Here is a 57,671-nt window from a genome sequence, read left to right as displayed (position 1 = left end):
CCCTTATGCGTGATCGGTGGAGTTGTCAACCTTTCGGGGCAGATTATTTTGGCCGGATCTTGCTTAATCGAAATCATCACCTTCATCGATCACTGTTCCCAATTGCTGGACAAACTGCTGTGCCGCATGATACCCCATTCCCTTCAGCCGGAAGTTCATTGCCGCCACTTCGATAATCACGGCCAGATTTCGTCCAGGGCGAACAGGGATGATTAACTTGGGAATCTCCGTATCAATAATGCGCACTTTTTCCTCATCCAGGCCCAGTCGGTCATACTGCTGCTGTTCTTTCCATGCTTCCAGATGGATGGCGATAGAGATCTTTTTTTTCGCACGTACGGCTCCAGCACCAAACAGGGTCATCACGTTAATAATGCCCAACCCCCGAATCTCCAGCAAATAACGGATCAGATCCGGAGCATGTCCTACAAGCGTCCCCTCTTCAGATTGTGTAATTTCCACCGCATCATCAGCTACCAGACGATGCCCCCGTTTCACCAGTTCCAAAGCCGTTTCGCTTTTGCCAATTCCGCTGGAACCGGTAATCAGTACACCAATTCCGTACACGTCTACCAATACTCCGTGAATAGTCGTTGTAGGAGCCAGATGCTTTTCCAGGTAATTCGTCAGTTTGCTGGCAAATTTTGTGGTAGCCAGTGAAGTACGCAGAATCGGGACTTTATTCTTTTGGGAGGCACTGATCAGTTCAAGAGGAACCTCTATATTTCGTGTAACAATGAAACAGGGAATTTCGGGATGGCACAACCGTTCCAAACGCTCCGTCCTTTTTTGTTTGGATAACCCTTCAATAAACGACAGTTCCGTTTTCCCCAGCAGCTGCAGCCGTTCTACCGGGTGATAAGTGAAAAAACCGGCCAATTCCAGCCCAGGACGGTACAATTCCGCAACTGTCACGGCACGGTCAAATTGGTCCCAGCCATAGATCACTTCCAACTGAAAGTCTTCTATCAATTTTTTCAATGTCACTTTTCTGCTCATTTCCCTGCTCTCCTAACAACAAAATGTGAACTGCCCTGTACTTTGTTCTACCCCGGGACAAACGGTCAATCCCGGGCTGTTTCCGAGTCCCTGTCCGGAAGGACATCACAATAAGGTTCCACATACCCTAAAATACGCTTTTTGCATTTCCTTGTCAAAACGGTTATACCGCCGGCAGGAAATAAAAGAGATGCACAGGTACCCGCCATTTGATACCATAACTCTGATAGATATAATTAAGTTAGAATTGCTTCAATTGCGGTTTCCGGGCAACACCGCTTCGAAAAATTGGTAATCTGGATAAAATTGATTCTTGCCGGTTGCAAGGGATGATTGCAAGAGCCGGCGGAACTGCTAAATACCCTTTAAGTCGTCTTCCCTTGGTCCGGCACTGAATCGGGAGTTTGGCACAGACCATTTGTCCAAAAGGAGGGGATCCTTCATGCAAAAAATAGCCTGGCTGTTGATTTTGGCAGGAACCATTTTTATTGGTTACAATCTTTATCACTGGTGGGGGGAATCCAGCATCGCTGAACATAATCCACGCCTGGCGCAATCAATCGATACCAACTGGAATGATCAAACGGCAAAACCACAGATGAGTCAGGGAATCAAACTTGAATTGCCTGCCGCCGGGCAGGGGGAAAATATCGGGAAACTGATCATTCCCAAATTGGGACTGATTATCCCTGTTGTCAAGGGAACCGACCAGGAATCCCTGAAAAAGGGAGTCGGCCTGTACCAGGGCCATGGCACGGTCAATCCCGGTGAAACTGGACATGTCGTGTTATCGGGGCATCGGGATACCGTCTTCAGGGATCTTGGCAAGTTACAAAGCGGTGACCGCCTGTACATAAAATACGGTGACAAAATCTTTACCTATCAAATCCGCAAACACTGGATCACAGGGGCAGAGGACCGGACAGTGATTGTTCCCGATCCCGCGCCGGTTCTCACCGTGACAACCTGTTACCCGTTTGATTATGTTGGAGATGCCCCGGATCGTTATATCATTCGCGCCGAATTAATTGACATTAAAAACGCATCTGCCACCACCGCCGAAACCCATTCTTCCTGAAGCAGGTGAAAACATGATTATTGCAGTCGGATCAACCAATCCCGCCAAAGTAAATGCCGTCAGGGAAACGTGGCAGGAACTGGTACCGGATGTTACCGTCCTCTCGGCTTCTATTCCTTCAGGGGTACGGAATCAGCCTTTTTCGGATGATGAAACCATTCAGGGAGCGATTCACCGTGCCCGCCAAGCCAAAAAGGAGTTAAACGCAGATGTGGGAATCGGACTGGAAGGCGGGGTTGTTGAGACGCCTTTCGGCCTGTTCCTGTGCAACTGGAGTGCATTGGCTGACGAGAATGACCAATGTTTGATCGCCGGTGGCGCGCGAATTCCGCTTCCTGACCAGTTTCGGGCTCCGCTTCATGAAGGCAGGGAATTGGGGCCAATCATGGATGAATATTCCAAACAGACAGGAATCCGCCATCACCAGGGGGCAATTGGCGTATTTACCAATGGACTGGTTGATCGGAAAGAAATGCTTATCCATTTATGCAAAATACTATTGGGGCAGTACCAGTTTCATAAACTGAAAAACGGCTGACAAGGCTTGTGGAAAACACAAGCCTTTTTGCTGCAGAAAAAAGACTAAAAATCGCATTTTTTCCAAACAATCCTGGATTTCGCATGTCCGTATCACTCTGCCTGGACTTAATCCACAAACCGATTGACAATCCAGTTGGCAATTGTCATAATCAGGGCCCCGAGAAAAGCGGGCACAAACCCGTCCACGAAAAATCCTTCCACCAACGAACCGGTAAGCCAAAACATCAATGCATTAATGACCAATGAAAATAAGCCAAGCGTAAGAATATTGATTGGCAGCGTTAAAAAGATGAGCAATGGCCTGATCACCAGATTGATAACCGCAAGTACAATTGCCGCCAGAAAAGCGGTTTTCCAGCTCTCGACTTTGATCCCCGTAATCATCTCTGACGCAAGGAATACAGCGACCGCACCTGCAACAATTTTCAACAGTATTTTCATGGCGGTCTCCTCCTTTCTTGATATCTAATACCCTATTTTCTTAAAAAGAATATAAAGAATTCCCGTTATATCCCAATCCGGCCACTTCTCTGCCAAAACCCGCCTTCAACCAAGGCCTGGTTTGTCACACGCTTTATCGAATAAAAAAGCTTGTGCTTCGCCGGTACCATCCGGAACCACACAAGCTTGTGTTTCATCAATCCAGAGATACTTTTTCTTCTGCTGTACATTGGTTAACCATTTCGATCAATTTTTCTTCCAATTGCTGCGCCAGTACCTTTACCTGTTCATTATCCACTTCTTCAGCCAGTACGGTAGGACGAAGAACGCCAATCCGTACCACATCTCTTTCTTCATCCTGGTAGACCATACATTTGGCGGGAAGTAAAAAACCGCTTTCCGGATGCTCGGTCAACAAACGTTTCGTCAAATCCTCGTGGGACAGTTCCAAAATGTAGTAAGGGTGTGTAAACTGAATCCCTTGCTCAAACAATTTTGTGGCAATGTCATATTTCCACAACAGTCGCAATTTATTCTCTTCAATTATTTTCTCCAGGCGATTGAGTACTTGTTCCATGGATCCTTTTACATCCACTGCATATGAGAACATGATACTCCCCCTTTTTGGATATGTTTTTCCCCATATTCATTTTACCATGATTTCTTCCTTTTACCTGCCAATATAACATATTCATCCGGAGGATACATCATGCAATCATGAATAATTAATATTATCAAATATATAATTTGATATTATAATTAATATAAATTAATATTGACTACAATATAATATCATGGTATTTTATATATACCAAAGAATATCAGCTGATCAGTATAAACCGAAGGAAAGCGGCTCATCCTAATGGCTGAAGTATTGTTCAGAAAACAACCTGCTCAGGAGGTCGCTCTTTCATGGCGAAATTACACCGGAAAATTACAGCTGATATCTCGGGAAAGATTGAAAACGGGAAAATAGTGCTATATCACAGCGGGCAGGCAATCGGCTCTTTCCCGTTAAAAAGTGAGTACGCGCAGTTAAGTGAGGGGTACCGGATTGAAAATGGAGATATCTACTCTTTAAAAACCCCACCAGCCCGTTCCTATCCTGCTTCTTATGCCAGTGATTGTGATCTGGGATGGTGTTAACATAAAAAGCAGGGGAGAATTACTCCCCTGCTACAAGTTCTCTCCTGACTTCCGTAACAAATTTTTGCAGCTCTTCATAGTCTCTATAACCAATATAATACAACTCAGAACCGACGCCTAGCCGTGTTTTTTCTTCCACTTTATGTTGGTTCCACATGTCATCAATAATGTGATGCAGGTCACTCACATGTGCCACAAATCTGTAACCCGCGTAACCAACATTGACACTGTATTGGTACAAAGAATGGTCAGTTAGCTTGTCCAGGAAAAATTCGACCGCTGATGGTGGATAGCCCAGCGTTAAACCTAGTAACCTGTGATACTCTGAAGATCCCCACTCTATGTTAGACAATCTCGCCAAATAGTTATTCATCAGCTCCTGGTTTTGAAAAAAAAGGTAAGTACCGTCTTCGTCGATCATATAGGGATACTTCTCTAATTGCGGCATCAACTCTTCCAACTGTGGAATCATTTGCCTGCAAAGCGCAGGCTTGATTCCCATCAAAAAAGCTTCATGATCTACCATGATTCGTATTTCTTCCATGTTCCTTGTTCCTCACTTTTTGTACGGCTCACCGTTCGCTTTAAAGTATTCACCACATACTTGACATCCATAATGTTCGCCAGCACGTACGATTTTTTCATCTTCCCCACATTTTGGACACGTAGGTTTGCTCATTTGTTTAACCTCCTCATTCATTTTTTAATAAACGGCTTAAGAGTAACGAATAGAGAACATTTGTTGCGGCCGCAGTTCAATTATAGATTTAATATTTTTAATATTCAATGAAAAGTTGGTTCATGGGTGAGAAGGTTCAGTAATATAGACACCCCAGCATCTTATGGATGTTGGCGGTCAGAGCCCACGTTCCACATATAATGGGGAGGGAAATGACACAGAACAGAAAATTTCTTCAAATATGTCAAGCCTCAAAACTAGGGAATTGATCACTCAGGTCTTTAAATCCTCTTGGGAAGAACAAGCGATTTTTACACAGCGGAAACAGGATGTAAAAAAAGGTGTGGTTTAAATGAGTTAAATATTTGTAATAGTTCCACAAACTCTATTGGCGCTTGTCATGGGCTGTCTGTTGTCTGATTGGAGTTATTTCCTTGGCTTGATATTTATAGCAGGAGGAGTGATCAAATTGTATTACGGTGATCATTATTATCCTTATACAAGTTCCATTCATATCATAGAGAAAAAAGAAGGCCAGAGAATGCAGAGCAGATTTTGACAAAATCCATCAACATGGCCGGAGAATTCCACAGACTTATAATCAGTACTGATGAACTGTTTGAACGGATAGAAAAAATGTTGCTAGAGAGAATGCAAAAATATTGATCATAATCTACTCAGCTTACATGAAATTCTAACCCCCTATTAGTCAGGTTTTTATATGAGGCTGTTGACCTTCTTTTGTCAACAGCCTCAGCAGGGGAGAATTACTCCCCTGCTTTTCTGTTTGCTGACTGTTCCATCATTTGGGAACCCAGCGCTACAAGACGTTTTGTCATCTCTCCACCTACTGAACCATTGGCGCGTGCCGTCGAATCAGCTCCCAGCTCTACACCGAATTCCTGAGCGATTTCTTGTTTCATTTGCTCCAGTGAATCTTTGGCACCTGGAACGACAAGCCTGTTTTTTCTTGCCATTCGACTCACTCCTTTGCAGCAGGTTGGTGATGCCGTCTTGCATTCATTAGTTTACCCGGTCTGGTTCATGATTATTGATCTTACATGGACTTAAGAACTTTTTCCCGTTCGGCAAGCACTTTTTCCATTCGTTCCTTGTCTCTTTTCAGAATGGGAGCCAGAAACCGGCCTGTATATGAACCTTTTGTTTTGGCAACCTCTTCAGGCGTTCCCCTGGCCACAACCGTTCCGCCCCCAACCCCGCCTTCGGGACCCAGGTCAATCAGATAGTCCGCCGTTTTGATCACATCCAGATTATGCTCAATCACGACCACAGTATCACCGTTTTCAACAAGACGTTCCAACACTTTCAATAAGCGTGCGATATCATCAATATGAAGGCCGGTCGTCGGTTCGTCCAGCAGGTACAAAGTGCGTCCCCTGCTGCGCTTGTACAGCTCGGAAGCCAGTTTCACCCGTTGTGCCTCTCCGCCGGACAAGGTTGTTGCCGGCTGCCCCAGTTTTATATATCCTAACCCGACATCATACAGAGTCTGCAATTTTCGTTTGATCCGGGGAATGTTGGCGAAAAACTCCAATGCTTCCTCAACCGTCATTTCCAGGACATCAGATACATTTTTTCCCTTGTATCTAATGTCCAATGTTTCCCGGTTATAACGTTTCCCTTTGCACTGTTCACACGGGACATAAACATCGGGCAGGAAATGCATCTCAATCTTGATAATGCCATCCCCGCGGCATGCTTCACAACGCCCGCCCTTGACATTGAAACTGAAACGTCCTTTCTTGTATCCCCTTACCTTGGCTTCCTGGGTAGCAGCAAAAACTTCGCGGATATCATCAAACACTCCGGTATAGGTTGCCGGGTTTGAGCGCGGGGTTCGCCCGATCGGTGACTGGTCGATATTGATGATCTTCTCGAGGTGCTCGATCCCTTCTATTTTTTTGTGTTTGCCCGGCAAAGCTTTTGCCCTGTTCAGTTTACGAGCCAGCGCCTTTAACAGAATTTCGTTGACCAACGTACTTTTCCCGGAACCGGATACTCCTGTCACGCAAGTGAACACACCCAGCGGGAAAGAGACATCAATCTTTTTAAGGTTATTCTCCTCTGCCCCCTTGACGGTTACCCATTTTCCGTTTGGCTTTCTCCGCTTGCGAGGGACCGGGATAAAACGCCGGCCACTTAAATAGTCACCGGTAAGCGAATGTTTATTCTGCATGACTTCCTGGGGGGTACCGGCAGCAATAACCTGTCCGCCATAGGCGCCGGCCCCGGGGCCAATGTCAATAATATAATCGCAGGCCAGCATGGTATCCTCATCGTGTTCCACAACAATCAGGGTATTCCCCAAATCCCTCATCTTTTCCAATGTGGCAATCAAACGGTTATTATCCCTCTGATGAAGGCCGATACTGGGTTCATCCAAAATATACAGAACCCCCATCAAACTGGACCCGATCTGTGTGGCCAGACGAATCCGCTGGGCTTCCCCGCCAGACAGGGTACCCGCCGACCGGGACAGATTGAGGTAGTCCAGTCCCACATTTACAAGAAACCCCAGCCGGTTGCGAATTTCCTTCAACACCTGACGGGCAATTTTCATTTCCTTTTCCGACAAAGTGAGTGACTCGAAAAATTGAAGGGCTTCCCTGATCGATAAACGGGTAACGTAATCGATATTTTTGCCGCCTACAAACACATTCAATATTTCCTTCTTCAGTCGCGCTCCCTTGCAGGTCGGACAGGCCTTGGTTGTCATATAGGTTTCCAGGTACTCGCGGGTTGCGTCCGAACCGGTTTCTTTAAAGCGCCGGCTCAGATTGTTGACCACCCCTTCAAATCGGGTCGTCGTTTCCCGGACAAAGCCGGCATCGTTCCGGTATCTGAAAGGAATCGGTTCCTTGGAACCATACAGAATAATCTCTTTTTCCTTTTTATTTAATTCCTGGAACGGTTTGTCCATGTCAATTCCGTAGTATTCACATAATGACGCGAGAAGTTGCCGATAGTAACCGTTGATCGAAGAGGACCAAGGCTCAATCGCGCCTTCGGAAAGCGAGAGGGATGGGTCCGGAATAACCAGCTGCGGGTCGATTTCCATGCGGCTTCCCAAACCGTCACAGGTGGGGCAGGCGCCATAAGGACTGTTAAAAGAAAACATCCGGGGAGACAGTTCATCAATGCTGAAGCCGCATTCCGGACAAGCGAGGCTGGAACTGAACAGCAGCTCGTCTCCGCCGATAATGTCGCAAAGCACTTCTCCGCCGCTTAATTCCAGGGCTGTTTCCACGGAATCCGTCAGCCGGGTCTCAATGCCCGGTTTGACAATGATGCGGTCAACAACCACTTCGATGGTATGCTTCCTGTTTTTTTCCAGTTTGATTTCCTCTGACAGTTCCCGAAGTTCTCCGTCCACCCGCACTCGTACATATCCTTGCCGGCCAATCTCCTTGAGCAGTTTCGCATGCTCCCCTTTTCGACCTTTTACGATCGGAGCCAGGATCTGAATCCGGGAACGTTCCGGCAATTCCATGATCCGGTCCACCATTTGCTGAACGGTTTGTGAAGCAATTTCAATCCCGTGTTCAGGGCAGTAGGCACGCCCAATCCGGGCAAACAGCAACCGCAAGTAATCATAAATTTCCGTAACCGTCCCGACCGTTGACCGGGGATTGCGGCTGGTTGTCTTCTGATCAATGGAAATCGCCGGGGATAATCCATCAATCGCATCGACATCCGGTTTGTCCATCTGGCCCAGGAATTGCCTTGCGTAAGCGGAGAGGGACTCCACATAACGCCGCTGTCCTTCCGCATAAATGGTGTCAAAAGCCAGAGAAGATTTCCCGGAACCGCTTATTCCTGTAACAACTACAAATTTGTCGCGCGGAATCGTTACATGAATGTTTTTCAGGTTATGCACACGCGCGCCACGCACCACAATATTCTCTTGCGCCATTTTTCATTAACCCTCCGCTTTCAATTCTATGATCAGATCCCGTAATTCGGCTGCGCGTTCGAAGTTGAGTTCCCTGGCGAACTGTTTCATTTCCTTTTCCAGCCTTTTGATCAATTTGTTCCGTTCCTGTTTGCTCATCTTTTTCACTTTCTTCCCAGTGATATATTCAGCTGTTTGTTCCGCCACTTTAGTAGCTTCGATCACATCGCGCACTTTTTTCTGAATGGTTCGGGGGACAATTCCGTGTTTTTGGTTATAAGCAATTTGGATCTGACGCCGGCGCTCTGTTTCATCAATCGCTGTTTTCATCGACCTGGTGATGGTGTCCGCATACATGATCACTTCACCCTGGGCATTGCGTGCTGCCCGGCCAATCGTCTGGATCAATGAACGATCAGAACGCAAAAAGCCTTCCTTATCGGCATCCAAAATGGCCACCAGAGAAACTTCCGGTAAATCAAGTCCTTCCCGTAACAGATTGATTCCAATCAAAACGTCAAATTCGCCCAACCGGAGATCACGCAGGATCTCCATCCGCTCAATCGTTTTTATATCCGAATGCAAATAACGAACCTTGATTCCCATTTCTTTCAGGTAATCCGTCAAATCTTCTGCCATTTTTTTGGTAAGTGTTGTTACAAGCACCCGCTCATCACGTTCAATCCGTTTATGGATTTCACCAATTAAATGGTCAATTTGCCCTTTAATCGGATGAATATGGATTTTTGGGTCCAACAGCCCGGTCGGGCGGATAATCTGTTCGACCACTTCCGGCGATTTTTCCAGTTCATACGGCCCCGGAGTAGCTGAAACAAACAGGATTTGATGAATCTTTTCTTCAAACTCGCTAAATTGAAGCGGCCGGTTATCCCTGGCGGAGGGGAGTCGAAATCCATGCTTAATCAGCATGTTTTTGCGTGCCTGGTCCCCATTGTACATCCCGTGAATCTGCGGGATGGTTACATGGGATTCATCGACAATGATCAAAAAATCGTCCGGGAAAAAATCCAGCAGGGTATAGGGAGCCTCTCCCGGCTTCTTGCCTACCAGATGGCGGGAATAATTTTCAATTCCGGAACAGAAACCCACTTCCCGCATCATTTCCAGATCATATCTGGTTCGCTGTTCAAGCCGCTGGGCTTCCAGCAGTTTTCCCTGACTCTTCAGTTCCGCCAACCGCTCTTCCAGTTCCTGTTCAATCCCCTTAAGCGCTTTTTCCATCACTTCCGAGCGGGTGATATAGTGGGAAGCCGGGAAAATCGCCACATGTTCCCTTTCACCAAGTATTTCTCCCGTAACGACATCAATTTCACGAATCCGTTCAATTTCATCGCCAAAAAACTCGACCCGGACCGCCTGCTCACTTCGCGTGACCGGGAATATTTCCACAACATCGCCCCGAACCCGGAACGTTCCCCGGACAAAGTTGATATCGTTCCGTTCATATTGGATATCTACCAGTTTGCGAAGAACCTGGTTCCGGTCCCTTTCCATGCCGACACGCAGGGAAAGAACCAGATCCCGGTATTCACTTGGCGAACCCAGACCATAAATGCAGGAAACACTGGAAACGATAATCACATCCCGCCGTTCAAACAAGGCGCTGGTCGCCGAGTGGCGAAGTTTATCAATCTCATCATTGATGGAAGCATCTTTTTCTATATAGGTATCCGTTGCCGGAATATAGGCTTCAGGTTGATAATAATCATAATAACTGACAAAGTATTCGACTGCATTATGCGGAAAAAATTCTTTCAGCTCCCCGCATAATTGGGCAGCCAGGGTCTTGTTGTGCGCAATCACCAGGGTCGGTTTGTTTACACGGGCAATCGTTTGGGCCATGGTAAAGGTTTTACCAGTCCCGGTTGCTCCAAGGAGCGTTTGGAACCGGTTGCCGGCCTGAATTTTCTTCACCAGTTTTTCGATTGCCTGTGGCTGGTCTCCTTGCGGTTGAAATTCAGATACCAGTTGAAACTGATTTTTCATCCGATTCACCTCATTTCCACATGAAAGTATTATAACATACGGATATAGAGTTCAGAACGTTTGTTCCAGATTCAAATGCAGAAAAGGCCTTCCTGTTTTGGAAGACCTCAGCTTATTTTGTACCAATCACGTTTTGCACTCTAAATATTCTATTTGCAGGAATGGTGGAATTTCCGCAAACACCCCGACTGTCTACAAACAAAAAAATAAGTCCGAATCGGACTAACCATGTTTATCAACCGTTCAAATTACCCCTTCCGTATCTGTCGCCATACGTTCCCTGATTTCATTTTCTACTTGTATCAGGTATTCGACGTCTCCAAATTTAACGTAAAAATAATCTTTCTTATACCGAATGAAAGTTTCATATTTTACCGCTTCAGGATGTTTGTATGTTTCCCACATCCACATTATATCTTCAACAAAGATGTCGATATGAATGACGAACATAAACCCCGAACAGTTTATCCCTAATTTCCCTTTTTTTAGTTTGCTTACGTCTTCCCCTTTTTGTTCCATATCCCAACATTTAACAAAATACTCTATAGACTTAGGCGGAAAACCGAATGTATGCCCAGATATTCTGCAATACTCTGGTGAATTAATCTTTACCCCTTCCATCTGCTCTAAAAACTTTTGTTTGTCTCTTCGTTGTGAAAAAAAGTGTAGTCATCACGAAGGATATTCCAACCAAATACATTGGGATATCCTTTTTCCAATAACTTGTCCAAATACGGTTTTAATCGGGGATTACCCGATTGACAGGCACAAGCAGGCTTATAACCAAACATGAAAGCCTCTTCCGGACGAAGAAATTTCCCCATAAAGACCACCTTTCTATAAAGAATCCCCCATAGAGGGCTTTAGTCTTGGTTGTTAAAGTAAACATCACACTTGGAGCAAATCCACCAACCCTTACCGGCCGCTATCATTTCTTTCCACATTTTCAGCTTTACCACATCTTGGACACGGCGGCACCCAACCACGGATAAAACTTACTACTTTCTTTACCATTCTTGCCATGTGATCCTCTCCTTGTCAGTAGAATACTGCTATTCCCCCGCTGTAATTCAGTAAATTTGGAAAATTGGCGGTAAACGGGGGAATGTTTTACGACTATAACGCATTCGTCATGCATCTTCCTTATATTTCCTTGTGCCAAAGATGATTTCCTGCTTTATATGAAAAGCCTCTTTCAGTTCCGATGACCGCCATATCCCGCACTTTTCCCGTACTTCATCCAATAGCGGGGGACTATTCCAACTTCGTTTAAACCGTACCCATTTGTCGGGTTCGTACTTCGATCGAACCCAGACGCTTTCTCCTTTGACATACCGTATGAGAGCCTGTTCGACTTCAATTGGTATGTAAGTCAGCAGTAAATCCGCTATTTCCGACACCCTCCGTTTCGATCAGTCAGACACCGGATAAATCCCCGGTGCCTGTCTCATATTGAATGTATGTCCAAACTCCCTCAACAAGAGTCATTTGTAAAATGTCGTTGCTGTTTGGTTGATAGTCACATTCCGTTTGCTCATCTCCCACAACCCGAACCAGGTTATCAGCTTCCAGAGAAAAAATGATTTCCTGATGTTGGATTTATATGAACCCCCTTAATTCCATCCGGTCGTCATTCTGTGTTAAAATAAGATACATTCGACTTTTTTGTTTGAGCCATTTCTTTTTTATTGGCTCTTTTTTTTATGCAAAGATATCAAAATGCCAGCCTGCTATGATTCGTTTCCCTTCTTCCATTTCGGCCAGAATCATTCCTGACAATGGGATCGTAATAACTTCACCATTTTCTGAATACAAATGGACAACTTGATAACCTTTGCATGGGTCATGCCGTAAACTGCATGTTGTGTTGATTTCGTAATCTGTTGCTGAAAATGCTTCGTTCACCCATTCAAACTGCGGACATCTTTTCAAGTCATGCAAAAACGGTTCTACCTCTTTCTCCTTACCTGTCACTCGAATCTGTAACACTTGAAATCCTCCCTGTTCCTGACGGTTTACTCCGTGCACCTCCTTGTTTATTATTCTGACCTCATGTTAGTACAATTCCCTATATTCACTCAACACAAATTTGATTTAATTTCTGAAGATTAAATAATAATCGGTTTAAACCTTTAGCTTGTCGATAATCAACGATAGATTCAAAACCTGATTATTATTGAAATCAGTTCCAGTTGAATAACAATATTCGATCTATTATAAAATTCGGAAATATGCTATATTGATTTCAGCTAAGGAAAAACGGAGGGGTCATATGTTTGCAGGGGTAAATGAGTGTATTGCGCGTTACATAATCCGAAGAACCCGCAAGGAAAAAGGATTAAGACAGGAAGACGCAGCCGACAAAACCATATCATACGGAACGATCTCAAACATAGAACGCGGCAGCAAAAAAGTAGATGAGGAAACAGTTCGAAAATATTTAAGAAAACTGGGTCTTACTGAAACACGTGTAATAAACCTGGCGAGACAGGAAGAAGAAGAAATCGAATTTCTGATGACCCAACTGGATGCGATTGAATCCATGCTTAACCACAATAAAGCAGAGAAACCAATACAACTGTTAAAAGCGATTGGCATCGAACGTTATCACCCGTTAGCTCCTTATTATACCTATCTGGAGGGAAGATGTTTTCAACTGAAAAGGAAATGGAAAAAGGCTGAAAAACATTATAAATTTGCCATACGATTGCGGAACCAATACAATTTGCCATTAAAAGGAAATATCGCCTCCAAATGCTACAATGAATTAGGAATTTGCTTTTTTCTGCAAAATCATATGGAAAAGGCATTATCCTATATTGAAAAAGGGCTAAACGCATATAATGACAAAGAAGATGGAGAGCAAATCATTTTTGCTTTAAACAGCAATAAAGTGTTCTACCTTATGAATTCAGGTCAATATGAAAATGCCAAACAAGTATTAAACGAATTATGGTCAGCCATACCGGAAATTGAAAACAAAAATACGGCACTAACCTGTATAGATACAACGCATTAATATTGCGAAAAATGAAACGTTATGAAGAAGCCATCAAAATATGTAAAGAAGGAATTGAGATCGCCCGGACTAACCGGTTCCAGAACCGTTATCTAAGCTTAATGAATATACTGGGCAGCATCTATTTGGCACAAAACCGGTTAGAGAAAGCGGAACAACAATTTGATATTATCTTGAATTATGACTACAGCGGTGTATCCACAAGGATTCGGATCGACACTTTGATTTTTTTAGCAGCAACTTATGCCAGTATGGAAAGGTGGCCGGAAGCAGAGAAAACGATAAATGACGCACTGAAACTGGCCAGGAACGAACAGGCTGTTCAACTGTCCAAAGTGTTCGTTGTAGCAGGGAATATTTATGCGGCAAGAGAGAAATACAGCGAAGCCGTAACCTGTTATGAAGAAGCCGAAAATTCAGCCAATACCAGTGACAATAGAAAGATTCAACATTTAGCTTTATTGCAGTTATCCCATTGCTTTGATAAGATGGGTTCAGCAACTTCATGGGAAACTTGCGTCAAGAAGCTCCTCAGACTTCAGCAGGAAATCGATTTACAAAAAGAGGAGGATTTTTTTCATGCTTTTGTTTAATATATCAGTATTAACTTGCGTCGGCGATGGTGATGACGATTTATTTGACCGCTAAAAAAGTGAGATGTTAATCAAGAACCATTTTTCCGAAATGCAAAAAAATGTAATTAATTTGGAAAGATGGTTGCTTTTATATAAATAAACATGAAAAATTAAAACCGCTTCGGAGTTATAAAGCGGTTTTAATCATTAAGCCGTTCTGTTTTTTAATTCTTCGATCCGTCTCTTTTGCTTCAACACAAGACGACCGCGTTTCCCAAAAACTTCAGGATTCCAAAAGTTTCCTTTCTTCGTTTACTGCGCCGCTTGAATCCTGCTGTAACTGCTCCTGCACTCCATCCGCCGGAATCACTCCCAGATGGACGGGGTCATCCTCGTACAACGCCTTTTGGGTTATATGATGGTCATGGTATTCGTCCAATACATCCAGTTTGCAATAGGTTGCCTTGTCTGCCATTTCTGTCAATTCGGCCAGATTTCGAATACGGCGGCCGTTAAAACGCTGAATCACATCTCCTGTTTTCAGTCCCATCGCGTCAGCGGGGGAATTGGGGATTACCGCCAGTACCTTAAGCCCGTTCGGATTTGAAACAAACAACGGTTTGGCCCGTTTTTCCAGCCATTTTGTTCCGAGATAGATGCCTTCATGACCGATCACTGCAAAAATTGCCAAGACCCAAAGCCCGGGCGCCCAGCCATCGAAAAAATACAACCCCAGACATAAAACGAATCCATACAGCAAAACAAAAGTGGATGTCTGCCTTTTCTGCTGTTTCATGGGCCCTGAAAGGTTGAGCCTGGCAAAGCTCAAAAAAATCGGGAGCGGGAACCAACCTCCTTGATTTGGAAGCAGAAGCGGAATCACCCACCCTTTTTTCAGCATAAATCCATTGACCTGGTTTACTTTGACAGGATATGCCCCATCTTCGCCATCCAGCCGAATCAATGCCCATTCTAGCAAGTGTCCGATCCCGACCAGCCACAGCCAATCGGTTGCAGCAAAGGTTTGTAAGGGTTCCAAAAACGGGAAATCGGCGGAAAACGGGATCTGTTGCATGCTTAAGTGAATCAGCGACAGTATTCCGACAGAGTAGGACAGGCAGGCAAAACGCAAGCCAAATACCACAAGCAGCAGGGTCAGGATCCAGACAAAGATCAGGTCTCCGGTTTTTATTTCCCACGTCAGTTCCGACAAGCATAAAGAACCGACAAATCCGAAGATGATGGAAAAGCTGACGGTCTGGATCATTAACGGCAGTTTCGGAACCAGTACACTGGAAAACCGCTTTATCTCATAACGCCTGAGCGTCCAGAAATAAACGAGCAGAATCATGAACCCGATCAGAAAAGCAGGATGAAGAAGTGCTGAAAACCACTCTTTCCAGAAAAAGAGCAGATTCTCCCAAATCGATTCCAACCTTCCTCCCTCCAACCTGTAAAATTACCCCAATGATTTCCATTGGGGTAATTTCTACATCCTGATTGCTATTCCTTTATTTTTTCTTCAAATACTGGATGGCCACCTGCAAGGTAATATCATTCCCGGGCTCGCGCAAGAAGCTAATAAATGCTTCCCGCAAGACCTCAGCAGCTTTCGCGTCAAGTTTTCCCGTGGCAGCGAATCCTTCTTTCTTTTGGAATGCTTTTACGGCTTGTTCTGTTTGCGAGTCAAAATAGCCATCTGTCCGGCCCGGATGATAACCGAGTGCATCCAAAATCAATTGCATGTTTTTCACTTCGGTCAGATTATCATCCCGTTGCAGTGGTTCTTTTACCTGAGGAGGAATGGCATTCATATAAGCCGGTTTGTCTACGGGAATATCCGGCTTGATCCCTTTTGTTCCTCCATGCTGATCAATCCAGTTTCCTTTGGGAGTCAGCCATTTGGCAATCGTAATTTTCACATTGCTGCCATCCTTGAAAGATTTGGTCGTCTGAACCGTTCCTTTTCCAAAGGTCGTTTCTCCGACCAATGCATAATTTCCCGATTCCTGTAATGCTGCGGCAAGAATTTCCGAGGCGCTGGCGCTTCCTTTATCAATCAGTACGGCAATGGGATACGGTTTTTTCCCTTCCAGTTTGGAATTGAAAACAGAACGGCTTCCTGATTTGTCTTCGGTCATCAAAACTTTTTGCTTGTCTGGAACCAGTTGATCACAGATATCCAGAACGGAGGGCAGTAACCCGCCGGGATTTCCGCGCACATCAATGATCAGCCCTTCCAGCCCCTGGCTCTCCAGTTTTTTCAATCCCCTGGCAAAATCTTCCGCCGTATTCTCGGAAAACTGCGTTAACGTGATTCGTCCGATGTGACCGGACATCATGGCGGCTTCAACCGTTTGCAAGGAAATCTCGTCACGAACTACAGTAATCGTCAGGATATCGCGTACACCGGGGCGGGCAATCTGCAACCGGGCTTTCGTTCCTTTGGGACCGCGGATTTTGCTGACCGCTTCGTGAATATCCATTCCTTCCAGACTGATGCCGTTTACTTTTAATACCTGGTCACCTGAACGCAGTCCGGCTTTTTCTGCAGGAGAATCCTTGATCGGCGAGATAATGGTCACCCGCCCGTTTTTCAAGGTGACTTCCGCACCAATCCCCGTAAAGGAGGATTCCAGACCCTGTTGGAACTGAATCGCCTGCTTCGGACTCATATAGGCTGAATACGGATCACCCAGCGATTCAATCATACCTTTAATGGCACCGTCAATCAGTTGCTCATCGTTCACTTTATGTAAATAGGAAGACTTGATGGTTTGATATGCCTGCTTTAACTTTTCTTCGTGTGTTTTAAATTCTGCCGCCTGCCGGGCGCCTTCCGGGGAAAAGAGTGTCCCCATCTCCAGCTGGTCGATCAGTCCGCCGTCACCGACGACCCATATCGTGCCCAGACTGCTGAGGATCATCGCAATGACCGCAATGAACACAACCGTTTTGCCTTTAAAATTTATTGTTAACACCACCTTTGGACCGCACCCAATAAACGATCCGAATCAGCTCTTCTATACTCTCAATGGTATGACAACCCCGGACAAAATAGTCGTTTACGGTACTGTTTTGATAAGGGACTGTTTCTAATATACCACAATTATTTCATATACCTTTCAGGGTTGTAGGATGGTGGAGTTGATCCATGTCCAATCCGCACTTCAAAGTGCAGGTGTGGTCCGGTCGAGTTTCCGTTGTTTCCAATCCCCGAAATGACCTGCCCTGCTTCCACTTCTTCTCCAGGCTGTACCTTGACCTGCCCCGGGTAACTGTGCGCATAACGGGTAAAGAATGGTTTTCCCTTATATTGTCCGTGATAAATGGTGATTAACCATCCATAACCTGAAGAAGCCTGGCTGGATACGACCACACCATCGGCTGCCGCCATGATCGGGGTACCTACCGGTCCGGCATAATCAACCCCCGCATGCAATTTTGCTGTTCCGTAAATGGGGTGAATCCGGTAACCGTAATTGGATGTTTTCCTGGCGGTAGTCGGCTTGATCAGCGGACCCGTATATGGGAAGCGAAGCTTTCCGGAATGCCATTCAGACAGGTTAATGGCAATTACTTCATCCTTATGTTCTTCGAGTATACTGTTTAACTGAGCCAGATCAGTATCCGACTTTTTCAGTTCATTGGCCAGCTTTTGATACTCCTTGTTTACCTTATCAATGATTTTTTGCTGCTCATCAATTTTGACCTGTTTGGCATCGACCGCTTTTTGCCGCTTGTCCAGCGCTTGCTGATATTTCTCCACCAGCTTGTAATCTTCCTTGACCAGCAGGCGAACAATTTCAAACCGGGTTAAAAACTCATTAAAGTCGTCGGCTAACAACAGCTGAGACAAATAGTTATTTTCTCCACGTTTGTATAGATAGCTGAGACGTGAATCAAATTCCTTCCTGATTACTTCCAGATCTTTTTCCGCTTTCAGCCGCTCCTTTTCCAAAGGTTCAATTTCCTTCTGGATTGCGGCAATTTTCTGGTCTGCTTCGTCCATTAATCTTTTAAACTCAGCCATTTTTTCCTTCATGCCTTGTTGCTTTCCCATAATATCTTTCTTGTCTTCACGGATATTATAAATCTTTTCGCGAACGGATTCTTCCGCTGAAACATAATATGGAGGAATCCATACTGAAAAAAGTGAAGTTGCCAAGGCAACCGCTAGCCATTTTCTTCTCATCTTGATTTGAACGCCTCCCCAGTTCTTCTCCTATGCCCCATTGCTTTCCTGTTAATGAAATATCTTTTTCTAATATACAAATTTAATATCTTTTATAAAGGAAGCCAAGCAAAAAAACATGACAATTTCTATCAGTCTGGAAAATTGTTTCATTTTATAAACGAAAATGGCAAGTCGATCCAATTCCTCCTGGTCTCCCAGGAATCAGATCGACTTCCCCCTGTTCAGGCTAATAATATTGCATGGGATCTACTGCTTTCCCATTTTTGTGTGTTTCAAAGTGCAGGTATGGTTTTGAAAACAGGGCATAGTTTCCTACTGAAGCAATTCTTTGTCCTTTTTGCACATGGTCTCCCGGTTCAACCCGTACCGTGCTTGGGTACATATTGGCATAAAGTGTCTTAAAACCGTCACCATGATCAATCACAATATAGTATCCATATCCCCAAAAATCGGACTTCGTTAACAAAACAACCCCTGAAGCCGCTGCCACAATGGGTGATCCAATGGAATTGGAAATCCTGATTCCCTGATAACCGTTTCCGAATCTGGTAATAACCTTGCCTCCAGGTTGCGGCCAGGCCAGGTTATCTTCCACCTTCGGCGGCTTGGAAACACCAATATCAGGAGAATCCGGAATGCTTACCTGTTGTTTTTTGTCCAACTGCAGCGCTTTCTCAACTTCTTTATCCAGACCCAGGCTGGCAAGTGCAGGTTTGTTTTGTTCATACATTGCAATATACCGGGATATTTCGCGTTCGGCCTCTTTTAACAAAGCATTTTTTTCTTCTTTCTTTTGTTCAATCAATGCAATCTCTTTTTCCAACTCATTTCTGGCATCGACATACTTCTGAATCGCCATTTTTTCGTGTTTCAAAAACAGGAACAGGGTATCCAGACGCAATAAAAACTCAGACACGGAATCAGCATTCAATAAATAATAGAGATACTGATTTTTTCCACTCTGCTGGTACATATGTACCAAGACAACATTAAACTGTGCTTCTTGCCTGCTGAGATTTTTTCTTTTTTCGGTTAGATTTTTTTTCCCGAGAGAAATTTCATCGTTTAAAGCAGCGATCTGTCGCTCCCATTTCATCAATCGTTCTTGTGCCTTTTTCAGTTCAGCCAGGACTTCTTGCGGATTCCCTGCTGTTTTGGAGCGATCTTGCTGATTCTGTTGGAATTCATTTTCAGCAAATCCTACGAGTTGAATCGACAGGCAAAGGATAATGACCATAAAAGCCATCATGAGACTGACAATCCTTTTGCCAACCACTTTTTGACGCTCCTCCCATTTTTACTCGGCCTACTCACCCCGCTTTGGTCAAAACAGCCCTAAGGCAAAAAAGAGATGGGGTCGACAGGCTTGCTATTGTCATGTACTTCAAAATGTAAATGGGGGCCTGTCGAAAATCCGTTGCTCCCCACAGCAGCAATCACTTCTCCAGCAGACACCTGCTGGCCGACATCCACTTTCACAGTTTGCGCATACATATGCGCATAAAGGGTGGAAATACCATTTCCATGATAAATTACTACAATATAACCATAACCAATGGACGGTCTGGATACAATCACTTTGCCGGATGCCGCGGCCTTGATTGGTGTTCCCATTCTGGCTGCAATATCAATTCCCCCATGCATGCGATATTCGCGGTGTATGGGATGATACCGCATCCCAAACGGAGAGGTGACCTGTCCATCAACCGGCTTTTGAAAACTGCCGCCTGCCCTGGCCGCCACACTTGTACCGACACGGTTTCCCTGTTCCATACCACGCGCTGCCGATTCACTTTTGGCAACAAGATTGTGCAACAATTTCCGCGCCGTGACATTTTCGTCTTCCAGTTCGGCCAAATCGGAATCCAATGAAGCAATTTCCTTTTCATGGGCCTGATAACTGTTACGAAGGGTATCAAAAACTTTTTGCGCTTTCTCCTTCTCATTTTGCAAACTGACCAGACTCTTTTCCAATTCCTTTTCCAGGCGGGACAGTTCTTTCTGTTTTTCAGTATACCGCCTGATCATGCGCTGATCTGCCTGGGCCAAAATACTGACATAATCATAGCGCTTCAGGAAATCACCCAGGGAATCGGATTCCAGCAAGAGCTCAAGGTAAAACATGTTTCCTTTCAAGTAAATGGACTGCAGGCGGTTTTTACAGGTTTGGCGCAAAAACTCCAGTTCTTTCTCAATCTTTTTCTGTTCTTCTTTTTTCGCCTGCACCAGTTTTTTGAATTCATATACGCGGAAATCCAACTGGTTCAGCTTTTTTTCGACGGCTTCAATCTCTGTCAGGATACTCTGCAAGTCTTGCCGGGCCAGTTCTTTCTTTTTTTTCAGTTGTAATATTTCCTGATCACGTTCCCGGATATCCTCTTTTTTCTCATCAATTGCAGAGGAGTTTGTCATCGCAAAGCTGTTATATGGTACCAAAGAAAAAACCAGCAAAAAAGAAACCATCCCGCAAAAAAACTTCTTTCCCACTTTGCTCCTCCTCCGAAATATTCCTCCTTTTTATACCTTCAGGAAGCGGCGTACGGAAATGATACTTCCCAGTGTTCCAATAGCGATTCCCAATGCAAAAATACAGAGGGTAACGTAGATGCCCAACGACAGAATCGGCATCAGTTTCAAAATGGAGGCTACTTCTCCGGCTCCCAGGATGGAATAGCCTACCTGATAGAGAGACAGGACAATGATCGTAGGGAAAATGGCGCCAACCAGACCGATAAACGCTCCCTCGATGAAAAACGGCCACCGGATAAACCAGTTGCTCGCTCCTACCAGCCGCTGAATCTCAATTTCCCTTCTGCGGGCAATAATCGTCAATTTAATGGTATTGGATATCAGGAAGGCAGCCAAAATGGCCAGTCCCAAACCGAAGATCAAAACGATATTGCGAACCCAGCTGGACAGATTCAGAAGCCGGTCTGTAACGCCGTCACCAAATACAGCATCATTGACTCCCTCCACAGACTTGACCCGCTCACTGACAGCTTTAATATTTTGCGGATCTTTCGGCTCTACGGTAATGAGGTCAGGCAGCGGGTTTTTTCCTTCCCCTTCATACCCTTTGAAAATCTCGGTTCCTTCATCACCCCACTGAGCCTTCAGTTGACGCAATCCTTCTTCCTTGGGCACCAGTTCCGCATTCTTCACTTCCGGCATCGACTGGATCTGTTTCAATACCTGAAGTTGCTGGTCATCCGTCAACTGTTCGGCAAGCGACGCGCGAATGGCTACTTGTTTGTCCAGTTCTGCTGCCATGTAACGGACATTAAAAGCGAAGATGAGGAAAATGCCGAAAATGAACAGGGTAACGGCAACCGCACTGATCGCCGCAAAGCTCATCCATGCGTTCCGGCGCACACCACGGTAAGCCTCCCGAAAATGCCGGGACAGCGTCTCAATCTTCATAACCGTACTCACCTCCGATTTCATCCCTTACAATAACTCCTTGTTCGATGGCAATGACCCGCTGTCTGAGTGTGTTTACGATTTCCTTGTTATGTGTAGCCATCACGATGGTTGTTCCCCGCCGGTTAATCTCCTCAAGCAGATACATAATATCCCAGGAATTCTCTGGATCTAAGTTTCCTGTAGGCTCGTCCGCAATCACAAAACTTGGATTATTGACAATTGCACGAGCAATTGCTACACGTTGTTGCTCTCCGCCTGACAATTGCGATGGAAGTGCATGCATCCGGTCAACCAATCCTACCAGTTCCAAAACTTCCTGTACCCGCGGCTTGATTTTCCGTCTCGGTGACTCAATGGCTTCCATCGCAAACGCCACATTTTCAAAAGCTGTCATATGCGGCAGCAGTTTGAAATCCTGGAATACAACACCGATTTTGCGGCGGACATGAGGAATTTTCCAGTCCCGCACCCGTTTCACATTCACACCGTTGATCAACACAACCCCGTGTGTCGGCTTCTCTTCCCTGTACATTAATTTGATAAATGAACTTTTTCCCGCTCCACTCGGTCCGACAATATAGACAAATTCGCCCTGGTCTATGCGGACATCTATACCGCGAAGAGCTTCAACACCATTTGGATAAACCTTCCACACATCATGCATCTCAATCACGAAAACTCACCCCAGGAAACATATTTTCAATATAGTTAACCCTTTATCCGATTTTCTCCTGCAATAATTAATACTACCAAAAAAAATCAGCTTCTTCATCATATAATCGTCTTATAAGCAAATAAAGGCATGAATACGGTATATATCTTGCTTAACCTATGAAAACTACTTCAATATTATAACATCATTCCGGCTAATCCTAGATTAACATTTGCAATATCATTTTTTATTCAAAAATATAAAAAACCCCAACCAGGTCGATTTGGGGTATCATATTATCACAAATTATCAAACTAGTAAATATTGGTTATTTTTTTCCGGTTTTTTTCCAGGGTTTCTTTCTTTCTGGCCAGGGTCTCCAGTACCTGTTCCCTGGCCGTTCCGCCAAAGCTTTTGCGTGCTTCCACCACCTGATCAAGTTCCAGGACCTGGTAAACATCTTCCCCGATTTCCGGCGAAAAACGCCGGAATTCCTCCAGTGAGCAATCGGTCAGTGTTTTTTGATGCTCCAGCGAATAAAGAACCAGTTTGCCCACAATTTCATGCGCTTTGCGGAAAGGGATTCCTTTGTTGACCAGATAATCGGCCAGGTCGGTGGCATTGGCAAAGCCCCGGCTGGCATTTTTTTTCATTTGCTGCACATTTACTTCCATGGTTTCAATCATGGCTGCCATCAGACCAAGGGACCCTTTCAGGGTGGTGACGGTATCGAAAATTCCTTCCTTGTCCTCCTGCAAATCCTTGTTATATGTCAGCGGCAATGCTTTCAACGTTGTCAGCATCGCCAGCAAATGCCCGAATACCCTTCCTGTTTTGCCGCGGATCAGTTCTGGAATATCCGGATTTTTCTTTTGCGGCATCATGCTGCTTCCCGTACAAAAAGCGTCATCAAGGACGATATACTGAAATTCCTCACTCGACCATAAAATCAGTTCTTCGGAAAGACGGGACAGATGAACCATTACCAGCGAACAGATGGACAGAAACTCAACCAGGTAATCACGGTCGCTCACCGCATCCATACTGTTGTCATAGAGTGCGGAAAACCCCAGTTCCTTCGCCACCATCTGCCGGTCAACGGGGAATGTGGTCCCCGCGATCGCTCCGGCTCCAAGCGGACAATGATTCACCCGCTTGTAACTGTCGAACAGACGATCCACATCCCGTTCAAACATGGAAACATAAGCGAGCAGATGATGGGCAAGGCGAACAGGCTGTGCCCTCTGCAAATGGGTGTACCCGGGCAAAATGGTATCGACATGTTTTTCCGCTTGCCCGAGCAGGGCCTGTTGCAGCGTAAAGATCTGTTTCGCCAGTTCGACGGTTTCTTTTCTAATGTACAGGTGCATATCCAGTGCCACCTGATCGTTACGGCTTCGCCCGGTATGAAGTTTCCCGCCGACAGGACCGATTTCATCAATCAGCATCTTTTCAATATTCATATGGATATCTTCATGTTCAATGGAAAATTCCACTTTTCCCTCGCGGACTTTTTGCCGGATGGACAACAGTCCCTGATGGATTTGCCGTGCCTCTTCATCTGTGAGGATTCCGCACGCGCCCAGCATCCTCACATGGGCAATGCTTCCCTGAATATCTTCTTCAACCAACTCTTTGTCAAAAGAGATAGAAGCATTAAACTCTTCCACCCACTGGTTGGTTTTTTTCGTAAAGCGCCCGCCCCACAGTTTCATGGTTTTCCTCCTTTTTATTCACACTTGCATAAATATGCGTCGGCAGTCCCCATAACTTGATAAAACCTACGGCTGCCTGGTGATCAAAGCTGTCTTCCTTGGAATAAGTGGCCAATTTCTTGTTGTACAAGGAATAAGGAGAAGTTCTTCCGGTTACCGTCGCATGCCCTTTAAACAGGGTAACGCGGACTTTTCCCGTCACATTTTTTTGCGTCTCTCCAATAAATGCATCCAATGCATTTTTAAGCGGTGAAAACCAAAGTCCGTCATATACCAGTTCTGCCCATTTCTGTTCAACCACAGGTTTGAATCTGGCAATATCTCTTGTCTGGGTCAAAAATTCCAGTTCCTTGTGTGCCAAAAGCAAGGTGTGCGCACCCGGGCATTCATAAACTTCACGGGATTTAATGCCCACCAGCCTGTTTTCCACATGGTCAATCCGGCCAACACCATGTTTCCCGGCGATTTGATTCAATTGTTCGATCATCTTTGCAAAGGAAAGGGCAACACCATTCAAACGGACAGGAACTCCTTTTTCAAATTCTATTTCTATTTCTTCGGGCTGGTCAGGTGTATCTGCCAACGGGCGTGTCCATTCATATGCCGCCTCCGGCGGAGCTTGCCATGGATCTTCCAGTTCTCCCGATTCGCAGCTTCTTCCCCACAGGTTCTGGTCAATGCTGAATGGATTTTCCAGATTGACCGGAATCGGAATTCCGTGTTTTTCGGCATAATCGATCTCTTCATCCCTGGTCATGCCCCATTCCCGGACAGGGGCAACAACTTCAAGGCCGGGATTTAATGCTGCCACTGAAATATCGAACCGGACCTGGTCATTTCCTTTTCCCGTACATCCGTGTGCAACGGCCACCGCGCCTTCCTCTTCAGCAATCTGGACAAGTATTTGTGAAATGAGCGGACGGGACAATGCCGAATTCATTGGATATTTCCCTTCATATAATGCATTGGCTTTTAGCGCCGGCAGCAAGTAATGATCGGCAAAAATCTCTTTTGCATCGATGACAACCGATTTAACCGCTCCAACTTTCAAGGCTTTTTCTTTTATAAAATCCAGATCTTTTCCTTCGCCTACGTCCAACGCAACTGCAATCACATCATATCCGTACTTTTCTTTCAGCCATGGAATGGCAACCGATGTATCTAAACCGCCCGAATAAGCCAAAACGATTTTCCCTTTACTCATTGGTACCCCTCGCTTTTAATAAAAATTCATTTATATGAATGATTATACAGCTTATTTATAAAAAATCTACCCCCCATTTTTTGAATTCCACACTTCCCGGTTTCCGGAAGAAAAAGAAGACAAAAACATTTCGCCTTGTCTTCCTCTCGCTTCCAGCCTACCGGCACAAAATAAGAAAGATCGCCGGTAATTTTCTGATCTGCCCGGGCATGATCGCAGATACCTTTCCACCGATCAAAAAAAACTCCCCACAGCAGCTCGCCCCGGTACGTCCCCTGCAATGTTTCCACTTCCACTTTCTCCAGCTGTGCCATCTGCTGGTAAATTATCGGCTGGTTCCAATATTCCTTTTCGTGATCCCCGGGCAATCAGCTTTCCGTTTTCATCAAACAGGGAAACCGCTCCTCCTTCCCGGCCAAAAACGGTTTCCTGACACAGGGGGTTTTTCCTTCAAAGCAATTTTCCAAATATGTCGGCAACATATATCTCACGTTCATCAGCATGGAAAAATGTACCGGTTTCATATAAATTCCAGATGAGTGCCTGTAAAGCTTTTGTCTGTGAAAGGAGCGTTGCCGGTGGGTTTATCGTGACCAGTCCCGGCTTTGCCATCAATGAAAGGAGATGGGCTCCCGTCGGATATCCATCATCGTCGGTCTCCTGAGCCAGTATTTCAATCGCATGCAACCGGTATAAGACATCGACATGCATATATCCACGGCCAGGTATGTCTGCATATAACCCGTCTCCCCTTACTGCCAATGCCGACAAGGGAACAAACCGGGCTGAAAGTCCGGACTTTGCCATTAAATAACGGGTTGTCCCCGCATCTTCCTCATAAGTATCCAAAGCGCTGAATACAATATTTTCTGTATTCCAAGTATCCAAAGCGCTGAATACAATATTTTCTGTATTCCATTCAGCAAATGAAGCAAGGCATCCTGCGGATCATGAAAATGATACCGATAAATGACCGGATAATGGGACCACTCTTCATGAAAATGGCGCGATTCAATCCGAATTCCTTCCCATTGGGGGCCAAACCGCAGACGGTCATCAAGTACGGTTTCTTCCAGGTTTCGTCTGACAAATATCTTATGTACGGGCGGATCTGCCTGAACAAGGACCCGTTCAAACACATCCTTCCCCTTTACAAGATAATCACAGGCAAATCGCATCAGGATTTCTGACCTGGAAATGGACGGATAAGTGAATAAAACAGAAATTTCTTCTCTTTCTTCAAGCAAGTGGTATTCCAGTCTCTCCATATTTCCCCTCAGTTCTAAATAATAAGCGTTTGGACATTAATTATATTCTTTCAAGATGACAAAATATTGACTTATTATCACAAAAAAGAAACAGATGTTAGCATTTAACATCTGACAGACTATGGAAAAACAATTCAGGAAGACGATTTTCAGAACGCCTTGCAAGGAAGTAGCAGGTTGCAGTGGCTTTAATATCACTTTGCTTCCAAAAATCGCTTTTTCACACCTTGCCTGAATACTCACAGATATTTCTTTAAACATCCGCACTTGCACTGGCTATATGTTGGCAACCTGTTTTCTGGTTTTCACTACATGTCCGACATAGAGAACAACGGAAATCAGTACGATATAAAACCCATACTTTAACCATCCCGCATCCTGGAACAAAGGTTGGATCAGTTTTTCATCTGCAATCATTTTTGCAGCTGTAAAGACCAGAACTCCTGAACCAATATATAGAATGAAAGGATACTTTTCCAGCAGTTTAATGAATAATGTACTTCCCCAGACAATGATTGGCACACTGATCAGCAGGCCGATAATTACCAGCAGAAAACTTTCGTGCGCCGCACCGGCAACAGCGAGCACGTTGTCCAGTCCCATAACCGTGTCGGCGATCACAATGGTACGGATTGCTGCCCATACACTGCCTGCAGCTTCCACATCTTTATCCCTTTTTTCCTCAACCAGCAGTTTAAAAGCGATCCAGATCAGTATCATTCCGCCAATCAGCAGGAGCCCCGGAATCTTCAACAGCCAGACCACAATCAATGTACAAAGGATCCGCATCATAATTGCACCGGTCATTCCCCAGAAAATAACCTGCTTTTGCTTGCCCTTTGGCAAATTGCGTGCTGCAAGGCCGATCACGATTGCATTATCTCCAGCCAACATCAAGTCAATAATTACAATAGAAATTAAAGCAGTAAAAAATTCAGGCGAAAACAGCTCCAAAACCTTTACCTCCATTCCTGTTACTCTGAAAAGTACGGTCCTGTCCAGAAGATAATGAAACTTCCCAAAAACCGGAAAAGACCTTTACTTGAACCGCCAAGTAAAGGTCTTGCCAACAACATCATCATCATGTTGTCAACAAAGCCACTGCCTTTCCAAACCCGTAACAGTGCCACTCCTATGCTCAGCAAGAAAAGGCTTTTTCATTCACATCATATATAATGAAATAACATTCCGTCAACTTTTTTACAGGCCTGCTTAAAAAAATTGGCTCAGGCATATTCCATTTTTCTGCAGATTATTGAATCCGATACCCTGGCATCATATTGGAAAATAAGGATATGGATCAGCCCGGAATATCCCAATTTCAGATACATGGGTTGTCCCATTTCGCTGGCCGCCAGTACACTCCGGACCGCTCCGGCTTCCCTGGCGCAAGCGAGCATGGTCTGTACAAGGGATTTTCCCACCCCTTTGCCTCTTTGCATTGGAGAAGTAAAAATATTGTCCAGGCAGGCAACTCCGGAAACCAATGAGAAGCGGCCGTATGCAACGGGCAACTCATCTTTCATGACACAATATTGGTAAAGATGCGGATTGGCCAGTGAATCAATATTAATGGCCTCTTTTCCAAAGTAACGATTGATGGCAAGTCCCTTTTGCTGATCCAATATTCGTCTCACACAAACCGGTTGCCGGTTGGATTGAAAATCCGACAGACTCCGCGCCATCAGATATTCCGTATGGCTGAACAGGTAACCAAGCGACTGGTACTCGGCAACAGTCTGTTCCGGAAAATCGGAAAAAACGGTCAACCAGTGGGGCATATTGGGATGGTACTTATGAATCTGCTCAACCGTTTTTCGGGGAGACAGATTGCTCACAAAAAATTCATCGGTCCTTCCCCCGACCGGTTTGCCAAAATGAACATGCCTGATCGATTGAAACGTACTGAGCGATGTATCCGGTACAAAGCGGCAAACCATCCACCCCCGGATAAATTCATCTATGTTTTTTTGAATATCCATTGAACCAACCCCCTCCATGTCCAAACAAATTAAATATTTATTATATTGGGAATATAATTTTTTATTGTTCTCTAAAATAGACAAGCCGCATGTGCCAAAAAAGAATATTGGCAAACGATGTAGCCAAACCGCAGCCGGGCACACGGAGAACAAATCCTGACTGCGACAGAGCCTTTTACTGTTTTCTCCAGCGTGGAATCAACTTTCCTGTCCGATTCATATAGGACCGGTACTCCTCGCCAAAATAATCGAGCATCATTTGCTCTTCGTACGGCAAGCACAAGAAAACCAAGACCAGCAGTGACAGCAAAGGAGAATACCCTGCAACCCAGTTATGCAATAACAGTCCCTGGGACATCCCCCACAGCAGACTTGCTGCATACATCGGATGTCTGACATACCTGTATACTCCGCCGGTAATGAGCTGATGGCCTTTTTTCAATTCAAGCGTATATGACCAGTTCCGCCCCAGGTCTGCATGTGATCGCCAAAAAAGCCAGAGGGCGATCCCGGTGACGACCGTTCCAATCCATCCTGCCCATGAAGGGAGTTTATAGTCTGCAAAGCTCAACAGCGGAGTAAACACATAAATGAGCGGAATAACCAGCACGCCGACAGACATCACGGAAAGAAGGAGAATCTCCAGAGCCGACCTGCGTCTTTCGTCAATCTGGCTGGATCCCGCTTGTTTCTCATAAGGCCGGCGGATAAAAGACATCATGATCAAACCCACGAAATAGATGATTTTAAACATCTTACCCTCTCACTTTCTGTGATACATGGAAGCAGGTCAAGCTCAACCCCAAGTAGAAATTTTATACAACATAAATGCGAATGTAATTTTAAAAGATAAGATTTCTAAGGCAATTGTATTAAAATTGACGGAATAAAGGCAACTTTGACTTCATCCTGGATATGGCAATATCCGCACAAAAGAATCCCGTTTTCCAAAAACATGGAAACCGGGATTTCCCTTGGCAGATCTTTCAGCCCAACAAAGCCATTAGCAGGGCTTTTTGTGCATGAAGGCGGTTTTCTGCCTGATCAAATACAACCGATTGCGCTCCTTCCAATACCTCCCCGGTTACTTCCAGTCCGCGATATGCCGGTAAACAGTGCATAAAAACGGCATCTGGAGCCGCATGTGCCATTAACCTGGCATTTACCTGATAGGATAAAAAAGATTGCTGGCGTTTTTCCTTCTCCTGTTCCTGCCCCATGCTGGCCCAGACATCGGTATAGACCACATCGGCGCCTTCAGCGGCAACATGGGGATCATGGCTGAATGTAAGTGTGCCACCGGTTTGTCCCATGATCTGTTCCGCTTTTTTCCAAATGTCTGCGTCAGGTTCGTATCCGGCAGGTGTGGCAATGCTGAGATGGATTCCTGCCAGTGCCGAGGCATGCATCAAGGAGTGAAGGACATTGTTTCCATCCCCGATAAAGCTGAGTTTTACGCCTTTTAACTTCCCTTTTGTTTCCAGAATGGTCAGTAAATCAGCCACTGCCTGACATGGGTGAGCCAAATCCGAAAGGCCATTAATCACAGGAATGGTTGCAGCATCTGCCAAGCGCTGAATCCGGGCATGTTCACAGGTTCGAATCAGGATGGCATCTACATAACGGGACAGGATTCTGGCTGTATCCTCCAGGGTTTCTCCCCGTCCCAACTGCAATTCATTGGTCCCGAGATGCAGGGTATATCCTCCCAGTTCTTTCATCCCTACTTCGAAAGATATGCGTGTTCTGGTTGACGGTTTTTCAAAGATCATGGCAAGGCTTTTACCTTTAAGGGGTTGCCCCATCATTCCTTGCTGGCGTTCCGATTTCAGTTGTTTGGCCAGTAGAAGCAATGCCTCCAGTTCATCGGGTTGCCAACCGTCGAGTGTGAGAAAACTTTTTCCTTTCTTTTCTTTAAAAAGCTGATTGAAGTCCTTCACCCTTGTTCCTCCTCATACGGCTATTTTGGTTGGAGCCAGCGTTTGCTTGATAATGGAAATCGCTTGCGAGATTTCTTTTTCTTTCACGATCAAAGGCGGCAATAGCCGTAATACCCGTTCTCCTGCCGACAGGGTCACCAATCCGTTTTCCAGCAGTTTTCCGATTACCTGCGCAACAGGCCTGTTCAACTCGATGCCAACCATGAATCCCTGCTGGCGAACTTCCTCAACAGCGGGAAGCGGACTGATTTCCTCATCCAGTTTCTGTTTCAGAAAAACGGATTTCCGCTTTACTTCGCGCAATAAGCCGGTTTGCTCAATTTCTGCAAGTACCGCATCACAGACAGCCATTGCCAGCGGATTACCCCCGAATGTCGTCCCATGCGATCCGGGCCCCAGAACGGATTTAAGATGGGAAGCCCCAATCATGGCTCCGACGGGGAACCCGTTGCCCAGCCCTTTGGCAACTGAAACGATATCCGGCTTTATTCCATATTTCTGGAAAGCAAACCAATCGCCGGTCCGTCCGATTCCGGTCTGCACCTCATCAACTATCAACAAAATCTGCTTTTCTTTACACCATTGAGCCAGCCCCCGGACAAATCCGGCATTGGCAGGCCGGACTCCTCCTTCACCCTGTACCAGTTCCAGCAGAACACCTGCCGTGCTGGTTCCCGTTACCCTTTTCACAGCTTCCAGATCCCCGTAAGGAACATGCCGGAATCCTCCCGGCAATGGATCAAACCCCTTTTTCACTTTTTTCTGTCCGGTCGCCGTCAGGGTAGCCAGGGTACGGCCGTGAAAAGAACCGGTAAAAGTGATAATTTCAGGCTCATTAATAATCCTGGCATCCCTGGCCCATTTACGCGCCAGCTTGATCGATGCCTCATTGGCTTCCGCTCCGCTGTTGCAAAAAAAGACGGCATCCAGACCGCTGATTTCGCACAACTTTTTCGCTACTTTTTCCTGCATCGGCTGATCAAACAAATTGGATACATGCCAAACCGCCTCCGCTTGTCTGGCCAGCGCCTCAACAACCCGTGGATTCCGGTGTCCCAGATTGTTCACACCTATTCCCGAACTGAAATCCAGATAACTTTTTCCCTGGGCATCCTTTAAAAGTGCCCCTTCCCCGTACACAAAATGCACCGGATAACGTTTATATGTGGGAAACAGATACATTTTTGCTCACCTCTTCCTGCAGTAAACAGGTACCTTGTCCAAAATAGTTTTCCCCATCCATGCAACGGGCTTTTTCCCCATTAACAATCCATACTTCCCGCACATCATTTTCCAAACATTTCATTGCAGACCGAACTTTCGGAATCATGCCACCGGTAATTTGCCCTTCTTCAATATAACGTTCCACCATTTCCGGGGTTGCACAGGTGAGCAGTCTTTTATGATCCCCCTCCTGTATGAAAATCCCGTCGACATCACTGACAATCACCAATTGTCCGGCTCCCATCTCTTGGGCTACCGCACCAGCCGCTTCATCAGCGTTAACATTAAAGATTTGCCCGCTCTGATCAATCCCGAGCGGGGCAAGCACCGGAACCCATCCCGCTTCAATGATCTGAAGAAACGCTTTTTTATTAACTTCCGTCACTTCCCCGACCAGTCCCAGACCGGCATCTTTGGGGACAACCTGAAGCATTTTCAGATCTGCACCGCTTATTCCAAGCGCCGGGACTCCTCGTTTGCCCAGTTCAGCCACCAGATTTTTATTGACTTGTCCGGACAGGACCATCTGCACGATTTCCAGGGTGTCTTCATCTGTTACCCGTCGCCCGTCAACAAAAACAGGTTCTTTTCCCAATTGCTTCATCCAGCCGGAAACAAACGGGCCGCCGCCGTGAACAACAATAAAAGGAATTCCTTCCTGCCACAGTTTCCTGCACTGGTCAAAAAAAGCCGGATCAATCTGTTCCAGTATACTGCCGCCCAACTTTAGCACAATCATTTTCCTTACGATTTCCTCCTTTATTTGTCATGTCCGGTAACTCGCATTGATACGAACATAGTCATAAGTCAAATCACATCCCCACGCCATGGTTTCACAATTCCCCGAATTCAGGATTAACCTGAACTCCACAACTTCCCGGTTGAGCACTTCACTGGCCTCCCGCTCATCATAACTGGCAGCCGTTCCCTTTTTAACAATCTGAACCGGCCCCAGATACAGATCAATCTTTTCCGGAGTCAAAGTCGGATCTGCATAACCCGCGGCGCAGATGACTCGTCCCCAATTGGCATCCGCCCCATAAACGGCGGTTTTCACCAAATTGGAAGCAACGACGGCTTTGGCTATTTTTCGGGCTGCCTCTTTGGAGCGGGCCCCCTCCACTTTCACCTGGACCAGATGGCTGGCACCTTCACCGTCCCGGGCAATCATCGTGGCCAAAGTGCGACATACATATTGAAATGCCACCTGGAATTTTTCCCACTCAGGATGGCTGTACGCAAGCGGTTGATTGTCCGCCAGCCCGCTGGCCATTACCAGAACCATATCATTGGTGCTTGTATCTCCGTCAACGGTGATCATGTTAAAGGTATCATCCGTTGTTTTCCAAAGCAGGCTTTGCAATATATCCGGTTTGATGCTGGCATCAGTCGTAATAAAGGAAAGCATCGTCGCCATGTTGGGGTGAATCATGCCGGAACCTTTTGCAGTCCCGGAAATCTTTACCGTTTTTCCATCGATGTTCAATTCCACCGTTACCTGTTTTGCAAAGGTATCTGTCGTCAGGATCGCTTCCGCAAAGGAAGCAGGATCATACTCCTGAACCCTGACCAGTTTTTCCAAACCGGAATGAATCTTGTCCATCGGCAGATAAACCCCGATGACTCCTGTTGAAGCAACTCCTACCAGATGGGGAGAAATATTTAGCAAAGAAGCGGCTTTGTCACGCATCTGACGGGCGTCTTCCAGGCCGCGTTTTCCTGTGCAGGCATTGGCGTTACCGCTGTTTACAACAACAGCTTGCAATCTGTTTTCCATGCCGATACTTTCCTGGGTGATCTTGATCGGGGCTGCCTGAAATGCATTGACTGTATAAACAGCTGCCGCTGAAGCCGGAACCTCACACCGGATCAGCCCCAAGTCTTTTTTCTTCCCCTTGATTCCGGAATGAATTCCATTTGCGTCAAATCCTTTTGGTGCCGCGATGGATGGGTTTCTGGCAACCCGAAAAAACTTTTCTTGCAGGGTTTCTGTCTTCATGTTTTCTCCCTCCGTTTCAAGGATAGAGCGGAGCGATGTCCAAACCGGTTGTCACCGGGCATCCCATGCGAATGTTGACATTTTGTACAGCCTGCCCCGCCGCTCCTTTCATCAGATTGTCGATTGCGGCCAAAATTACGAATCTTCCCGTGCGCCCATCCACATTGATACCGATATCACAAAAGTTGCTTCCCTGTACGGCTTTCGTTTCGGGCAATCTGCTGTCCAAAATACGGACAAACGGATGGCAGTCATACGTATCATGATAAAGTTGCAACGCTTCTTTCCTTGTATATTTATTCAACGATTCCGCATAAATCGTGACGAGGATTCCCCGGTTCATTGGGACCAAATGAGGCGTAAACTGGATTGTCACATCTGTTCCCGAACACTTCCCGGCAATCTGTTCAATTTCCGGAATATGCTGATGATGTTCGATCTTGTAAGGCCGCAGGTTTTCATTGATTTCACTGTAAAGTGTCGATTGTTGCGCCTTTCGGCCCGCACCGGTCACACCTGACTTTGCATCGACAATCACACTTGCCGGATTGATCCACTTTTCTTTCAGCAATGGCAAAAGAGCAAGCAAAGTGGCAGTTGGATAACATCCAGGATTACTGATCAGTTGGGCGGTTTTGATTTCATTTTCAAACCATTCACTCAGACCATAAACCGCCTGATTCAAATATTTGGGATCAGCAGCTGGTTTTCGGTACCATTGTTCATATATGTCTGGATCATTTAAACGGAAATCTCCGGACAAATCGATTACGATCTTCCCTTGCTCCAAAAAAGACGGCGCATATTGACTGCTAAAGCCGGGAGGGGTAGCCAAAAAAACGAGATCCGCCTGCTTTGAAATCTGTTCCACATCAAATGGCAAATACATTTTCGCCAGATGGGACACATGCGGAAAAGAACTGTTTAATGACCGCCCCGCCTGGGAAGATGATACCAGGGAGATCTCTTCAAACTCCGGATGCCCCTGCAAAATCCGCAAACATTCAATACCGCCGTAGCCTGTTGAACCGATCACTGCTGCTTTCAAAGTACACACCTCAATTTTGAAATAATTAATTTTGTATTATTATACATATAATATAATATTTATTCAACACTTATTCATGTTAATTGTATTTACAAAAAATTTTTCATCAAATGAAAAAAACAACCCACCAGGCAGAGTTTCCTCTTTCACCGGCAATGGCAGATTGTTAAGTTATCGTTAAAATCAAATTAAAAAAGCACCAGCTATAGCCGGTGCCCAGTTTCTCCTTTTATTCTACAATTATTCTCTTATTTCTGCTTTATTGTCCAGTTAAAAATTTAATATCCATACATTGCGATTGGTCTCTGATACCTGATATTTTCATCCAGCTTCAGTACCTCTTTATTTCTTTTCTGTCAGCCAGGTTGCCAGTTGATCCCTTTCATCGGCCGAAATATGGGATTGGGCAGGCATGCTTCCCTTTCCGTTTTCCAAAATTTGCAGGATTTGTTCCTTGTTCATTTTAGCGCCAATCTGTTGCAGGCCGGGGCCTGTCGCCCCTTGCAGGTTTCCTCCGTGACAAGATGCGCAGTTGCTCATGTAAACCTCCTGAGGATCTGCCTGGACTGCGGGGGCCTCTTTTTGGTTAACGGTATCATTCCCACCGGTGGAACATCCTGCCAGTAACAAAACCCCACAAACAGCCAAACACAATCCGCCCTTTTTCATGGAATCACCTCTTCTATTTTCTTTTTGAGAAAAAGCTTTTGTTATTAACCCGTTTTTGGCGGGAAAGTGTACTTGCCTCTGTCTCATCCTGTTTATTCTCTTCCTTGCCGGAAAACACGTGCGTATCAATCAGGCTGGATTTTGGCAGTTTTCCTGAATCCGGTTTTGCTGTTTTGTCCGGTTTTAACAGGCTGCGTTTGAACATGCGGCGGCTTTTCGCCTTATCCATGAAACCTTGTTCTCCCTTTGGCTGCATCTCCTTGTCTGTTTGTTCCGGATGTTGCTTGGCTGATACTTTATGAGTTTTTTGCTGAACTGACAAATCTTTCTTTTTATCATTTGTTATCGTTTCCTGCAACAAACTGTGTCCACGTGAATGCCTGTAATCCCCTTTTTCTATTTTGCGCCTGTTTATGGTGGAACTTAACAAGTCCGACTTTAACATCTTTCCTGGTTTGTGGAAAAATTCCTGTGCTTTTGACGATGGTTCCGTCTCTCCCTTCTGTGCGGTTTCCCCGGTCGTTTGGAATGTTGCTGATCTTCCATGCTTTTTTTCCGAAACGGATTCCTCTTTTGAACCGCTCTCCCCGGATCGACTGGAATCCCTGTCCTGCTTGACGGCTTCATCTGTCGTACGCCGGACAATTTCTTTGTCTTCATCCGGATGTGCTTCACGTGGACGTTCCCGATGAATCTGCGGTTTTTTATGTTTTCGTTTCTCTCTTTCCTTAGTGGCACGCCGAACCCGTTCAACGGAAATCTTTATGTCCTCGCTGGTCATGTTCCCGGAAGGAAACATTTTTTCGATCTCTTCAACTTCTTTTCTGCGATTTTTACTTACAATAATACTAATAACGGCGATGATTGCAATGAGCAGCACAACGAATACAATTCCCCACAAGATGGGGTTTTCTTTTATGAAATCCATTAAAAAATGACCTCCTCTTTTCTCCTCGATCCACGTGCCTTTAATATATTCAATGAGGAAGGCCGGCTTTTCGCCGGCCCGCAAATGGTCTATCTGCCTTTAAACCGGGGCTCTCTTTTCTCAAGAAAAGCATCGATTCCTTCAATATGATCAGCCGTTGCAAATGTAAGGCCAAAGTAAGTTTCTTCCAATTTCAAGCACGTATCCAGATCCACTTCTGTTCCCTGATTGATTGCGTACTTGACATAAGCTGGTGCAAGCGGCGGTTTTTTCACCAATAGTTTAGCTAATTCTCTCGCTTCAGGCAATAATTGTTCAGGAGAAAGAACTTTATGTTTTTAAACCTAACCGTTTGGCTTCTCCGTGCAGAGATCATTTCACCGGTCATGCAAAGGTATTTCGAACCTGTTTTCCAATCAGGCGGGCCAAACGCTGGATCCCACCGTAACCAGGTGTGATTCCCGGGTTTACCTCAGGCTGCCCGAATCGGGAATTCTGTGAGGCTAGTATTATATCCCCACACATCGCCAATTCTAAACCCCCGCCCAAAGCAAAGCCGTTTACGGTCATAATCACCGATTTGCCCAATTCTTCAATCCGGCGGAACAAAGCCTGCCCCCGTTTTGCTTTCTGTTCGGCTTTGCCGGGATCGGCAATCCGATGGAGTTCAGAAATGTCAGCCCCCGCAACAAAAGCTTTTTCACCCGCTCCCGTCCGATCGTTACACGAATTTCTTCTGCCTGTTCTATCCAGGCAACAGCTTCTTTTTCAATTCACTGATCAAGTGCATTTAAAACTTCCGGCCACGAAATCGTCAAGATCACCCAGTTCTCTTCTTTTTCCACTTGGTGCTTCCAGTCAGACATTTCATCCCCTCCCCGGGAATCTGGTATTTGTCATTTGGAAGAATCATATTAAAAAATGAAAGGTGAATTTTGCCAGGACTTTTGGATAAACTTTTTGCCGCTCAAGACCACAGACAAAAATTGGAGCGATTTTAGGACAGATTCCGCCTTTTCCGGCAAATTGCGAAGTAGTCCACTAAAATCGCTTTCCTGACTTTGTTGACACTGCTTATTTACTGTTGTTCACTTCTGTTTAACTGCATGCGAAGAAAGGCTTCAATAAATGGCTTGATTTCTCCATCCATCACCGCTTGTACATTGCCTGTTTCAACTTGTGTACGATGGTCTTTCACCATGCTGTAGGGATGGAAAACATAAGAACGAATCTGGTTTCCCCAGCCAATTTCTGTCTGTTCCCCCTGGATGGCCTGCATTTTTTTCTGTTGTTCTTCCATCTGCCGTTCATACAGACGGGCTTTTAAAATTTTCATTGCCCTGTCACGGTTTTTGATTTGAGACCGTTCCGACTGGCAGGTAACCACAATTCCGGTTGGAATGTGGGTAATGCGCACAGCGGAGTCCGTGGTATTCACGTGTTGACCGCCTGCACCGCTTGAACGGTAAGTGTCAATCTTGAGATCCTCAGTGCGAATGTCAATTTCCACATCGTTGTCAATTTCCGGCAACACATTGACAGAAACAAACGAGGTATGGCGCCGTCCGGAGGCATCAAAAGGAGATATGCGCACAAGACGGTGAACCCCTTTTTCCGCTTTTAAAAATCCGTAGGCATTGATCCCTTTGATCAGCAAGGTAACACTTCTTACCCCTGCTTCATCTCCCGGAAGGTAATCCAGTGTTTCCACCTTGTATCCATTATCTTCCGACCAACGGGTATACATGCGAAGCAGCATTTCTGCCCAGTCCTGCGATTCCGTCCCTCCAGCGCCGGGATGAAGTTCCAGAATTGCGGAATTGCGGTCATACGGTCCGCTAAGCATAACGGTCAGCTCAAAGTCATCAATTTCTTTTTTCAATGAGCGGATCCCCGTGCCCAATTCATTCTGCAAGGAGAGATCTTCCCCTTCTTCCAGCAACAATTCCAGCATCAACTGCTTCTCTTCGTACATTTCTTCAAGTTGAGCCATCTTTTCGGTAAGGTCTTTGAGATGTTTCATCTCGCTGATCACTCCCTGCGCCGCTTCCTGGTCATTCCAGAAATCGGGAGAAGACATGATTTCTTCCAACTGGCTCAACCTTTTCTTTTTTTGGTCGAGGTCAAAGAGACCCCCTGATATCCGCCAGTTTCCTGGCTGTATTATCCAAAGCCTGTTTCATTTCACTAATGTCCATAGCCATCACCTCAAAAATCGTATCTTCTCAGATGAAATACAAAACCGAAAAAGGAAGGGAGCTGTTCCTCCCTGCCCCGAACCGCAGAAAAACATACAGAAAGGCAATTTTCAGGAAACCGTTCCGTCTCCAGCCCAGGGGAGAAGTCACTTTGCTACAAAAATCGCATTTTCCACCTTTGCCGGCAAGTTCAGGAAAGGAGAATCTCTTCCCCTTCCTTACTGCCCTTGTACTGAAACCGATTTTTCCTTTTTCAGGCAGCAGTTTTTGTATTTTTTCCCGCTGCCGCAGGGACATGGATCATTCCGTCCAACTTTTTCCACCCGCCGGATGGGTTTCTTCCTGGCTGTTTCATTTTGCGCCGAACCGCCCGAAACAGGAGTGGCGTTGACGGCCACTTCCTCCCGTTCGATTTCTTCCCCCTCATCAAGAACGGATTTCATCACATACTTGATAACTTCTTCCTGAATTTCCTTTACCATTTCCTCAAACATGGCAAAACCTTCAAACTGATAAGCACGAAGCGGATTGTCCTGCCCGTAGGCCCGCAAATGGATGCCCTGGCGCAATTGCTCCATCGCATCAATATGATCCATCCATTTTCGGTCAACGGTTCGCAGAATGACCACTTTGGAAAACTCGTTGAGACGCTCTTCACCCAATTCGTCTTTGCGCTCGTCATAATATTTTACGACTTCATCATAAATATATGAGATCATCTCTTCCGGTTCGAGCTTCTCCAGATCATCCTCATAAATCCGTTCTTCCGGAAGCAGGTTGGAATCAACGAAGTCGACGATTGCCTCCAGATTCCAGTCTTCATTCAACTCTTCATCGGTATGGACATGGACCAGATTTTCAATCGTTGATTTCGCCATGCCAAGCACCACATCTCTCAGATCATGGCTGGTCAAAACTTCACGACGCTGTTTGTAAATGATGTCCCGCTGCTGGTTCAATACGTCGTCATACTGCAACACCCAGCGACGGGCATCAAAGTTGTTCGCTTCCACCTTGCGCTGAGCGTTTGCCACCGCTTTGGTGAAAAGATTTCCCCGGATCGGTTCATCATCAGGCAGTCGATTTAACATTCCTTCCAGATTTTCCGCACCAAACCGGCGCATTAAATCATCTTTCAGCGAAAGGAAAAAGCGGGAAGAACCGGGATCTCCCTGTCGCCCGGAACGGCCGCGCAACTGATTGTCAATCCGCCGGCTCTCATGCCGTTCCGTTCCTACTACATGCAAACCGCCCAATTGATCAACACCCTCGCCCAATACAATGTCCGTTCCACGTCCGGCCATGTTTGTCGCAATCGTGACCGCACCTCTTTGTCCGGCCTGTGCGATGATTTCAGCTTCCCGTTCATGATTTTTGGCGTTGAGCACCTGGTGGGCAATCCCTTTCCGCTTCAGCATGCGGGATAGACGCTCCGATTTTTCGATCGATACGGTTCCCACCAAAACAGGCTGTCCTTTTTTATGGCATTTTTCAATCTCATCAACAACCGCCTTAAACTTGACCTCTTCCGTTTTGTACAATACATCCGAATAATCCTTGCGAATCATCGGTCGGTTGGTCGGAACCTGCAAAACATCCATATTATAGATTTTGCGGAATTCTTCCTCTTCTGTTTTTGCCGTTCCTGTCATTCCTGACAATTTCCGGTACATCCGGAAATAGTTTTGCAGGGTGATCGTCGCAAGCGTCATGCTCTCCCGCTGCACTTGCAATCCTTCTTTTGCCTCGATTGCCTGATGGAGCCCGTCGCTGTAACGCCTTCCGTACATAAGCCGGCCTGTAAATTCATCAACGATGATGACCCCATCTTCATTCACCACATAATCTTCGTCCCGCTTCATCAACACGTGCGCTTTCAACGCCTGCTGGATGTGATGGTTCAATGTGATGTTTTTCATATCATACAGGTTATCAACCCCAAGGAACCTTTCAACCTTCCTTACACCATCTTCAGTCAGGGTCACCTGTTTTGTCTTGATATCTACCGTGAAATCTTCCTCCGGTTTTAAGCGGCGTACCACTTTATCCGCTGTATAGTATAAATCGGTCGCCTTGTTGGCCTGCCCACTGATAATCAGAGGCGTTCTGGCCTCATCGATCAGAATGCTGTCCACTTCGTCAATAATGGCATAGTGAAGTTCGCGCTGCGTTAACTGTTCCGGATACATCACCATATTGTCCCTGAGATAGTCAAATCCGAATTCATTGTTCGTACCAAACGTAATGTCCGCCTGATAGGCTGCCCGCTTGTCTTCCGGAGCCATGTGAGGCAGGTTTAATCCGACGGTAAGACCGAGAAACTCAAATACTTTCCCCATCCACTCCCGGTCCCGTCTTGCCAGGTAATCATTCACGGTCACAATGTGGACACCTTTTCCGGTCAAGGCATTCAAATAGGCGGGAAGAGTTGCCACAAGGGTTTTCCCTTCACCGGTTTTCATCTCGGCAATATCCCCCTGATGGAGAATCATCCCCCCGACCAGTTGAACACGAAAATGGCGCATGTTCAAAACGCGCCGTGCCGCTTCACGAACAACGGCAAACGCCTCTGTCAGCAGATCATCAAGCTGTTCCCCGTTTTCCAGCCGCCTTTTAAATTCTTCCGTTTTCTGTTTAAGTTCAGCATCCGTCAATGCTTTCATATCAGGTTCCAATGCGTCGACCTGATCTGCTATACTGAAAAATTTCTTTAGTTGTCTCTCTTGACTGTCAAACAATTTTCGAAGGGTTTTCAACACCTTCATCATCTCCCACCTTGAGCTGATTTATATAAAATATGATTTACTTGTCGAAGTCCAATCTCAAAATATATATTTAATAGTTTATCAAATTTTATCTCCATTTTCACTTTGGCTTCGACCGTTTCATGAATAAGAGAAGACTCAAGGCCGTAACTGTAAATATTTACCGTTTGACCAGTTCTTGCAGGAGGCCATAAAAACGGCGGGCCAGCTTTTTGCGGTCTCCTTCCCGGTCAATATAATCGCTTCCCCTTTCTCTGATCACCTGACGTTCCTCCTCTGTCAAAGCATCAACCTGCTCCATTGCCCGAGCCAGCCCTTCGGAATTTTCCGCACCGGCAAAAAAACCGACTTGATTGGTCTCTACAATTTCGCGCACTTCTCCGTCCACAGTTGTCACGATTGGCAGACCGACAAACATATAATCAAACAGCTTGTTGGGACGCGCACCGCGGAAAACTTCATTGTCCGCCAAAGAAATGATACCGCAGTCCGCCGCCCGGGTATAGTCGAAAATTTCCGCTTTGGGAACGGGATCAAGAAAACGAATATTGTCCAGACCTTCCTCACGCTTGATTTGGAGCAGTTTTTCCTTTTCCGGGCCATCTCCGATGAGCACGATCACCTGACCCGGTTTTAAATAGCGCCCCGCTTTCACCACATATTGCAACGCATTGGCCGGACCATGCGCTCCGGTATAAATGGCAACAAAGTCATCATCTCTCACACCCATTTTACCGCGGAACTCAGCGCGTCTGGAAGGGTCCCGCCGCCAGGAACTTACCACGATCCCGTTTGGAATCAGTTCAATCTTGCCTGACTCAATCCCTTTATTGGCAATAAACTTTCGCTGGTGTTCTGTCAAAACAATGATTTTATCAGCCTTTTCATATAAAAATGACTCCATCCATACAAGGAAGCGAACCACCCATTTATTTCTCAACCCGCCCATTTTAATCAGTGAGTCGGGCCACAAATCGCGTACCTCCAGAACAAAAGGACAACCTTTAACCCTGGCCAGCATCCACCCGGCAAATGCAGTAAACAAATGGGGAGAAGAAGCGATCAAAACATCCGGTTTTCTTTTAAACAGGCCTGCCAGGAAAAAAACGGCGGCAAAGCTTCCCATATTGATAATTCTTTTATAGTTATTGGTTTTATGCGGAAAAGACCATAGCCAGGCCAACTTTAATCCTTTAATCTTCTCAATGCTCTGCTTTTCTTCTTCCGTAATAAATGTGCGGCGAGGATGTACAAATTTGGATAAAAACAGGGTGACTTCGGCATCTTCTTCTGCTGCCCACTCTCTCGCCAGTTCATAGTGTCGGGTAATTCCTGCAATATTTGGTGGAACTGCATAATGATTGGCTAACCATATCCGCAATATACTCACTTCCTTACCTGATGCTTTGCTTTGTTATGCTTTGTTGTGCATTTTTGTCTTGTTGTTTATCACAAATCACATTTGGCTGACAGGAAAAAACTCCCTTTTGTAACATTGCTGTTACTATGTTACAGAAACTTAAAAATAAACTATGGTCAATGTAACATAATTGCACCCGGTTGGGTATCCCTTTTAAAAAAAAGTCATGAAGCGAACAAGAAATAAAAACAAGCCAGTTTCCTGATTAAAAACTGGCTTCAAACTGTTGGTAAACCAATTATTGAAGGTGATTTTCGGACCACGGGTCTGTCTCTAGCCCAAATCCCGGATGATCTGCTCCACTATTTTCCCGGATGCATGCCCATCTCCAAAAACGGGTTCAATCTCGGAAAATTCAACTTCAAACGTCTCTACCGCTTCCAGAATTTTCCCGGTGTCGGCTCCTGTCAGTATATTTGTCCCCAGTTCCACGGTTTCCGTCCATTCTGTTTCATCGCGCATGGTAATACACGGAACCCGGGCGAAAAATGCCTCTTTTTGTACACCACCGGAATCAGTTAAAATCTTCCTCGCATTGACCTCTAATTGCAGCATGTCCAGATAACCCACGGGTTCAATCAGTTGAACATGGTCATTATCGATGATCAGTCCGTTTTGTTCCATCTTGCCTCGCGTTCTTGGATGCAGAGGCAGTACGGCTGCCATTGGCAACCGGTTGATTGCTTCGATAATCTGGCGAAGTCTCTCGGAATCATCGGTATTTTCGGCGCGATGCAAAGTAATCAGAATGTAGCTGCCCGCTTCCAGTCCCAAATCCTGCAGGGTTGTCGTTTTTTCTTCAGCCAGGCGTTTGTTATATAAAACAGCATCCAGCATGACATCCCCGACCAGATGGACACCTTCCGTAATCCCTTCGGATGCAAGATGCCGGATGGCCGTTTTCGTGGGGCAAAACAGCCATTTAGATACGTGATCCGTCAGGACACGATTGATTTCTTCAGGCATCCGCCTGTTAAAACTCCTTAGACCGGCTTCCACATGGGCAACCGGAATATGCAGTTTGGATGCGGCAAGTGCTCCGGCCAGTGTGGAATTGGTATCTCCATATACCAGCACGCAATCGGGCTTTTCTGAAAGAATAACATCTTCCAGTTTGCTTAACATTTCACCGGTTTGCCTGCCATGTGCCTTGGAACCGACATGTAAATTGTAATCGGGCACAGGGATATGTAATTCTTCAAAAAACACATCGGACATCGATTTATCATAATGTTGACCGGTATGTACCAGAATTTCATCAGCTTTGCGGCGAATCTCCCGGGATACGGGTGCTGCTTTGATAAATTGCGGTCTCGCTCCAACCACGGTTAATACCTTCATTTTTAAACCCCCTGCATGAATGAAGTCACAAAATGGGAGATGATATAGGATATGAAGTTATCATAACACAGCTTTGAACAAGTTCAATCATCTTCACAAAAACAATCGAAAGTCACCAATAAAAGAAAGAACACGAATTGCTTCAAAAACGGTTTCCAGGGGCCGTTTCACACCCCGCCCCCGGGATGCGGGCTATATCACTTTTTCAAAATAAAAAAGCTCCCTTTGCAGGAGCTTTTTCCAAAAACCATATGATTATTCAGGTTCAATCAATCCTACTTTTCCATCCTTCCGGCGATAGACCACATTTACTTTATTGGTATCGGCATTGGTATAGACGAAAAAGTTGTGACCCAGAAGCTCCATTTGCAAAATGGCTTCTTCCGTATCCATCGGCTTCAGGTTAAACCGTTTCGTTCTCACGATTTCATAATCGGTCTCATCTTCTTCATCCACCGTTGCCACGGGAGTATTCCTGTTAGAAGCGTTTTCTTTATGGATATTGCGGAATCCTGCATCCTGGCGAGAACGTCGATTCACTCGCGTTTTATACTTGCGAATCTGTCTCTCCAGTTTTTCCACGACCAGGTCAACAGATGCATACATGTCTTCACTCAATTCCTCAGCCCTGACAAGAAGTCCCGGAAAAGGAATGGTTACCTCCACTTTGTGTTCATCTTTCAGGACATTAAGAGAGACATAGGCTTCAATTTTAGCGGAATTGTCGAAATACCTCTCCAGTTTGCTCAACTTACGTTCAATAAAGTCTCGCAATGCATCTGTTACCTGTAAGTTGTGACCACGGATGATACAGTTCATAGGAAAATCCTCCTTCCGCTTTATACTCTATTTATTCCCTCATATTAAAGAAATTCCTTCTGTTAATTTTTACAGATCTCATAAGGAAATTTAAGGAAAATACAAAAAATAATTAACAAATATTGAATAAAATTATTGATTACGCTCTACCGATTCCTCACAAACAAAACTAAAAGCTCCCCGGAGCAACTCATGCTGCTCGAGGGAGCTTGTTTTCCATTTTTATAAGTTAACCTAGTTTAACAACGTTTGCAGCCTGTGGTCCACGCGAACCCTCAACAATCTCAAATTCAACCAATTGGCCTTCTTCCAGAGTCTTGAAACCTTCCATTTCGATTGCGGAGTAATGTACAAAGACATCGTCTCCACCTTCACGTTCGATAAATCCATAACCTTTTTCCGCGTTGAACCACTTGACTTTGCCTTGCATGGAAATAACATCCCTTCTTCAATCAGATTGCACAAGAAATACATCTTACGCTGTTTAATTATACCATTAATCTAGAAATATTGTCAAGATTACTACATTGACATCATAAAACCTTGCCAAGAAAGGTTTTTAATCGCTCATGTTGCGGGTTTGAAAAGATCTGAACCGGACTTCCTGTTTCAATGATCATGCCTTGATCCATAAAGACAATCCGGTCGCTTACTTCCCGGGCAAATCCCATTTCGTGGGTTACGACAACCATTGTCATGCCTTCCCGTGTCAGTTGTTTCATTACTTCCAGCACTTCTTTTACCATCTCCGGATCAAGTGCGGAAGTGGGTTCGTCAAACAGCATCAGAGTTGGTTCCATCGCCAACGCCCTGGCGATCGCCACCCGCTGTTTCTGTCCGCCGGACAATTCACCGGGATAGCTTTCCGCTTTATCCTTCAATCCGACTTTGGTCAACAATTCGTAAGCTCTCTGCTCGGCTTCTGCTCTCGCAACTTTCCGTACATGGATCGGAGCCAGTGTAATGTTTTCAATCACCTTTTTATGAGGAAACAGCTCAAAGTGTTGAAAGACCATCCCTACATCAGTTCTTACCTGGTTCACGTTTGTACCTGGATCAGTCAGATCGTGACCATTGACCACCACCTTGCCAGAGGTGACCGATTCCAGCAGATTGAGGCAGCGTAACAAGGTACTTTTGCCTGAACCGCTGGGACCAATCACACAAACAACCTCTTTTTCTTTTATTTCCAAATCAATGTCTTTTAATACATGTTGCTGTCCAAAGTATTTGTTAAGTTTTTCTACCCGAATCATAAAACCAATCCCTCATCAATGAATAAGATTTTCATTTTAATACCTGTTTGTTTGGAACCGTTTTTCCAGATAAGAAACCATCTGTGAAAGAATCGTCGTTAAGACCAGATACATGAGCCCGGCCGTCACATATGGGGCCCAACGGACAAACGTGTTTTTGGCTGTCACAAAAGCGGCGTACGTAATATCATTTACCGCAATAACGGTGACCAGGGATGAGTCTTTCAAAAGGGTAATAAATTCATTTCCCAAGGGAGGCAGCATCTGTTTAAAAGCCTGGGGCAACACAACATGCCACATCGCCTGCGGATAAGTCATGCCAAGCGAACGCGCCGCTTCCAGCTGCCCTTGATCCACAGACTGAATTCCCCCACGGAATATCTCAGCAATATATGCTCCTGAATTCAACGATAATGCGACAAAACTGGATATCATCGCATCAGGAGCCTCCAGTCCGAACGTTTCGGCCAACGTGGGCAATACCGCAAAGTGGAAAAACAGGATTTGCAAAAAAAGTGGCGTTCCACGAAAGAGATCCACATATAATTTGGCCGGGATGAACCATTTGTTCCGCGATATTCTCATAAAACCCGAAGTGATTCCGATCACCATTCCAACCGCCACTGCAACAACGGTCAGTTCGATAGTGACCAGCAAGCCGCGTATAAATAAATCTTTATATTCAACAATGACTGACCAGTCCCAATCCATCATTATCCACAGACTTCCTCTCCGCAATCAATAGTTATTCACATACTTATCCACATTATCCACAGGATAAATCTGAAATGTTATCCACCGTTTTTCCCAAAGATATTCACAACTTATCCATAGCAAGATCAGTTTTCCCAAAAATATTTATTATAAATTTTGTCATAGGTTCCATTTTCCTGAATTTTTTTCAAACCGGCATTTAACTTGTCCAGTAATTCCCTGTTTCCTTTCTTGACAATAATCCCGTAGTATTCTTCAGGAATGGCGGGATCCTCGATGATTTTGTACTTTTCTTCACCCAAGCGTTTGATATATTCCAGGTTAACGGCTTTATCCACAACAACCGCATCCAGCCGGTTCCACTTCAAATCATCGATGGCAGAAGAAACAACATCATATCTTTGCAAACCGGGATAGGTTTTTCCAAATGCCTCCTGGACCACTTTTTCCCCGGTTGTCGCCGATTGCACGCCAATTTTTTTTCCTTTCAAATCATTTAAAGACTGAACGGGAGATGTTTTTGGAACCAGAATCACCTGTTTCGCTTCGAAATAGGGTTCTGTAAAATCATACATTCGCTTGCGTTCATCTGTAATGGTAATTGCCGCAATTCCCATATCAATCCGGCCGCGGGCAACTCCATTCAACATGCTGTCCCATCCGTAATGTTGAAAGTCCAGCTGCAAATTTTCCGCCTTGGCAATCGCCTGAATCAGTTCCGCATCAAACCCCGTGATTTCCCCGTTTCCTTCCAACTTTTCAAATGGCGGAAACTCGGCATTGGTACCGGCATTCACAATCGAATTATCCGCTTTCTGACTGCTGCACCCCGTAACAGCCACAAGCATGGCAACGATCGACAGTATAATAATGCACAGACGCTTTTTCATTTTCCATCCTCCTGTTTACAAAAATTCATATTTTAAAGGAAAAACATCAATATCTCTTTGTTTTTGAATTCAATTATTATAATATTAATTGCATATTTATTCAATCCAACTCATTATTTATTTGTAAATAATTTTTACTAATATGCACAAAAAAAATCACTTACAACCATTTAAATGGTCATAAGTGAATAAATCGTTGCGAAATATAAATATCTTTATCCATTAATCAGATCTTTTAAATGCTTGCCTGGTTTGAAGGCCGGGGCTTTTCTTGCCTCAATGTGCATTTCTTCCCCGGTTTGCGGGTTGCGGCCTTTTCGGGCTGCATACTCGCGTACTTCAAAGTTGCCAAATCCGATCAGTGTCACTTTGTCTCCATTTTTCAAAGCTTCGGAAATGGTTTTCAAAACACTGTCGATCACGATTCCAGCCTCTTTTTTCGTTTTGTTGGTCCTTTCGGCCACTTTTTCTATCAATTCGGTTTTGTTCATCTTTCAACTCTCCTTAAAGATTACTATCTTTTAAAAATACCTATTTACAGGTGTTGACCAGTTTTCCCGATTCTATACTTACCTGGCAAACGTAACTGAAAAAACTTGCCTGAAACCATTCTCCCGCAAGACTCTCCCGCAAGCTCTGATCGTGGCACCCGTAGTATAAACGTCATCCACAATCAGTACCGTCTGTCTGCTGCAATCCCTGTCAGGCATGCCTTTTCCCGGCGCAAAGGCATTGGTGACAGCCAACAGCCTTTCCTGGCGTGTACGTTTGCTTTGTGGTGCAGTTGCCTTCTTTCTTTGCAACAAGGGCCGAACCGGAAGCCACAGGTTTTTTCCGATCACTTTTGCCAGGCGTTCAGCCTGATTGAAGCCGCGTTGCCTTTGCCTTTCTCCATGCATCGGAACATAAGTGATCAACGAAATCCCTTTTCCCCGATAACGTTTCTTGACAACTTCTGTCATCCAGTTTCCCATCGGCAGGGCCAGACTTTCCTTGCCGCAATATTTGAAGGTTTGCACCCATTCTTTGACCAAATCAGTATACACGATTGCGCTTCGATTGACCACCCTTTCACACGGGTTTAAACGATTGCAATCCAAACAGATAGTGTCACGGCTGCCAGGCATGAAGCGGCCGCAGATGGGACAAATGGATTCCCCGAGTATGACCAATTGCTCCCGACAAACCGGACAAATATGCTCCACCACCGATGCCGCCACCATTCCCCGCATCGGAGACGAGCAAAACCAGCAGCTGCGAAATGCCGGAAAGAGAGATGGCCACCACTTCATCTCACATATACGCTCCTTTTTGTCCAATTCCTTCTTTTTGCACAAATTCATTTAATTTCTTTATCCTTTTTTGCGCTTGCCGCTGTGCATCCGTCCTTTCCTGGGCAAGAAACCAGACAACTCCTTTTTGATAATTCGCACTTCTCCCGACACGCCCTGCAATCTGTACAAGGGCGGTCTCGTCAAAAACGGGATGTTCGGCCCCCAGAACAAGTACATGGCATCTGGGCACGGTAACTCCCCGTTCCAGAATGGTAGTTGTCACCAGCACCGTCCATTTTCCGTCCCGATATTCCTGTATGATTTTTTCACGTTGCGGATGTCGGGAATATACGCCTTTTGCTTTCTTAAAATGATGTGGCGAATGTTCCTTAAGCCATGAAATAACCAGGTGAACATCCTGAATTCTGGGGACAAAAATCAGGGCTTGTCCATGCTGCTGATCCAGTTGTTGCAAAAACCGGGCCAGCACGCGGATACTCCTTTTTTGAGACATTTTGGCCCACAATCCCGTTTCCCGAAACAGTTGCGGAAGCGGAAGCGGCATTCCATGATACCGAACCGGCAAAATAACGGTTGGCAATTTCCTGTTTTTTGCGAATCGTTGCCAGTGATCAGGCGGCGTTGCTGTCAACAGGATTTGCTGCCCGCCGGCAAAAAGGGCCCGATGGAGTCCGGCTTCCAAAGCGACATCCCCATACAGCGGAAAGGCATCCACTTCATCGATGATCATCAAGTCAAAAAAACGGTAAAATCTCCAAACCTGATGACAAGTGGCAAGAACAAATGCTGACGGGGTAAAGCGCTGGTCTGATCCCCCGTACAGGGCAATCACCCGGTGCCCTGCCAGTGCTGCCTTCAGACGGGGAAACAGTTCCAGCACAACATCTTTGCGTGGAGTCGCCCATAACACCCTTTTCCCCTGATCGAGCCACTTCTTCACAATCGGCAGCATTAATTCCGTTTTCCCGGCTCCGGTTACAGCCCAGACCAGTATTTGCTTTCTGTTCTTTTCCAGTTCCCTTTTTATTTCCATCATTGCGTTTTCCTGATACCGGGTCAGAGAAATTGGCAACGGCGGGGACAAGGCCGCATCCGGTTTCTCCCAAACGGGCTGGAACAGAAAAAATGGCGTACAGGCCCGGGAACGCCCCATCAAGATGCAGTGTTCGCAAACGGCACACTCTTCTCCGCACGTCGAGCAGGCAGATACCCTGATTTCACTACCCTGATAGAGGCATCGCTCGCACCGCCACTTGCGGACTGAACCACGCTGAACAACTCCTGGTTTCAGTTCACACTTTCCTTGCAGCAGAAGAACTTGCAAAATCTTTCTGAGTTCTGTGGAATTTACTTCCAATTGATGTTTCTCCACCCACTGGATCACTTCCTGCCACAACAGGCCCCTCCCGACTAGCAGGGAAAACAGGGTTCCTGCCTTTTTCAGACACCGGCGGACTGCCGGTTCTTCGGCAGGTTGCAGTTCCTCCAGCCGGAGAACCGTAGCGTTGCCCGTTTTTTTCCTTTGTATGCAAGACCATGCTTCTTTTACAGAACGTGCCCGATATATGCAATCCAATCTTTGGCCCTGTTTCTTCCAGTACCACAGATCGACTGCCGGGTCCAAACTTATGCAACCTTTCTTCTCGCCTTCCAAACGGTAATAATAGAGCATCATCCTTTTTCACTCCTGCAAAAAAAATCAGGTCGCAATACGGACCCGATTTTTTATGCCAATCCTTCTTCCGATTCCTTAATTTCTGATGAATCAGGTTCCCTTAAATCCATGACGATCAGCTTATCATTATTTTTTTGCCGGGTTTGAAGCCAGCGGTAAATCGCTTCATCCACGTCAGGTTCCTCACTGAAACAGATTACATCCAAACGGGGGTATCGCTGCTTTAACCGTTTTAAAATAAACAGGGTATCATCATTGGAGCCTGCATCAATGCAAGTGATTTGACCAGGTTTTCCCTGTGTCCCGTTCCAGACATAATAGGAACGGATCATCCATTCCAAAGCGTGCTGGCTGTTTTTTGTGATAATAACCAGATGAACCGCTTTATTGTGATAATAATCGCCAAGATAACGCGAAACCCACTTAATGATGAAAAAGAGAGCAATATACAACGCGACACTCCACAAAACCCACTGTTCCATAAACCTGCCCTCCTTGGAAATATCGTATGATCACGAGGAAAGGAGTGTGACTGTTGCGGCCATCCATGCTATATCAGTTGTACCCAGCCATACTTTATAGCAAGCAATACCGCCTGGGTTCTATCGTGCACGTTTAATTTATAAAGAATATTGCTCACATGATTTTTTACGGTTTTTTCACTTATAAACAGATGCTCACCAATGGTTCGGTTATTTTTTCCCTGTGCCATCAGTCTTAAAACTTCCATTTCCCTGTATGTCAAAATATCTTTCCAGGATACATGGGGAACGGTTGCATAGTGATAGTAAAATGCTCCTTCCACCCTGCTCAACCTTCTGAGTTCATGAACCATCCCCTTCATCAGGGCGGGGTGAATATAGACATCACCACGCACGAGGACACGGATTGTCTCAACCACTATCTCCGTTTGCGTATTTTTTACTAAAAATCCGGAAGCTCCAAGACGAATGCTTTCCAATACATATGGATCTGCGCAATCAGCCAGAATAAGTATTTTTGTCTGCGGCATTATCTGACTCAAGCGATAGGTAATCTCCACTCCATCGATTTGCGGAAGATACAGATTTAAAATGACAACATGCGGATGAACCATTCCACAAAGAAAAGGGACCTCATTCCCCTTCGAACTTTCGCCGACCAACAGAATATCATTTTCATAATCCAGAGCTGATTTGATCCGATTCCGATAGCCTGAATCAGAATCGGCAATCAATACCCGAATCGGAGGTGATTGATCTGAATTTTTCGTCATTTTCTCTGACCCGGACTGCTCATTCCCCAAAGGAGTCCCCCCTTCCGCTGCAATAGTGCATCTATTTAAATTCTACCATGAAAAAAAAGGGGATGAAATAAGATGTCCATCGAATAAAGACAAATTTTTTAGATTTTATAAATGTATAACTCCCTTAATCTGAACCCGCCAAACAAATTTCTCCCTATGGTACGTCTAATCATTCTAATAGTGTATATTTCTATTTTTGTAAAAAATACAATGCGTGGTTCATTTTTTTAAAAACAAAAAGAGAGAGCTGATGAATTTTATTCCACAAGCTCTCTGATCCGCTTATCCTTTATAAACCTGCTTCCACTCTTAACACGTCTGCCAAATCAGTGTGTTCCCAGGGCAAGTCGACATCTGTCCGTCCAAAGTGGCCATATGCCGCTGTCTGCCGATAAATTGGACGGCGCAGATCCAGCTGGCGAATAATGCCGGCCGGACGCAGGTCAAAGTGCTTTTTCACCAATTCAACAAGTTTATCTTCACTGACTTTGCCGGTACCGAATGTGTCCACTCGAATGGAAACCGGACGGGCTACCCCGATCGCATAGGCAAGCTGTACCTCACATTTGTCGGCCAGGCCTGCGGCCACAATATTTTTGGCTACATAACGCGCTGCATACGCAGCAGAACGATCCACTTTTGTCGGATCTTTTCCGGAAAAGGCTCCTCCGCCATGACGCGCATAACCACCATAGGTGTCGACAATGATCTTGCGGCCTGTCAAACCGGCATCCCCCTGCGGTCCGCCAATGACGAAACGGCCAGTTGGATTGATATAGATGTTTGTGCGATCATCCAGCATATCCTGTGGAACGACCGGCATGATGACATGTTTTATCAGATCTTTTTTAATCTGTTCCAGTGTAACATTTTCAGCATGCTGTGCAGAAACAACAACGGCATCAATTCTGACCGGACGGTCTCCTTCATATTCTACCGTAACCTGTGTTTTCCCATCCGGACGCAAATAGGGAAGCGTTCCGTCCACCCGAACTTTATGCAACCGGCGGGCCAACTTGTGGGCAAGCGAAATCGGGAGCGGCATCAATTCTTCGGTCTCATTGCAGGCAAAGCCAAACATTAATCCCTGGTCACCTGCTCCGATCGCTTCAATTTCTTCTTCAGTCATGGAGCCTTCCCGTTTTTCAAAGGCTTCGTCAACCCCCATGGCAATGTCAGGGGATTGTTCATCAATGGAGGTAAGCACAGCACAGGTTTCAGAATCAAAACCGTATTTTGCACGTGTATAGCCAATGTCCTCAATCGTTTTGCGGACAATTTTTGGAATATCCACATAACAGGAAGTAGTAATTTCACCACTGACCAGAACCAAACCTGTTGTTACTGAAGTTTCGCAAGCAACACGTGCATTTGGGTCTTTCTCTATAATTGCATCCAGAATCGCATCAGAAATTTGATCACATATTTTATCCGGATGGCCTACCGTTACCGATTCAGAGGTAAAAAGGCTGCGTTTTGTTGCTGACATTGATTCTCCCCCTAACTTCGACAAATAGAAAAAGCCTTTCCTTCGAGGAAAGGCTTTATTTTCATCCTCGACGTCATTCTACAAGATCCCTTTTTTATTCATCAATAGCATAACCCAATGATTGAGGAATTACAACTGATTTATGGTACTGCCACATCTTGAAACTAGCTTCTACTTCTTCTTGTTTTCGTAAATGGAAGAATCGCGCTGTTCAAATGAAATGGCGATCTGGTAAGGCCGATCAATCGGATTGCCTGCATAATCCGTAACCCGGAAATAAAGTTGGCCTGGTTCCACATTGAGCTGAAGTGTTTCCGTTCCTCCCTCATTTTTTTCATCATACCGCATTTTTTCCCAGTTGTCGGCTTGTACTTTGAAGATGACCGGATCGAAGCGTGGAGTTCCTGGTTGAACAGAAATGTTCAAATCGCCTGGTTCTGTTAATACCACTTGATACCAGTCGATATCCCCCTGTTTGGAAATGGTTGCTTCATAAACCGCCTTTGTTTCCTTTACCGGCAATGGAGCGGCTTGGGAAAGCATGTCATTTTTTTCATAGTTGTCTGCTGCCGCAGAAAACGTAACATGAAACTTCAGCTTGACCTGACCTGCAACTTTTTGGGGTACGGTCCAGCGGAAATACGTTTTTCCCTTTGGAACAGAAATCTCGATCCGATTTTTCCCTGCCTGGGGTAAAAGGGAATAGGATTGCTTTCTTTTTGCCGGCAATTGGTGAACGAAAAGCTGAACCTTTTCCTTGCTTCCGTTATGGACCAGATCGATATGCAGTTTACCCGCCTGGTCCAGATTCAGGACATACCAGTCCTGATCTCCTTCGGTCAGCACCAGATCGAGTTCCTGTGAAAGTGAAAAAAGCCTGGCCTGTTGCGGGGAATCATTCGGCTCACCCGGATCGGGATTTATTCCGGTAGTTCGAAGCGCGCGATATGCATTAAGAATTCCAAATCCTGTCTTTTCATCCCACTCCGGGGAACGGGAAGGTTTCGAAGCAGTCTGGCTCAGCAGCATCCGGATTTCCCGGGCGGAATAATCCGGATGAAGTTGCCAGACCAGGGCTGCGGCCCCCGCAACTTGCGGTGCGGCAAATGAAGTCCCCGATTCAAACGAGAAGCTGTCATTGATCGTCGTGGTATAAATCATGTCGCCAGGTGCTACCAGATCCAGACCAGGTCCGGTATTGGAAATGGAAAAATGATTTCCCTCAACATTAACTGCCCCTACCGAGAGTACGGAAGGAAAAGCAGCAGGATAATACAAAGGTCTGTCATACAATTGCTGTTGATTCAAGTCATAATCGGAATTGCCGACTGCGGCAACCACCAGCACCCCCTGTTCCTCTGCCTCTGAAATGGCTTCTTCCATCATCCTCGAATAGGCCCAGCTTCCCTGTGCCAAAACAATAATATCGGCATTGTGCCGGATCGCTTCACGAATCCCCTTCACCGTATAGAAAACTTCCCCGTCCCCACCATTTTCCATCACTTTGATCGGCATTATTTTCCCTGCTCCGACTGCCGGACCATGCCTGACCCCCCATGTTGCGGCAATGACACCGGCCACTTTGGTTCCATGGCCAAAATGATCCTCCGGAGGTGCCTGGGGATCCTTGACGTTAATTCCTTCTGTCAGAAAGGGCTTCAGGATGGGATGGGACAAATCGACTCCCGTATCGACAACAGCTACGGTAATCGGTTTTACTTTTTTCAGATCAGCCTTGCGCTGAAAAAAATCCCAGGCCTGGGGAAATCGGGTTTTATATAAATAATAGGATTTACCGGGTGCCGACAGCAGATTGCGGTTTGCAAAACGGTATCCGGGGTCATAACGCACATTTGGGTGCAGATACTCCACTCCGGGATGCGTTTTCCATCTTTGCCTCCATTTCTCCACATCAGCTTCCTGCCGAAGTCGTACGAGATAGACTCCTTCCTCGTCATTCCCAATTTGTTCAGCTTGCCGCCAAAAGGAGGCCGGAACCTTGGTACGCCATTTGACAATCCATGTCTGACCGGTTTTCCGGCTGCTGTACACCATCTGGCTCTGAGCGGCGGGCAATACGGTGCAAAAAAGGGATACCACAAGAATCAATCCGATCGTTAGTTGTCTGTTTAACATTTCTATCACCAAAAGTACGATTATTTTCAAAAAACGGACTGAGAAAATTATAGATTCATGTGAATTTATTATATAGAATAGTTAGTTGTAGACATACTTTCTTTTGTCTGCAAATAAGAATGAATATTTTTCCCAATCATTAATTACATACCCGGTATTCATCCAATCAACCTCCGGCAATGACAAATTCAAGTGATATGGTATGAGCCCCAATGGATGGGAAATAACGATTTCTGGAACAGCTCTTTCTATACTCATTCGAAGACTCCCGGATTTTTGAGATTATTCATCAGTTTCCTCGATCAGTACGACATCTGAGAAAATATGTTTCCTTTGCCAATTCCTGACCAGCCTTATAAGCGGCATAGAACATTTTCTGTCTTTTATACCGTAAGTATTATTTTTTAAAATATTGCCGGAAGCAACCGTATATTTTTCCAAGATTAGATGATGCCGTAAATGGGAAATACAAGTAAGTGCCTTTCTATTAATCTGTATTACCGGTTTTGTAGCGATTTCTTATGTTTTTGCCCAAAAATTAATTTCTATTGAATGACAGCTTTACATACGGTCATCCCCTTGATCGTTCAGAAATACGAATGCTACCATTAAATGAAAACATTTTCTGCAAGTGGGGATTTAAATGAGAAGAGTAGATCAGAGCCGCATCAGTCGGGTCAAAAAAAAACGGCGCAAGAAATGGATTATACGAACTGTTTCATTAGTTCTTCTTCTTCTTTTAGGAGCAGGTCTGTATCTGGGATCTGAAATTTGGGGAGTCTTTGCCAATACAAAAAACAATCTCGGAAAATCCGATTTGCGGGATAAGCAAGTGCAAATGGATGAACCTTTTACCATCTTGCTGTTGGGTACTGACCAGCGAAAACGGTCAGACCCTGTATGGCGCGCCGATGTGATGATGTTGATTGCAGTAAACCCCAAAACAAACAGTGCCAAAGTACTTAGCATTCCCCGCGATACTTATGCCACTATCGCCAACACGGATGGCATGAAAGCAAAACTTAACTCAGCCGCTTACTGGGGTTACAAAAAGGATGTCGGTCAAGTTGTTAATATCCGCAAAACATTGGAAAATTTACTGCATGTTCCAGTCGACTACTATGCACGCATCAACTTCCAGGGATTTGAAGATATTGTTGACGCACTTGGCGGTGTAGAGGTAAATGTTAAATTTCCATTTCATCAACAGGCAATTGGCGGAGATATGGTTTACTTTGAACCCGGTGTTAAAGAACTTAACGGATCCGAGGCACTTGCCTATGTACGTATGCGCAAACAAGATCCTCGTGGCGACTTGGGCCGTAACGAACGACAACGTGAGGTTGTCACACAATTGATTGATAAAATTGCCGGTTTTGAAGGGGTCGGAAACTTTTCAAAGCTGATGAAAGCTGTCGGCGACAACTTCGAACACAGTCTGGAACTGGAAAACTTTAAGGCTTTGGCTGATATCTATCGCAAAATTCCAAAGAATAACATTGAAAACCTTGTTATCAAAACAACCCCTGAAAATGTCCCCGGTGCAGGAGCTGTTCTGATCTGGCCAAAAGAGGATCGCCAAAAAATTCAACAAATATTACGGGAACACCTGGAGTTGCCTCCACTTGAGAACCAGGAGCAGGAAGGTGGTTCGGATCACGACGATTCATCGGAGACAGAAAACCAGTTTTAATCTGAAAGTGACGGCTTAATAGCCGTCTCTGAGATTGATGACAAACCC

Annotated in this window: 58 protein-coding genes and 1 pseudogene; 6 read left to right on the top strand and 53 right to left on the bottom strand. The window is 45.4% G+C overall.

Annotated elements, in window-relative coordinates:
* Positions 1–63 precede the first annotated feature (63 nt).
* Positions 64–999: an HPr(Ser) kinase/phosphatase gene (hprK, locus tag H2C83_RS14990; RefSeq protein ID WP_181742003.1), complete on the bottom strand. Its 936-nt coding sequence runs from the start codon at positions 997–999 to the stop codon at positions 64–66.
* Between the two features lie 442 nt (positions 1,000–1,441).
* Here hprK and srtD point away from each other — a divergent pair, with 442 nt between their 5' ends.
* The gene (gene srtD, locus H2C83_RS14985; protein WP_181742002.1) at positions 1,442–2,077 is read left to right on the top strand and encodes a class D sortase, LPxTATN-specific; all 636 of its coding nucleotides are present in this window, start codon (positions 1,442–1,444) and stop codon (positions 2,075–2,077) included.
* 13 nt (positions 2,078–2,090) lie between these two features.
* Entirely contained in the window at positions 2,091–2,615 is a 525-nt protein-coding gene (locus H2C83_RS14980; RefSeq protein ID WP_181742001.1) for a DUF84 family protein, read from the top strand.
* 107 nt (positions 2,616–2,722) lie between these two features.
* On the opposite strand, the gene H2C83_RS14975 is transcribed toward H2C83_RS14980, so the two are convergent.
* Entirely contained in the window at positions 2,723–3,058 is a 336-nt protein-coding gene (locus tag H2C83_RS14975) for a phage holin family protein (protein ID WP_181742000.1), read from the bottom strand.
* A 196-nt stretch (positions 3,059–3,254) separates the two neighbouring features.
* Positions 3,255–3,668, bottom strand: a complete 414-nt coding sequence (locus H2C83_RS14970; RefSeq protein ID WP_181741999.1) for a DUF302 domain-containing protein — start codon at positions 3,666–3,668, stop codon at positions 3,255–3,257.
* Between the two features lie 302 nt (positions 3,669–3,970).
* On the opposite strand from H2C83_RS14970, the gene H2C83_RS14965 reads away from it, so the two are divergent.
* Positions 3,971–4,204 (top strand): DUF2553 family protein, encoded by a 234-nt coding sequence (locus H2C83_RS14965; protein WP_181741998.1) that lies wholly within the window; start codon positions 3,971–3,973, stop codon positions 4,202–4,204.
* Positions 4,205–4,223: 19 nt separating this feature from the next.
* On the opposite strand, the gene H2C83_RS14960 is transcribed toward H2C83_RS14965, so the two are convergent.
* From H2C83_RS14960 to H2C83_RS14925, 9 genes are all read right to left on the bottom strand, one after another.
* On the bottom strand, positions 4,224–4,748 hold the full coding sequence (locus H2C83_RS14960) for a hypothetical protein (protein WP_181741997.1): 525 nt from the start codon (positions 4,746–4,748) through the stop codon (positions 4,224–4,226).
* A gap of 12 nt (positions 4,749–4,760) precedes the next feature.
* Positions 4,761–4,883, bottom strand: a complete 123-nt coding sequence (locus H2C83_RS18240) for a hypothetical protein (protein WP_281364182.1) — start codon at positions 4,881–4,883, stop codon at positions 4,761–4,763.
* Positions 4,884–5,650: 767 nt separating this feature from the next.
* Positions 5,651–5,860, bottom strand: a complete 210-nt coding sequence (locus tag H2C83_RS14955; protein WP_181741996.1) for an alpha/beta-type small acid-soluble spore protein — start codon at positions 5,858–5,860, stop codon at positions 5,651–5,653.
* Between the two features lie 80 nt (positions 5,861–5,940).
* On the bottom strand, positions 5,941–8,817 hold the full coding sequence (gene uvrA, locus H2C83_RS14950) for an excinuclease ABC subunit UvrA (RefSeq protein ID WP_181741995.1): 2,877 nt from the start codon (positions 8,815–8,817) through the stop codon (positions 5,941–5,943).
* 6 nt (positions 8,818–8,823) lie between these two features.
* On the bottom strand, positions 8,824–10,803 hold the full coding sequence (gene uvrB, locus H2C83_RS14945) for an excinuclease ABC subunit UvrB (protein ID WP_181741994.1): 1,980 nt from the start codon (positions 10,801–10,803) through the stop codon (positions 8,824–8,826).
* Positions 10,804–11,046: 243 nt separating this feature from the next.
* On the bottom strand, positions 11,047–11,424 hold the full coding sequence (locus tag H2C83_RS14940) for a hypothetical protein (protein WP_181741993.1): 378 nt from the start codon (positions 11,422–11,424) through the stop codon (positions 11,047–11,049).
* A gap of 5 nt (positions 11,425–11,429) precedes the next feature.
* Entirely contained in the window at positions 11,430–11,627 is a 198-nt protein-coding gene (locus tag H2C83_RS14935; RefSeq protein WP_181741992.1) for a hypothetical protein, read from the bottom strand.
* A gap of 306 nt (positions 11,628–11,933) precedes the next feature.
* A complete protein-coding gene (locus H2C83_RS14930) occupies positions 11,934–12,203 on the bottom strand; it encodes a hypothetical protein (RefSeq protein ID WP_181741991.1) in 270 nt (89 codons plus the stop codon).
* Positions 12,204–12,504: 301 nt separating this feature from the next.
* Positions 12,505–12,792 (bottom strand): DUF3970 family protein, encoded by a 288-nt coding sequence (locus tag H2C83_RS14925; protein ID WP_181741990.1) that lies wholly within the window; start codon positions 12,790–12,792, stop codon positions 12,505–12,507.
* Positions 12,793–13,075: 283 nt separating this feature from the next.
* Here H2C83_RS14925 and H2C83_RS14920 point away from each other — a divergent pair, with 283 nt between their 5' ends.
* Together H2C83_RS14920 and H2C83_RS14915 are read left to right on the top strand one after the other, a co-directional pair.
* The gene (locus H2C83_RS14920; protein WP_181741989.1) at positions 13,076–13,822 is read left to right on the top strand and encodes a helix-turn-helix domain-containing protein; all 747 of its coding nucleotides are present in this window, start codon (positions 13,076–13,078) and stop codon (positions 13,820–13,822) included.
* Between the two features lie 11 nt (positions 13,823–13,833).
* A complete protein-coding gene (locus H2C83_RS14915) occupies positions 13,834–14,415 on the top strand; it encodes a tetratricopeptide repeat protein (protein WP_181741988.1) in 582 nt (193 codons plus the stop codon).
* Positions 14,416–14,680: 265 nt separating this feature from the next.
* Here H2C83_RS14915 and H2C83_RS14910 read toward each other — a convergent pair whose 3' ends face one another.
* The 41 genes and pseudogenes from H2C83_RS14910 to H2C83_RS14710 all read right to left on the bottom strand — a co-directional run bounded on the left by H2C83_RS14910 (position 14,681) and on the right by H2C83_RS14710 (position 56,188).
* Positions 14,681–15,832: a PDZ domain-containing protein gene (locus H2C83_RS14910; protein WP_181741987.1), complete on the bottom strand. Its 1,152-nt coding sequence runs from the start codon at positions 15,830–15,832 to the stop codon at positions 14,681–14,683.
* Between the two features lie 76 nt (positions 15,833–15,908).
* The gene (locus H2C83_RS14905; protein ID WP_312853935.1) at positions 15,909–17,378 is read right to left on the bottom strand and encodes a S41 family peptidase; all 1,470 of its coding nucleotides are present in this window, start codon (positions 17,376–17,378) and stop codon (positions 15,909–15,911) included.
* Between the two features lie 128 nt (positions 17,379–17,506).
* Positions 17,507–18,592: a murein hydrolase activator EnvC family protein gene (locus H2C83_RS14900; protein ID WP_181741986.1), complete on the bottom strand. Its 1,086-nt coding sequence runs from the start codon at positions 18,590–18,592 to the stop codon at positions 17,507–17,509.
* A 229-nt stretch (positions 18,593–18,821) separates the two neighbouring features.
* Positions 18,822–19,871 carry a murein hydrolase activator EnvC family protein gene (locus H2C83_RS18390; protein ID WP_181741985.1) on the bottom strand — a complete coding sequence of 350 codons (1,050 nt, stop codon included), beginning with the start codon at positions 19,869–19,871 and terminating at the stop codon, positions 18,822–18,824.
* 59 nt (positions 19,872–19,930) lie between these two features.
* Positions 19,931–21,082, bottom strand: a complete 1,152-nt coding sequence (locus H2C83_RS18385; protein WP_181741984.1) for a murein hydrolase activator EnvC family protein — start codon at positions 21,080–21,082, stop codon at positions 19,931–19,933.
* A 30-nt stretch (positions 21,083–21,112) separates the two neighbouring features.
* Complete coding sequence (gene ftsX, locus H2C83_RS14885; RefSeq protein ID WP_181741983.1) at positions 21,113–22,015, bottom strand: permease-like cell division protein FtsX; 903 nt, start codon at positions 22,013–22,015, stop codon at positions 21,113–21,115.
* Positions 22,005–22,691: a cell division ATP-binding protein FtsE gene (gene ftsE / locus H2C83_RS14880; RefSeq protein ID WP_181741982.1), complete on the bottom strand. Its 687-nt coding sequence runs from the start codon at positions 22,689–22,691 to the stop codon at positions 22,005–22,007. The genes ftsX and ftsE overlap by 11 nt, the downstream gene beginning before the upstream one ends.
* A gap of 293 nt (positions 22,692–22,984) precedes the next feature.
* Positions 22,985–24,385 carry an argininosuccinate lyase gene (gene argH, locus H2C83_RS14875; protein ID WP_181741981.1) on the bottom strand — a complete coding sequence of 467 codons (1,401 nt, stop codon included), beginning with the start codon at positions 24,383–24,385 and terminating at the stop codon, positions 22,985–22,987.
* Complete coding sequence (locus H2C83_RS14870; RefSeq protein ID WP_181741980.1) at positions 24,327–25,589, bottom strand: argininosuccinate synthase; 1,263 nt, start codon at positions 25,587–25,589, stop codon at positions 24,327–24,329. Before H2C83_RS14870 ends, argH begins: the two co-directional genes overlap by 59 nt.
* Positions 25,590–25,615: 26 nt before the next feature.
* A complete protein-coding gene (locus tag H2C83_RS14865) occupies positions 25,616–25,957 on the bottom strand; it encodes a hypothetical protein (RefSeq protein WP_181741979.1) in 342 nt (113 codons plus the stop codon).
* 82 nt (positions 25,958–26,039) lie between these two features.
* Positions 26,040–26,438 carry a glutathionylspermidine synthase family protein gene (locus H2C83_RS14860; RefSeq protein WP_181741978.1) on the bottom strand — a complete coding sequence of 133 codons (399 nt, stop codon included), beginning with the start codon at positions 26,436–26,438 and terminating at the stop codon, positions 26,040–26,042.
* Positions 26,396–26,857, bottom strand: coding sequence for a hypothetical protein (locus H2C83_RS14855; RefSeq protein ID WP_181741977.1), 462 nt, complete (start codon positions 26,855–26,857; stop codon positions 26,396–26,398). The genes H2C83_RS14860 and H2C83_RS14855 overlap by 43 nt, the downstream gene beginning before the upstream one ends.
* 276 nt (positions 26,858–27,133) lie before the next feature.
* Positions 27,134–27,811 carry a TerC family protein gene (locus tag H2C83_RS14850; protein WP_181741976.1) on the bottom strand — a complete coding sequence of 226 codons (678 nt, stop codon included), beginning with the start codon at positions 27,809–27,811 and terminating at the stop codon, positions 27,134–27,136.
* 272 nt (positions 27,812–28,083) lie between these two features.
* Positions 28,084–28,839, bottom strand: coding sequence for a GNAT family N-acetyltransferase (locus tag H2C83_RS14845; protein ID WP_181741975.1), 756 nt, complete (start codon positions 28,837–28,839; stop codon positions 28,084–28,086).
* A 175-nt stretch (positions 28,840–29,014) separates the two neighbouring features.
* Positions 29,015–29,593, bottom strand: a complete 579-nt coding sequence (locus H2C83_RS14840) for a protein-S-isoprenylcysteine O-methyltransferase (RefSeq protein WP_181741974.1) — start codon at positions 29,591–29,593, stop codon at positions 29,015–29,017.
* A gap of 232 nt (positions 29,594–29,825) precedes the next feature.
* Entirely contained in the window at positions 29,826–30,779 is a 954-nt protein-coding gene (gene argF / locus H2C83_RS14835) for an ornithine carbamoyltransferase (RefSeq protein WP_181741973.1), read from the bottom strand.
* 12 nt (positions 30,780–30,791) lie between these two features.
* Positions 30,792–31,961 carry an acetylornithine transaminase gene (gene argD / locus H2C83_RS14830; RefSeq protein ID WP_181741972.1) on the bottom strand — a complete coding sequence of 390 codons (1,170 nt, stop codon included), beginning with the start codon at positions 31,959–31,961 and terminating at the stop codon, positions 30,792–30,794.
* Entirely contained in the window at positions 31,939–32,742 is an 804-nt protein-coding gene (gene argB, locus H2C83_RS14825) for an acetylglutamate kinase (protein WP_181741971.1), read from the bottom strand. The genes argD and argB overlap by 23 nt, the downstream gene beginning before the upstream one ends.
* 27 nt (positions 32,743–32,769) lie before the next feature.
* Positions 32,770–34,002, bottom strand: a complete 1,233-nt coding sequence (gene argJ / locus H2C83_RS14820; RefSeq protein WP_181741970.1) for a bifunctional glutamate N-acetyltransferase/amino-acid acetyltransferase ArgJ — start codon at positions 34,000–34,002, stop codon at positions 32,770–32,772.
* A gap of 16 nt (positions 34,003–34,018) precedes the next feature.
* The gene (argC, locus tag H2C83_RS14815) at positions 34,019–35,050 is read right to left on the bottom strand and encodes an N-acetyl-gamma-glutamyl-phosphate reductase (protein WP_181741969.1); all 1,032 of its coding nucleotides are present in this window, start codon (positions 35,048–35,050) and stop codon (positions 34,019–34,021) included.
* Between the two features lie 342 nt (positions 35,051–35,392).
* Positions 35,393–35,719 carry a c-type cytochrome gene (locus H2C83_RS18235; RefSeq protein WP_281364181.1) on the bottom strand — a complete coding sequence of 109 codons (327 nt, stop codon included), beginning with the start codon at positions 35,717–35,719 and terminating at the stop codon, positions 35,393–35,395.
* A 13-nt stretch (positions 35,720–35,732) separates the two neighbouring features.
* Positions 35,733–36,647, bottom strand: coding sequence for a hypothetical protein (locus H2C83_RS14805; protein WP_181741967.1), 915 nt, complete (start codon positions 36,645–36,647; stop codon positions 35,733–35,735).
* A gap of 89 nt (positions 36,648–36,736) precedes the next feature.
* Positions 36,737–36,967, bottom strand: a pseudogene (locus H2C83_RS18230) (enoyl-CoA hydratase-related protein); the annotation flags it as partial.
* A gap of 64 nt (positions 36,968–37,031) precedes the next feature.
* Positions 37,032–37,304 (bottom strand): enoyl-CoA hydratase-related protein, encoded by a 273-nt coding sequence (locus H2C83_RS18225; protein ID WP_312853937.1) that lies wholly within the window; start codon positions 37,302–37,304, stop codon positions 37,032–37,034.
* 421 nt (positions 37,305–37,725) lie between these two features.
* Positions 37,726–38,845, bottom strand: a protein-coding gene (prfB, locus tag H2C83_RS14790; protein WP_181742009.1) for a peptide chain release factor 2 whose coding sequence is annotated in 2 segments (ribosomal slippage) — positions 37,726–38,772 and positions 38,774–38,845 — 1,119 coding nt in all. Because the reading frame shifts where the segments join, the coding sequence is not laid out codon by codon here.
* A gap of 218 nt (positions 38,846–39,063) precedes the next feature.
* The gene (secA, locus tag H2C83_RS14785) at positions 39,064–41,604 is read right to left on the bottom strand and encodes a preprotein translocase subunit SecA (protein WP_312853936.1); all 2,541 of its coding nucleotides are present in this window, start codon (positions 41,602–41,604) and stop codon (positions 39,064–39,066) included.
* 166 nt (positions 41,605–41,770) lie between these two features.
* Positions 41,771–42,991, bottom strand: coding sequence for a glycosyltransferase family 4 protein (locus H2C83_RS14780; RefSeq protein WP_181741964.1), 1,221 nt, complete (start codon positions 42,989–42,991; stop codon positions 41,771–41,773).
* 312 nt (positions 42,992–43,303) lie between these two features.
* Positions 43,304–44,371 carry a non-hydrolyzing UDP-N-acetylglucosamine 2-epimerase gene (wecB, locus tag H2C83_RS14775; protein WP_181741963.1) on the bottom strand — a complete coding sequence of 356 codons (1,068 nt, stop codon included), beginning with the start codon at positions 44,369–44,371 and terminating at the stop codon, positions 43,304–43,306.
* Positions 44,372–44,626: 255 nt separating this feature from the next.
* A complete protein-coding gene (gene hpf / locus H2C83_RS14770) occupies positions 44,627–45,190 on the bottom strand; it encodes a ribosome hibernation-promoting factor, HPF/YfiA family (RefSeq protein WP_181741962.1) in 564 nt (187 codons plus the stop codon).
* A 229-nt stretch (positions 45,191–45,419) separates the two neighbouring features.
* Positions 45,420–45,620 (bottom strand): cold shock domain-containing protein, encoded by a 201-nt coding sequence (locus H2C83_RS14765; RefSeq protein WP_037997728.1) that lies wholly within the window; start codon positions 45,618–45,620, stop codon positions 45,420–45,422.
* Between the two features lie 103 nt (positions 45,621–45,723).
* Complete coding sequence (locus tag H2C83_RS14760; RefSeq protein ID WP_181741961.1) at positions 45,724–46,446, bottom strand: amino acid ABC transporter ATP-binding protein; 723 nt, start codon at positions 46,444–46,446, stop codon at positions 45,724–45,726.
* Between the two features lie 36 nt (positions 46,447–46,482).
* Complete coding sequence (locus H2C83_RS14755; protein ID WP_312853934.1) at positions 46,483–47,160, bottom strand: amino acid ABC transporter permease; 678 nt, start codon at positions 47,158–47,160, stop codon at positions 46,483–46,485.
* Between the two features lie 125 nt (positions 47,161–47,285).
* Positions 47,286–48,050, bottom strand: a complete 765-nt coding sequence (locus H2C83_RS14750; RefSeq protein WP_246333949.1) for a basic amino acid ABC transporter substrate-binding protein — start codon at positions 48,048–48,050, stop codon at positions 47,286–47,288.
* A 215-nt stretch (positions 48,051–48,265) separates the two neighbouring features.
* A complete protein-coding gene (gene hbs / locus H2C83_RS14745) occupies positions 48,266–48,541 on the bottom strand; it encodes a non-specific DNA-binding protein Hbs (RefSeq protein ID WP_181741960.1) in 276 nt (91 codons plus the stop codon).
* A 78-nt stretch (positions 48,542–48,619) separates the two neighbouring features.
* Positions 48,620–49,342: a ComFC family protein gene (locus H2C83_RS14740; RefSeq protein ID WP_181741959.1), complete on the bottom strand. Its 723-nt coding sequence runs from the start codon at positions 49,340–49,342 to the stop codon at positions 48,620–48,622.
* A gap of 1 nt (position 49,343) precedes the next feature.
* Positions 49,344–51,020 carry a helicase-related protein gene (locus tag H2C83_RS14735; protein ID WP_181741958.1) on the bottom strand — a complete coding sequence of 559 codons (1,677 nt, stop codon included), beginning with the start codon at positions 51,018–51,020 and terminating at the stop codon, positions 49,344–49,346.
* 50 nt (positions 51,021–51,070) lie between these two features.
* Positions 51,071–51,502, bottom strand: a complete 432-nt coding sequence (locus H2C83_RS14730; RefSeq protein WP_181741957.1) for a glycosyltransferase family protein — start codon at positions 51,500–51,502, stop codon at positions 51,071–51,073.
* A gap of 68 nt (positions 51,503–51,570) precedes the next feature.
* A complete protein-coding gene (locus tag H2C83_RS18220) occupies positions 51,571–52,305 on the bottom strand; it encodes a LuxR C-terminal-related transcriptional regulator (RefSeq protein WP_181741956.1) in 735 nt (244 codons plus the stop codon).
* 289 nt (positions 52,306–52,594) lie between these two features.
* The gene (gene metK, locus H2C83_RS14720; RefSeq protein ID WP_181741955.1) at positions 52,595–53,794 is read right to left on the bottom strand and encodes a methionine adenosyltransferase; all 1,200 of its coding nucleotides are present in this window, start codon (positions 53,792–53,794) and stop codon (positions 52,595–52,597) included.
* A gap of 171 nt (positions 53,795–53,965) precedes the next feature.
* A complete protein-coding gene (locus H2C83_RS14715; protein ID WP_181741954.1) occupies positions 53,966–55,930 on the bottom strand; it encodes a S8 family peptidase in 1,965 nt (654 codons plus the stop codon).
* 81 nt (positions 55,931–56,011) lie between these two features.
* On the bottom strand, positions 56,012–56,188 hold the full coding sequence (locus tag H2C83_RS14710; protein ID WP_181741953.1) for a hypothetical protein: 177 nt from the start codon (positions 56,186–56,188) through the stop codon (positions 56,012–56,014).
* A gap of 385 nt (positions 56,189–56,573) precedes the next feature.
* On the opposite strand from H2C83_RS14710, the gene H2C83_RS14705 reads away from it, so the two are divergent.
* The gene (locus tag H2C83_RS14705) at positions 56,574–57,623 is read left to right on the top strand and encodes an LCP family protein (RefSeq protein ID WP_181741952.1); all 1,050 of its coding nucleotides are present in this window, start codon (positions 56,574–56,576) and stop codon (positions 57,621–57,623) included.
* The last annotated feature ends 48 nt before the right edge of the window (positions 57,624–57,671 follow it).

This window comes from Thermoactinomyces mirandus (assembly GCF_013868055.1).
Classification (GTDB): domain Bacteria; phylum Bacillota; class Bacilli; order Thermoactinomycetales; family Thermoactinomycetaceae; genus Thermoactinomyces; species Thermoactinomyces mirandus.
Note: the sequence above shows the minus strand (reverse complement) of the source record. Positions and strands in the feature narration are given on the sequence as shown.

What these genes read in the sequence shown, in the direction of transcription:
- hprK (WP_181742003.1), bottom strand. Translation starts at nt 999, where the DNA reads ATGAGCAGAAAAGTGACATTGAAAAAATTGATAGAAGACTTTCAGTTG.
- srtD (WP_181742002.1), top strand. Translation starts at nt 1,442, where the DNA reads ATGCAAAAAATAGCCTGGCTGTTGATTTTGGCAGGAACCATTTTTATT.
- H2C83_RS14980 (WP_181742001.1), top strand. Translation starts at nt 2,091, where the DNA reads ATGATTATTGCAGTCGGATCAACCAATCCCGCCAAAGTAAATGCCGTC.
- H2C83_RS14975 (WP_181742000.1), bottom strand. Translation starts at nt 3,058, where the DNA reads ATGAAAATACTGTTGAAAATTGTTGCAGGTGCGGTCGCTGTATTCCTT.
- H2C83_RS14970 (WP_181741999.1), bottom strand. Translation starts at nt 3,668, where the DNA reads ATGTTCTCATATGCAGTGGATGTAAAAGGATCCATGGAACAAGTACTC.
- H2C83_RS14965 (WP_181741998.1), top strand. Translation starts at nt 3,971, where the DNA reads ATGGCGAAATTACACCGGAAAATTACAGCTGATATCTCGGGAAAGATT.
- H2C83_RS14960 (WP_181741997.1), bottom strand. Translation starts at nt 4,748, where the DNA reads ATGGAAGAAATACGAATCATGGTAGATCATGAAGCTTTTTTGATGGGA.
- H2C83_RS18240 (WP_281364182.1), bottom strand. Translation starts at nt 4,883, where the DNA reads ATGAGCAAACCTACGTGTCCAAAATGTGGGGAAGATGAAAAAATCGTA.
- H2C83_RS14955 (WP_181741996.1), bottom strand. Translation starts at nt 5,860, where the DNA reads ATGGCAAGAAAAAACAGGCTTGTCGTTCCAGGTGCCAAAGATTCACTG.
- uvrA (WP_181741995.1), bottom strand. Translation starts at nt 8,817, where the DNA reads ATGGCGCAAGAGAATATTGTGGTGCGTGGCGCGCGTGTGCATAACCTG.
- uvrB (WP_181741994.1), bottom strand. Translation starts at nt 10,803, where the DNA reads ATGAAAAATCAGTTTCAACTGGTATCTGAATTTCAACCGCAAGGAGAC.
- H2C83_RS14940 (WP_181741993.1), bottom strand. Translation starts at nt 11,424, where the DNA reads ATGGAAGGGGTAAAGATTAATTCACCAGAGTATTGCAGAATATCTGGG.
- H2C83_RS14935 (WP_181741992.1), bottom strand. Translation starts at nt 11,627, where the DNA reads ATGGGGAAATTTCTTCGTCCGGAAGAGGCTTTCATGTTTGGTTATAAG.
- H2C83_RS14920 (WP_181741989.1), top strand. Translation starts at nt 13,076, where the DNA reads ATGTTTGCAGGGGTAAATGAGTGTATTGCGCGTTACATAATCCGAAGA.
- H2C83_RS14915 (WP_181741988.1), top strand. Translation starts at nt 13,834, where the DNA reads ATGAAACGTTATGAAGAAGCCATCAAAATATGTAAAGAAGGAATTGAG.
- H2C83_RS14900 (WP_181741986.1), bottom strand. Translation starts at nt 18,592, where the DNA reads ATGAGAAGAAAATGGCTAGCGGTTGCCTTGGCAACTTCACTTTTTTCA.
- ftsX (WP_181741983.1), bottom strand. Translation starts at nt 22,015, where the DNA reads ATGAAGATTGAGACGCTGTCCCGGCATTTTCGGGAGGCTTACCGTGGT.
- argH (WP_181741981.1), bottom strand. Translation starts at nt 24,385, where the DNA reads ATGAAACTGTGGGGCGGGCGCTTTACGAAAAAAACCAACCAGTGGGTG.
- H2C83_RS14870 (WP_181741980.1), bottom strand. Translation starts at nt 25,589, where the DNA reads ATGAGTAAAGGGAAAATCGTTTTGGCTTATTCGGGCGGTTTAGATACA.
- H2C83_RS14855 (WP_181741977.1), bottom strand. Translation starts at nt 26,857, where the DNA reads ATGGAGAGACTGGAATACCACTTGCTTGAAGAAAGAGAAGAAATTTCT.
- H2C83_RS14845 (WP_181741975.1), bottom strand. Translation starts at nt 28,839, where the DNA reads ATGGATATTCAAAAAAACATAGATGAATTTATCCGGGGGTGGATGGTT.
- H2C83_RS14840 (WP_181741974.1), bottom strand. Translation starts at nt 29,593, where the DNA reads ATGTTTAAAATCATCTATTTCGTGGGTTTGATCATGATGTCTTTTATC.
- argD (WP_181741972.1), bottom strand. Translation starts at nt 31,961, where the DNA reads ATGTATCTGTTTCCCACATATAAACGTTATCCGGTGCATTTTGTGTAC.
- argB (WP_181741971.1), bottom strand. Translation starts at nt 32,742, where the DNA reads ATGATTGTGCTAAAGTTGGGCGGCAGTATACTGGAACAGATTGATCCG.
- argJ (WP_181741970.1), bottom strand. Translation starts at nt 34,002, where the DNA reads ATGAAGACAGAAACCCTGCAAGAAAAGTTTTTTCGGGTTGCCAGAAAC.
- H2C83_RS18235 (WP_281364181.1), bottom strand. Translation starts at nt 35,719, where the DNA reads ATGAAAAAGGGCGGATTGTGTTTGGCTGTTTGTGGGGTTTTGTTACTG.
- H2C83_RS14805 (WP_181741967.1), bottom strand. Translation starts at nt 36,647, where the DNA reads ATGGATTTCATAAAAGAAAACCCCATCTTGTGGGGAATTGTATTCGTT.
- wecB (WP_181741963.1), bottom strand. Translation starts at nt 44,371, where the DNA reads ATGAAGGTATTAACCGTGGTTGGAGCGAGACCGCAATTTATCAAAGCA.
- hpf (WP_181741962.1), bottom strand. Translation starts at nt 45,190, where the DNA reads ATGAACTGTATCATCCGTGGTCACAACTTACAGGTAACAGATGCATTG.
- H2C83_RS14765 (WP_037997728.1), bottom strand. Translation starts at nt 45,620, where the DNA reads ATGCAAGGCAAAGTCAAGTGGTTCAACGCGGAAAAAGGTTATGGATTT.
- H2C83_RS14760 (WP_181741961.1), bottom strand. Translation starts at nt 46,446, where the DNA reads ATGATTCGGGTAGAAAAACTTAACAAATACTTTGGACAGCAACATGTA.
- H2C83_RS14755 (WP_312853934.1), bottom strand. Translation starts at nt 47,160, where the DNA reads ATGATGGATTGGGACTGGTCAGTCATTGTTGAATATAAAGATTTATTT.
- H2C83_RS14750 (WP_246333949.1), bottom strand. Translation starts at nt 48,050, where the DNA reads ATGAAAAAGCGTCTGTGCATTATTATACTGTCGATCGTTGCCATGCTT.
- hbs (WP_181741960.1), bottom strand. Translation starts at nt 48,541, where the DNA reads ATGAACAAAACCGAATTGATAGAAAAAGTGGCCGAAAGGACCAACAAA.
- H2C83_RS14740 (WP_181741959.1), bottom strand. Translation starts at nt 49,342, where the DNA reads ATGAAGTGGTGGCCATCTCTCTTTCCGGCATTTCGCAGCTGCTGGTTT.
- H2C83_RS14735 (WP_181741958.1), bottom strand. Translation starts at nt 51,020, where the DNA reads ATGATGCTCTATTATTACCGTTTGGAAGGCGAGAAGAAAGGTTGCATA.
- H2C83_RS14730 (WP_181741957.1), bottom strand. Translation starts at nt 51,502, where the DNA reads ATGGAACAGTGGGTTTTGTGGAGTGTCGCGTTGTATATTGCTCTCTTT.
- metK (WP_181741955.1), bottom strand. Translation starts at nt 53,794, where the DNA reads ATGTCAGCAACAAAACGCAGCCTTTTTACCTCTGAATCGGTAACGGTA.
- H2C83_RS14715 (WP_181741954.1), bottom strand. Translation starts at nt 55,930, where the DNA reads ATGTTAAACAGACAACTAACGATCGGATTGATTCTTGTGGTATCCCTT.
- H2C83_RS14710 (WP_181741953.1), bottom strand. Translation starts at nt 56,188, where the DNA reads ATGAGTATAGAAAGAGCTGTTCCAGAAATCGTTATTTCCCATCCATTG.
- H2C83_RS14705 (WP_181741952.1), top strand. Translation starts at nt 56,574, where the DNA reads ATGAGAAGAGTAGATCAGAGCCGCATCAGTCGGGTCAAAAAAAAACGG.